Source organism: Komagataeibacter europaeus, from assembly GCF_002173515.1.
Classification (GTDB): Bacteria; Pseudomonadota; Alphaproteobacteria; order Acetobacterales; family Acetobacteraceae; genus Komagataeibacter; species Komagataeibacter europaeus.
In genome coordinates, this window is sequence record NZ_CP021467.1 from 2,605,996 (window position 1) to 2,663,054 (window position 57,059).

Genomic DNA, 57,059 nt, shown 5'->3' on the forward strand with positions numbered 1-57,059 from the left:
CCAGTTTGGCACCCGGCCGCTGCTGACGCGCGAAAGCCCGATCCCCGACGCATGGAAGCAGCGCCTGCTGACGCTGAAGAAGGGGGATGTGTTCCTCAACCGTTTCTCGCCCACCGGCTTTTATTCATCCGCGGTGAACAACTCGTTCCTGCGCGAATTGCGGGGGCGGTCGGAACGCCAGATTCCGTTCTCCCCTGAAGCACTGGGCGAACACACGGCGGCGCTGGCCATTGGCGCGCGTGGGCGGCAGGTTTATGTCACCCCGGCCGATGCGCAGCGCGCGCGGCTGTGGATCGAGGAAGGCCATACCGAGGCCATGCGCACGCCGGACAATACGCTGGTGTTCGTGGCCCCGGAACGGGCCCGGGAAATCCTGGCCGATCAGGGGGCCTGCATGGGCTGCCTGTCGGAATGCCGCTTTTCCAACTGGTCGCAGAAGCCGCCTGCCTATTCCAACGGGCACAAGGCGGACCCGCGTTCCTACTGCATCCAGAAAACGCTGCAGGCGGCGGCCCATGCCCATGGGCCGGACCAGGCGGAGGTGATTGACCACAACCTCATGTTCGGCGGCACGAATGCATGGCGTTTCGCGACCGACCCATTCTATGCCAACGGCTTTGTGCCCACCGTGGCGCAACTGCTGGAGCGGATCATGACCGGGCGTTAGGCTGGTGGTCCATACCATATGAAACAGGCCGGTTTCCTTACGGGGACCGGCCTGTTTCATTATGAAAATAACGGAAGTTCTCGGGTGCCGCCTTTTTCAAAAAAAGGCGGCGTTCCCTGAAGCTTGTTGGAAAAAGCTTCACCAAAAAATGCTATTTTATGCGGTTGCGGGAAGGCAGGTATCGCGGAACAGCGCGAAGGCCAGCGCACGGTGGCTTATGGTGTTCTTTTCCACATCGGTCATGTCGGCAAAGCTGCGGGTGCCGTTGCCGGGGGCGAAGATGGGGTCATAGCCGTGGCCGTTTTCGCCATGCGGTGGCCAGATGACATGACCGTCAATCCGCCCCTCAAAGGTTTCGGTCCGCCCATCGGGCCATGCAAGGCACAGGACGGAAATGAACCACGCGCTGCGGTCCGGGTTATCGCCGATCCGGTCATGGATGCGGCGCATGGCGTCGGGATAATCCTTTTGCGGGCCAGCCCATCGGGCGGAAAAAATGCCCGGTGCGCCATCCAGCGCCGCGACACAGAAACCCGAATCATCCGCCAGCGCGGGCAGGTTGGCGGCTTTGGCTGCCGCAACGGCCTTGATGGCGGCATTGCCGGTAAAGCTGTCGGCGGTTTCCTCCGGCTCGGGCAGTGACAGTTCGCCAGCCGAGACGACACGGATGCCGTATCCCGCAAGCAGCGCGGCAAATTCCGCGATCTTGCCCCGGTTATGGGTGGCCAGAACCAGTGTGTCGCCACGATTCAGGCGGGTGGGGGGTGTGTTCATGCCTTCAATGCCTCTTCCACGATGGCGGTCTGGATACGGAACAGTTCAGCCGTGCCGGTGCGGGCAAGCCGCATGAGGGTGTTGAACTGGGCTTCGGTAAAAGGATCCTTTTCCGCCGTGCCCTGAATTTCCACAATGCCGCCATCGGCGGTCAGGACAAAATTGGCGTCGGCGCTGGCCGTGCTGTCTTCCCTGTAGTCCAGGTCCAGAACCGGGCCGTCATCCGTAAGCCCGCAGGATATGGCGGCGACCTGTCCCTTGATCGGCAGGGCGGGCAGGGTGCCGTCGCGCACCAGTTTTTCCAGCGCCAGGCGCAGTGCGACCCATGCCCCGGTAATCGCGGCGCAGCGCGTGCCACCATCGGCGTTCAGCACGTCGCAATCCACCGTGACCGAGATTTCGCCCAGCGCCTTCAGGTCCACCACCGCGCGCAGGGCACGGGCGATCAGGCGCTGGATTTCCTGTGTGCGGCCGGTCTGCTTTCCACGCGCGGCCTCGCGCTGGCCCCGGCTGTGGGTGGCGCGCGGCAGCATGCCGTATTCCGCCGTGACCCAGCCCTGTCCCTTGCCGCGCAGGAAGGAGGGCACGCGGGTTTCGACCGTGGCGGCGCACAGGACTTCGGTCCCGCCCATGCGGATCAGGGCGGACCCTTCGGCATGGTGGGCGAAGCCGGGCTGGATGAAGACGGGACGCAGGGCGTCAATGGCGCGGCCGGATGGGCGCATGGGCGTAAAACTCCGCAAGGTGATGGGGCGGCATAGCCTGCAATCCGTCCCGATTTCCAGTCCCGCGTGGGCAGGACGGGACAGGATCTGCTATGATGGGGACGCGGATGGTCCGCATGGTGAATGGATACGTGCAACACGGGGGGCATGGCGATGGAAAACCGACCACAGGTATCGCAGCCAGCCCTGCTGTCCGGGCTTGATGCGCGTTCTGCCGCGATCCTGCGCGAGATCGTGGAGCAGTATGTCGAAACGGGCGAACCGATGGGCTCGCGCACCCTGTCGCAGCGCCTGCCGCTGTCGCTTTCCCCTGCCACGATTCGCAATGTGATGGCGGACCTGACCGATGCGGGGCTGCTGTTTTCCCCGCATGCATCGGCAGGACGGCTGCCCACGGAAAAGGGCGTACGGCTGTTTGTCGATGGCCTGCTGCAGTTCGGCAACCTGAGCGAGGAGGAGCGTGAAAGCATCGCGGGCATGCTGGACGTGAAGGGTCGTTCGCTGGAGGATACGCTGGCGCAGGCATCGTCCATGCTGTCGGGCCTGTCATCGGCTGCGGGACTGGTCATGGCCCCCAAGAGCGATGGCGCCACCATCAAGCATATCGAATTCGTGGCCCTTGGCCCGGGGCGTGCGCTGGTCATTCTGGTCAGTGCGGACGGACAGGTGGAAAACCGCGTGATCGAGACGCCGCCCGGCCTGCCGCCTTCCGCACTGGTGGAGGCGGGCAATTACCTCAACGCCCACCTGTCGGGCCAGACGCTGGACCGCCTGCGGGAGACGGTCAGCACCGACATGACGGCCAACCGCAACGAACTGGACCACCTGACGGCGGAAGTGGTGGAAAGCGGCCTTGCGACATGGAGCGACGCCGATGAACGCGGCGGCACCCTGTTCATACGCGGGCAGGGCCGCCTGCTGGCCGATGTGACGGAAATCGAACGCCTGACCACGATCCAGATGCTGTTTGAACGGCTGGAGACACAGGAAACCATGCTGCGCCTGCTTGACCTTGCGCGCGAATCCGAAGGGGTGCGGATCTTCATCGGTGCGGAAAGCGGGCTGTTCGGCATGGCGGGGATGTCGGTGGTGGTCGCCCCCGCGCGCACCGATTCCAACCGCATCGTGGGGGCGATTGGCGTAATCGGTCCCACCCGCATCAACTATGCCCGCATCATTCCCGTGGTGGATTACACGGCGCGGGTGATCGGGCGGATGCTGGGCTGAGGCGACGGGATTGCAATGCAACCCACGCCGCCCGCGGTCCTTAATGTGTGGCACAGACCCGCCACACGCGTCCCGCGCCCACGCCAGGCGCAGGGTCGCCCAACGCGCAAGGAGAATGGCATGTTCACGCCCGATGCAAGGCAGTCCGGATCGTTCATGATTGGTGGTGACCTGGAGGTCACGCGGCTTGGCTTTGGCGCCATGCGCATTACGGGAAAGGGCATATGGGGTGAACCCGCCGACCGTGCCGCGGCACTGGCCACCCTGCGCCGCCTGCCGGAACTGGGCATCAACTTCGTCGATACGGCGGATGCGTACGGTCCGTTTGTCAGCGAGGACCTGATCCGCGAGGCGCTGCATCCCTACACGGATACCATCATCGCCACCAAGGGCGGCCATACGCGCCACGGCCCCGATATCTGGAAGCCGGTGGGCAATCCCGACTACCTGCAGCAGTGCGTACTGATGAGCATGCGCAGGCTGGGGGTCGAACGCATCGACCTGTGGCAACTGCACCGCGTGGGGCCTGACTGCACGCCCGAACGGCAGTTCGAGGCCATTGCCGCCATGCGCGCGCAGGGGCTGATCCGCCATGTCGGCCTGTCCGAAGTGACGGTGGAGATGATCGAGCGCGCGCGGCTGTATTTCCCGGTCGCTACGGTCCAGAACCGCTTCAACCTCGTCAACCGCTATTCCGAAGACGTGCTGGATTACTGCACGAAGGAAAATATCGGCTTCATCCCGTGGGCGCCGCTGGCGGCGGGCAGCCTGACGAAGGGCGATACCCTGCTGACCCGCCTGGCCAGCGAGAAGGGCGTGCAGCCTGGACAGATCGCGCTGGCGTGGCTGCTGCGCCGTGCGCCGGTCATGCTGCCCATTCCCGGCACCAGCAGCCCCGACCATCTGGCCGATAATGCGGCCGCTGCCGCCATTGAACTGAGCCATGAGGAATTCCAGCAGCTTGATAACGACGGGCGCGCGGAATGGGCCAGCCGTAACGGCGCGTAAGGGGACGGCACGCCCCATGTGCGGCGGATCGGGGGCGACGGCGGCGGCGGACAATGCTAGACAGGGGCCTCGACACAGAACCGCCCCTTTCTTTCCCTATTGGATACCGGATGACGCTTGCTGACGGATCAGGCCGCGATGGCCGGATTGATGGACCCTCACGCCCCGGCGCTGGCGGCCCGCGCCGCCCACGTTACCGCATGGTGCGCTGGCTTGCGGGCAGCACGCTTGCCGTCCTGCTGCTGGGCGGCGGTGGAGCGGCCCTTCTGGCATGGGGGGAATATGAACGCCTGAGCGAGGGCCTGCCCACGGTTGACGGCCTGCGTACCTACCAGCCCCCGGTCATGAGCCGCCTGTATTCGGGCGATGATCAGGTCATGGCGGAACTGGCGGCGGAACGGCGCATATTCGTGCCCTACAGCGCCATACCCGAACGCGTGCGCGATGCCTTCCTTGCGGCGGAGGACCAGAAATTCTTCACCCATGGCGGTGTCGATCCCATGGCCATCCTGCGCGCGGGCCTGACCGACATGATGATGCACGGGACGAAGCACCGTCCCATCGGGGCCTCGACCATCACGCAGCAGGTCGCGCGCATCATGCTGCTGGGGTCGAATGCGGTCTCCATTGACCGCAAGATCAAGGAAGCGCTGCTGGCCATGCGGCTGGAGCAGACGCTGAGTAAGGAACAGATCCTCGAGATCTACCTGAACGAAATCTATCTTGGCGAAGGGGCCTACGGCATCGGGGCCGCGGCCCAGACCTATTTCAACAAGCCGCTGGACCAGCTGGACAATGCCGAGGCCGCCTTTCTTGGCGCGTTGCCCAAGTCGCCCACCAACTACAACCCCCACCGCTTCGTGCAGGCGGCGACCAACCGGCGTAACTGGGTGCTGGACCGCATGGCGGACCTGAAGGTCATCACGCCCGAGGAAGCGCGCGCGGCCCAGCAGGAGCCGCTGGTGCCCGCCAACTTCACCCGCCCCGGTCCGGTCCCCGGTTCCGAATGGTTTGCCGAGGAAGTGCGGCGTGAACTGATCGAACGCTACGGCATCGGCACCACGATGGAAGGCGGGCTGTCGGTCCATACCTCGCTCGATTCCCACCTGCAGCAGGTGGCCACCACCGCGCTGCGTGACGGGCTGCTGCGCTATGACCGCGCGCATGGTGGCTGGCGCGGCGCCTTTGCGCATATCGATGCAGCGGATGCAGGCGGGGACTGGGCCAATGCGCTGGCCCGTGTCACGGCACCCGCCGCCATGCTGGAACAGTGGCGGGTCGCGGTCGTGCTGTCCCCCGCCACCGGGCGCGTGGGCTGGCTGGAAGGGCGCGATCCCGTCATTCCCCATACCGGTGACCTGCTGGCGCGTGACCGGGCATGGATGCGCACCGGCAAGGGATTGCAGGAAGGTGACGTGATCCTGATCGAACCACAGGCTGATGGCGGCGGCGTTGCCGTGCGGCAGGTGCCGCGTGTGGAAGGCGCGCTGGCCACGGTGGACGTGCATACCGGGCGCGTCATGGCCATGGTGGGGGGCTGGTCGTTCAAGGAATCGCAGTTCAACCGCGCGACGCAGGCGGCGCGTCAGCCGGGGTCTTCGTTCAAGCCCTTCGTCTACCTGGCGGCGATGGAGCAGGGGATTTCCCCTTCGCAGAAATTCGATGACTCTCCCGTCAGCTACGGCGAATGGCATCCCAACAATTATGAAAAGGATTTCTGGGGGCCGACCACGCTGCATGACGCATTGCGGGAATCGCGCAACCTCGTCACCATCCGCCTTGCGGCACAGATCGGCATGAAGCCGGTGGCCGACCTGGCGCAGAAGCTTGGCCTGGTCCATTCCATGCCGCTGGTGCTGCCTGCGGCGCTGGGGGCGGTGGAAACCACCGTCATGCGTGAGGCGGGCGCCTATGCCACCATCGCCAATGGCGGCAGGCTGGTCACACCCACCCTGGTTGATGATATCAAGGATCGCAACGGCAACATTGTCTGGCGCCCCGATGGCGTGACGTGGAAGGCCGGCAGCATGGCCGCCGATGGCCCGCAGATGGAAGATACCCGCCCGCAGGTGGTATCGGCCACGTCCGCCAGCCAGATCGTGGCGATGATGCAGGACGTGGTGCGCCGGGGTACCGGCGTGCGCGCGGGCGCTGGCATTGACCGGCCCATCGCGGGAAAGACCGGCACCAGCCAGGATTTCAATGATGCATGGTTCGCGGGCTTTTCCCCCGATCTGGTGACGGTGGTATGGATCGGGTTCGATACCCCGCAGTCGCTGGGCAAGAACGAAACCGGCGGCGCGATCGCGGGTCCGATCTGGAACCAGGTCATGAAGACGGCGCTGGCCAGCCGCCCACGCCTTGATTTCCGCGTGCCCGAAGGGGTACAGCTGGCCCGTTACGATACCGGGATGGGCATGGCGATCGATGCGTTCAAGCCCGGGCAGGTGCCGGGCGTCAGTGTTGACCTTGGCGCGGGGTCGGGCATGGCGCTGACGGCGGCGGATACCGGTGCTGAAAACATGCCCGATTCCGAAACCGACATGGCCACCATGCCCGGCAGCCCGGCTGCGGCGGGTGATGGCAGCACATCCGCGGGCCATCCCGGTGCGCCGTCCCGCCCCGCCGCATCCCAGCCTTCCGGGGGTGACATTGGCATGGGTGGCCTGTATTGACGCCCGTTATGCCGGGCGGCCGCGCGCATGCCCGCATTGTTTACCGTTGAGCGAGGAGCAAGCCCATGTCTGCCGAGACAGAGGCCCTGAACGACCAGATCAAGCAGTCGGTGGCACTGCTGAGGAGGCATCTTTGACTGGGATGTCGCAATCGACCGCCTTGCGGAGCTGAACAACCGGGCCGAAGACCCCGAGTTGTGGAATGATTCCGAAGCCGCCCAGAAGCTCATGCGCGAGCGCACGCTGCTGGCCAACCAGATCGAGGGCGTGCAGCGGCTTGAAGCCGATGTGAACGATACGATCGAACTGGTGGAACTGGCGGAAATGGAAGGCGATTCGGCTGTCGTGGCCGAAGCGCTGTCCAGCCTGCGCGCGCTTGCGGAAGAAGCCAAGCGGCGTGAGACCGAAAGCCTGCTTTCGGGTGAGGCGGACAGCAATGACTGCTACCTTGAAGTCAACGCCGGCGCGGGCGGGACGGAGGCGCAGGACTGGGCCGAAATGCTGTTGCGCATGTACACCCGCTGGGCCGAACAGCATGGTTACAAGGTGACCATGATGGAAAGTTCGGAAGGGGAGCAGGCCGGCATCAAGTCCGCCACCATCCAGGTCAGCGGCCCCAATGCCTATGGCTGGCTCAAGACCGAGGCGGGGGTGCATCGCCTTGTCCGGATCTCGCCATTTGATGCGGCGGCGCGGCGGCAGACATCGTTTGCATCCGTGTGGGTCTACCCGGTGGTCGATGATTCGATCGAGATCGAGATCAACGAAGCCGACCTGCGTGTGGATACGTTCCGTGCATCGGGCGCGGGCGGCCAGCACGTCAACAAGACGGAATCGGCCATCCGCATCACCCACATCCCCACCGGGATCGTGGTGGCATGCCAGACCGACCGGTCCCAGCACCGCAACCGCGCCACGGCCATGACCATGCTGAAGGCGCGCATGTACGAGCAGGAACTGCAGAAGCGCGAGGCCGCCGCCGCCCAGACCGAGGCGAACAAGACCGATATCGGCTGGGGACACCAGATCCGTTCCTACGTGCTGGCCCCGTACCAGCTGGTGAAGGACCTGCGTACCAACGTGGAAAAAACCAATCCGGACGCCATCCTGGATGGTGACATTGATGACTTCATGGCGGCCGCCCTTGCCGCCCGCGTGGGGGCGACCCGGTCGGAAGCCAGCGCGCAGGCGCAGTAACCGCGACAGTCCGCCCATCCGCGTACCCCACGGCTTCCGGTCGTGGGGTTTTTTCATGGCCGGGCGGGAACCATTGTTCCGCAACAGGAAATTTGTTCCGTACCTGTTGCATATCGTGCTTGACACATACGCCCCGACCACGCCCAATCAGGGTCTGGCAATTAATGGCGCGCAGCCCCGGTCCAAGGGCGCTGGCTGGTGGCGTCTGGACGGGAATGGCATGTGGTCTGACGAAGTCATGGGATTGGATTATGCGGCCAGGCAGCGACGGCGCACGCCGTACGTGCGCGTGGTGGGCGTGATCATTGCGGTCCATGTCGTTGTCCTGTCGATGCTGGCCTACGGGCTGCGGCCCAAGGCCAAGCCCATGTTTCCTGAACCCTATCGCCCCCTGCCACCGGTGACGCTGCGGATCATTCCCGAACCGATGCCGCCCGTCCCGCCCGCGCCGCCGCCCGTACGCCCGGTCATGGTCCAGCCGCTGGTTCCCGTCATTCCCGCCCCCGTAATCGGGCGTGACCGACGGGTCCACATGCCGGAAATTGTTCCGAAATCGATACAGGTGGATTGATTTTCATCTCCCGGACTGGTCAGATAACAGTCATGAAATGTGTTGCAGGCCAGACCCATGGCCCTTTCGTCAGAGGATTTCAGGTAAATGACCCGACAGCATCGTAATCAAGTCATCGCGGCCGCGCTGCTGACTGCATTGCCCGCCCTTGCCTACGCCACCCCCGCGGCGGCTGCCGATTCCAACCCGTATGGCCTGGGCGCGCTGTGGTCGAATGGTGACTTCATTGCGCGTACCGTGCTGATCATCATGGTCGTGATGTCTGTCGGGACATGGTACATCATGATCACCAAGTTCCTCGAGCAGGCGCGTATCCTGAAGGATGCCAAGGAAGTGAAGGCGAAATTCTGGCCTGCCCATGACATCAAGGAAGGTGCGGCGCTGCTCGATACCGCATCGCCCTTCCGCTACATCGCCGATACCGGCATCAAGGCCGCCGAACACCACGAAGGCACGATGCAGGAAACCATCGACCTGCATTCCTGGACCACCATGTCCATCCAGCGTTCGGTGGATTTCATCCAGAACCGCCTGCAGGGTGGCCTGGCCTTCCTTGGCACCGTGGGTTCGACCTCGCCGTTCGTGGGTCTGTTCGGCACGGTCTGGGGTATCTATCACGCGCTGACGGCCATCGGCATCGCGGGGCAGGCCTCGATCGACAAGGTTGCGGGGCCGGTTGGTGAATCGCTGATCATGACCGCCATCGGCCTGGGTACCGCCGTGCCTGCGGTGCTGGGCTACAACATGCTGGTCCGCCGCAACAAGGGCGCGCTGGATGAGGTGCGCAACTTCGCCGCCGACGTGCAGTCGATCCTGATGGGCGGCTATCGCCATGAAACGCACGACGCCGCTGAATAAGCCCGACACCCGCGCATGATCTGATTTCACGTCGTGACACGGCAGGCGCATATCATGCGGCCTGCCGTGTCGCCATCGGTCAGGGGCGGATTGAATGATGGGCCGCGCGGGTCCATCGTGATGCCCTGGCCGATCAATCGGGCCATGACCCGTTCATGGAAGGACATCCAGTTGAAAAACATCACATCCAAATCGCTGTTCCAGCTGCGCGGGCGCCTGCTGGCCGGGGTCATGATGGCGCTGCCGCTGGCGGGCGTGCTGCCCGTTCACGGTGCGTATGCGGCGGACCAGCTGGGGGAAAAGGTTGGCGCGGCGCTGCAGAAGGCGCAGACCGAACTGGCCGCCAAGAAATACCCGCAGGCCATGGCCGATGTTGACGCGGCGGATGCCGTGACCGGCAAGTCCGAGTACGAATCCTATACCATCGCGCAGATGCGTGCCGCCGTCGCCGCCCAGTCCGGCAATGTGCCCGCCGCGATTTCGGCCTATGACACGCTGATCGCATCACCGCGCACCCCGGCGGCGACCAGGGAACAGATGGCGCTGGCCGAAGGCAGCATGGCCTTCACCGCCAAGGATTACCCCACGGCGATCACGGTCACTGAAAAATACATCAAGGCGGGTGGCAAGAACCCGCAGATGCTGACGATCCTGATCCAGGCGTATTACCTGCAGCATGATTACGCCAACGCCGCGCGCGTGCAGCAGGCGCAGATTGACGCCACCATCAAGGCGGGTGGCAAGCCCACGGAAAACCAGCTTCAGCTTCTGGCCGCATGCCAGGCGCAGCTGAAGGACAATGCGGCGCTGACAAAAACTTATGTGCTGCTGGCCACCTATTATCCCAAGCCTGATTACTGGGCGCAGGTGGTGCATTCGGTCCTGAGCAACCCGAACATGGCCCCGGGGCTGCGTCTGGATATCGACCGCGTGCGTCTTGAATCCGGTCTGGTCAAGACCTCGGCCGAGTATATGGACATCACCGAGCTGGCCATGCAGGCGGGGCTGCCGCAGCTTGCGCTGGATATCATCAACCAGGGCTACAGCACCGGCGTGCTGGGCCATGACGCCAGTGCCCCGCGTGAGGAAAAGCTGAAGGCGCTGGTGACGCAGAGTGTTGCCGACCGCAAGGCCGGGCTGGACGCGGCGGCGGCACAGGCCACAACCGGCAACGCCATGCTGACGGCGGGCTACAACTACGTGCTGTTCGGTCAGGGCGACAAGGGCATTGCCCTGATGCAGCAGGGTATTGCCAAGGGACCGTCGGACGTGAACATCGCACGCCTGCACCTTGGCCTGGCGCAGGCCGCAGCGGGGCAGAAGGATGCCGCCATCGCCACCTTCAACAGCGTGGAAGGTACCAATGGCGCGCGTGATATTGCCCAGTTCTGGGTGCTGAAGCTGAATTCGGCTGCTGTCGCCGCGCACTGACCTTATCCATAGGTCAGGGTGTCATACGGGGTGCCGGATTCGTCTGGCGCCCCGTTTTCGTTTCGAAACCGGGCATGACTGACATTTTATGATATGAACGATGGTCTTATCCCGACCCGGTGCGTTGGATATGCTGGTGGCCGTCGCATGAATGGCATCATGACTGTCCCTGAATCGAAACATGGCCGAGAGAATGACACAGATACCTGCCACTGATGATCTGCCCGCCCGTATCCTCGTGGTGGAAGATGACCCTGGCATGCGCACCCTGATCGTCCGTGCCCTGCAGGGCGATGGTTATCGCGTGCGTGGCGTGCAGGACGGCCCTGAAATGTGGGACGCGCTGCGCGCGCAGGCGGCTGACCTGATCATTCTTGATGTCATGCTGCCGGGCAGCAGTGGCCTGGATCTGTGCCGTGGCCTGCGGGCGCAGCCCGACCCGGTGGCGCCGGGGGAGGCGCCATTGACGGAAGTGCCGGTCATCATCGTGTCCGCGCGTGGCGAGGAACTGGACCGCGTGCAGGGGCTGGAACTGGGGGCGGATGACTATGTGCCCAAGCCCTTTGGCCAGAAGGAACTGCTGGCCCGCGTGCGTGCGGTGCTGCGCCGTCGCGGGGGCGGGGTCACGACCCCCAGTGCGGGCCGCCAGCGCAAGGAAACCGTGCGTTTTGCCGGCTGGACGCTGGACCTGCGCCGCCGTGAACTGACGGACCCGGCTGGTGCCGCGGTCGAGATTTCGGGGGCGGAGCATGACCTGCTGACCAGCTTCCTTGACAATCCGCAGCGCGTCATTGGCCGTGACCGCCTGCTGGAACTGTCACGTACCCGGCTGGGGGATGTATCGGACCGGAGCGTGGACGTGCTGGTCAGCCGCCTGCGGCGCAAGCTGGGGCCGGATTCGGACGGGCTGATCCGCACCGTGCGGGGCATGGGCTATATCTTCACGTCGGAGGTGGAGCGGATCTGACGGCGCAAGAGGTGACCACGTCCCGATCCGCGCAGGCCACCCGGACGGTCCCGCCCGCGCCACGGCGGATCACGCTGTGGCCGCGTGGGCTGGTGGGGCGCGTCATGTTCGTGCTGCTGGCCGCGGTCGCGCTCGTCTTTGTCGGCAGTTCCGTTTTCTATGAGGCAGCCGAGACCTACACCATAGACGATGCCCAGCTGGAACAGGTGGGCGAACGGCTGGTGATCGATGCCCGTGTCCTGACCGCAACACCCACGTCGCAACGCATGGTGCTGGCGGCCATGCTGTCCACCAATGACCTGACGGTGGACTGGCGCACCCCCGCGCAGCAGGGGGTGATGAAGGTCGAACCCCCGTCGCTGCGCAAGCTGCATGACCGCATGGCCGGGCCACTGACGGCCTTGCAGGGGGACGCGCTGAACCTGTCGGGCACGATCGCGGCGACGGAGGACGTGCGCGGCACGCTGCGCCTGCCCGATGGCAGTTACATGGGCTTCCTTGCCCCCGCCATCCTGCAGCCCCACCATATGCGGCGGGGCATTGTCTCGGCGGCGATTCTGGCGGGGGCGGTGCTGCTGGCGGCAGGCATGCTGGTGCGCGCGCTGAGCATGCCGCTGCGGGCGCTGGCGGATGTGGCCGATACGGTCGGGTCCGGCCGGTGGGTGCCGCTGGAAAACAAGGGCCCGCGGGAGGTCCGCTACCTTGCCCGCGCCATCAATGACATGCAGGAGCGCATCAACCGCCTGATCGCCGACCGGACGGAGGCGCTGGCCGCCGTCTCCCACGACCTGCGCACGCCGTTGGCCCGCCTGCGGCTGCGGGCTGGTTTTCTGGATGATGCGAACGCGCAGAAGGAGATCGAGGCCGACGTTACGGAAATGGAGGCCATGATTGCCGGTGTGCTGGCCTATCTGTCGGGGGAAAAGGACCCCGAGCCCGCGCGGTCGGCCAATGTGGCCTCGATCCTTGCGACACGGGTTGATGATGACGCCGATCAGGGCCGCGACGTGACCTATGACGGGCCGGATCAGGCGCAGGCCGTGGTGCGCCCGCTGGCGCTCAAGCGCGTGCTGGGCAACCTGATCGACAATGCGGTGAATTACGGCGGCAATGCCCATGTCAGCCTGACGGCAGGGCCGGAGGTGCTGTGCATACGGGTGGAAGACAATGGTCCCGGCCTGCCGGAAGCCGAGATCGGGCGCGTGACGACACCCTTCTACCGGGTCGAGGGATCGCGTTCACGCAGCACGGGGGGGCTGGGGCTGGGGCTTGCGATCGTCAGCCGCGAGGTGGAGCGTGATGGCGGTCGTTTCCATCTGTATAACCGGGCCCATGGCGGCCTGTGCGCGGAAATTGTCCTGCCACGCAATGCTGTGATACGTCCGGCCGGTTAAAAGCGGATCTGGTTTCCCCGCGTGGGGTTGGATTTACACGCGGGTCGATCATATAACAGGACTTGGTAAGTACGTTTGCATGTCCCGCTTTCCCGTCATGTCTGGAAGACCGAGCAATGTTCATCGAAACAGAAGATACCCCAAATCCCGCAACGCTGAAGTTCCTGCCGGGGCGCGAGATCATGGCCAACGGGGCCACGGCTGACTTCATCAGTCCCGATTCCGTGGCCGGGCGTTCGCGCCTTGCGGAACTTCTGTTTGACCTGGACGGCGTGGCGCGCGTCTTTTTCGGCAATGACTTCGTAGCCGTGACCCGCAGCGACGCAATGCAGTGGGATGACCTGCGCCCGCAGGTGCTGTCCGTGCTGGCGGACTACCTGGCGACGGAACAGCCGGTGGTGGAAAGCGACGCGCAGGTGGTCGAGGACCTGATTGCGCCGGGGGATGAGGAAATCGTGCAGCAGATCAAGGAACTGCTGGACACCCGCGTGCGCCCCGCCGTTGCGGGCGATGGCGGGGACATTGTATTCCGGGGCTATCGTGACGGTGTGGTGCGGCTGACCATGCAGGGGGCCTGTTCGGGCTGCCCGTCGTCGCGCGCGACGCTCAAGCACGGGGTGGAGAACATGCTGCGCCATTATGTGCCGGAAGTGGTATCGGTAGAGCAGGTGGAGGCCTGATCGGCAGGCCTGCGGGTAGTCTGGGAATGTTTCATGGCGCTTGATGACGCTGGGCTTGATCTTCTGTTTCGTAACGCACGCACGCCGGTGGCGTGGAATGACCGGCCCGTGGGGCAGGAAACGCTGCGGCAGCTGTACGATCTGGTCCGCCTTGGCCCGACATCGGGTAACTGCTGTCCGGCGCGTTTCGTGTTCATTACCACCGAAAGCTGCCGTGAACGCCTGCGTCCCGCCCTTTCGGCAGGGAACGTGCAGCGCGTGATGACCGCCCCGGTCACCGTGATCGTGGCGCATGACCCGCTGTTCTTTGACCGGATGGATACGCTCAACCCCGCCCCGGACGTGCGGCAATGGTTCGCGGCCGATGTGGGACTGGCGGAGGAAACGGCCTTTCGCAATGGCACGTTGCAGGGCGCCTACCTGATCATGGCCGCCCGTGCGCTGGGGCTGTCGGTGCTGCCGCTGTCGGGGTTTGATGGCGCGATGGTGGAAGACTGCTTCCTGGCGCAGAAGGGCTGGCAGGCCAATTTCCTTGTCTGTCTGGGCTATACGGACGGGCCGCCGCCAAACGCCCGCGCGCCGCGCCCCGATTTTGATGATGCCTGCGTGATTGTATAGGTCATGCGGATTCTGGTGATGGACGGCAGCGCCACCGGCACGCAGGCGCGGGCCGTGATTGCCTGCCTTGCGTCGGGTGCTGACGGGGCATTGTCCGTTCTGGCGACCCGGACGGCCACGGGCCGGGGCGCTGCCGAACAGTTCCCCCTGCTGGCGACCGAACTTTTTGCGCAATGTGGCTGGACCCATGCCATGCCCGAACTGGTGGGTGTGGTCGTGGGGCCGGGTTCGTTTACGGGATTGCGGGCTTCGCTGGCGTTTGCCCACGGGCTTGCTGCGGGTAGTGGCTGTGCCGTAGTGGGCATGACGGGGGGCGAAGCCATGGCTGCTGCCCTGCGTGATGCGGCCCGGCCGCTGGCGGCGCGCCCGCTATGCTGCACCGTTGCGCGGCGGGGACGGGTATTTATCGAAACGCTGGCGGATGAGCAGGATGTGGGCAGCGAGTCCGCCCATATGCTGGATACGCTTGAACTGCCGCCCGGTCCCGTGTTGCTGGCTGGTAATGCGGCGGAAGAGGTGGCGCAGGCCATGCCAGGACGCGCAGACGTGCGGATATGCGCATTGACGCAGCCTGATCCCGTGGACATCGCCACGGTGGCCCTGTGCCGTTTCCGTGGCCACCTGCCGCCCCGTGCGGCCCAGCCACTCTATGTCGATGCGCCGGAGGCCAAGCTGCCTGCGGCCGGCCTGCGACCCGCCCCCATCGATACGCCATGACCCCGTCCCCCCGGCCTGCTGGTGCGCAGGCCACGTTGCTGGCCCATATCCATGCACGGGCGTTTCCCCCCACCCACAGGTGGGACGCGCAGGCCATGCAGGCCCTGCTGGACATGCCGGGTGTATGCGTTGTGATGGCGGCGGGGGACGCGCCCGGCTTCATCATGGCCCGCACCCTGTTTGACGAGGCCGAGATCCTGACCTTTGCCGTGGACCCGGCCTGGCAGCGGCGCGGGATCGGGCGTGACCTGCTGGCGCGCTGCACGCGGCAGGTGGGGGAAGCGGGCGCGCGGACCCTGTTTCTGGAAGTGGCCATGGATAACACCCCCGCCATGGGGTTGTACCGCGCGAATGGATTCGCGCAGGCGGGAATCCGTCGTCACTATTATCCCGACGGGATGGATGCCTGTGTCATGCGGCGGGCGATTTGAGCACGGTCAGCCGATGTGTCATGCCATCTGCTTCTGTCTGTATTTCTTCCACAACATGACCAAGTAGTTTCAGGCTGCGTGAAACGTTGTCCAGTGGTGTTGCGCCCCGCAGGCGAACAAGCAGTTTTTCCCCGGCAGGCAGTCTGTCAAGTGCCAACCGCGTGCGTACGAAAGTCATGGGGCATACTTCATGGGTGATATCTATTTCTGCCATACCAATATCAGACATATTACCATGAAACCTTTGTTGTTACCGGTTGCGATCCTTCGGGAATTATTTATATAGGATACATCATTATTCCAGAGTGACAGGATCAGATTAATGGCTGATGCAGCGGCAGAAGTTGAATTGCGGGAACTGGCTGCCGAAATCGTTTCGGCGTACGTATCCCGTAACGAGCTGGATGCGGACACCCTGCCCGATCTGATTCACCGGGTTTACGAAGCCGTGGCTTCGCTGGGACGCGCGGAACCCGTGCCGGAGAAGCCGGTGCCGGCCGTGCCCCTGAAGAAATCGGTTTTCCCCGATTATATCGTCTGTCTCGAGGACGGGAAGAAGCTCAAGATGCTCAAGCGTCATCTCAAGACCGCCTATAACATGACGCCCGATGAATACCGTGAACGCTGGGGCCTGCCCCATGACTACCCCATGGTGGCCCCCAATTATGCCAGCCATCGTTCGTCGCTTGCGCGCAAGATCGGGCTTGGCACCAAACGTGAGGACTGAACCACACATAGTGTGGTAGTGTGGACAGGTATCTGCATGATCGGCTACGCCCGTAAACATGGCACCAGACAGTAACGGACTACAGACCCGCATCGAACGTATGTGTACCGAACGCGGCCTGAAAATGACAGGCCAGCGGCGGGTGATCGCACGCGTCCTGTCTGAAGCCCACGACCACCCGGATGTGGAGGAACTGTACCGCCGCGCATCCCAGCTGGACGGGCGTATTTCGGTTGCCACGGTGTACCGCACCGTGCGCCTGCTGGAAGAAAACGGCATTCTGGAACGGCGGGATTTCGGCGGCGGTCGTGCCCGGTACGAAGCCACGGAAGAAGGCGACCATTACCACCTGATTGATGTGGAAAGTGGGCAGGTGGTGGAATTCACCCATGCCGACCACGCCGAACTGCTGCGCAGGATTACGGCTGAACTCGGGTTCGAACTGGTGTCACATCGGTTGGAACTGTTTGCACGCAGGTTGCCCGACGTGCCAGAAGAACAGACGGGCCAGATGGCGCAAACGCAGCAGAAAGGCAGGTCACGGCCTTGAGTATCGAGAAAACCATACAGTCCCTTTCTACCCTGGACCTTGAACGCAACGGTTTTCCTGAATTGCGTGGGGGCAACCTTGGTGTCCGGATCGCCACGACGGATGAAGAACGCGATGCGGCCCAGGCACTGCGTTACCGTGTGTTCTATGAGGAAATGGGGGCGATTCCCGATTCCCGTACCGCGCGCCTGAAGCGTGATGTGGACGAATTCGATGAATATGCCGATCACCTTCTGGTGATCGACCATGCCATTTCATCAGGCGCCAAGGGCGTGGTCGGCACCTATCGCCTGATGCAGGGGGACGCGGCCAGGCGGCTGGGCAAATTCTATACTTCCAGTGAATACGACATTTCTCCCCTGACCGAATTTCCCGGCCGGTTGCTGGAAGTGGGACGGTCATGCGTGGACCTGAACTATCGCGGGCGTGCGGCCATGCAGTTGCTGTGGCGTGGCATTGCCTCCTACATCTTCCTGCACCGTATTGATGTCCTGTTCGGTTGCGCCAGCCTGCCGGGCACCAATCCCGATGCGCTGTCGGATGAACTGACCTATCTGTACCACAACCATCTTGCCCCGCCCGCGCTGCGCGTGCGGGCCCTGTCCGAACGCCGGGTGGAAATGCTGCGCGCGGACCCGCAGGTCCTTGACCACCGGCGTTCGCTTGCGCGCCTGCCGCCGTTGATAAAGGGCTACCTGCGGCTGGGTGGGTATGTGGGTGATGGCGCCGTGATCGATGAACAGTTCAACACCACTGATGTCGCGGTACTGGTCAAGAGTGAACTACTGGCTGACAAGTATTACCGGCACTACGAACGTCGCCTGCGTGACGCGCTGGACTAGCCCCGCAGTCCCCGGGGGAGCGGATCGCGGCGCTCCATGATGTCCCTGTACAATCTGTATATGAAGCTGGCGCGCCTGCACGGGTGGCGGGCGGATCTGGCCATGCTGCTGGCGGGCGGGGTGTATGCCCTTGCGTTTCCACCGCTGCATGCCGTTGTGGTCCTGCCTGTCGCCTTCTGCCTGCTGGCGCTGGCGATTGATCATGCGGCCGGTTGGCGCGGGGCCGCGCGGCGTGGCTTCATGTTTGCGATGGGGCTTTATACCGTGGGCCTGTACTGGCTCATGTACGCCATCCTGTTGCGCGCGGATGATTTCTGGTGGCTGGTGCCGCTGGCGTCACCGGGCTGTGCGCTGATCCTTGCCCCGTTGAGTGCCCTGTCCGCCGGGCTGAGTCGACTGGTGCCGCGTGGTACCGGGCGGCTTATGGTCCTGTCCGCGCTGTGGACACTGACGGATATGGCGCGGGTGTACGTGTTCAGCGGCTTTCCATGGAATCCGCCGGGCAGCGTGTGGGAATTCCCCGGCCTTGCGGGGGATATCATGATCCAGCCCGCCGCATGGATCGGGGTGGATGGCCTGACGCTGCTGACCTGTATCGTGGCGCTGGCTCCGCTTTATGGCCGGATGGGCCGGTGGGCGTGCCTTGTGCTTATGGTGGCATGGGTCGGTTGTGGTGCGGTACGGTTCAGCAGCATACATGACACCTATCTCCATAATCCCGAAATCGTACTGGTGCAGGGCAACGTGCCGGAGACCGACAAGATCGCGGGTAATTCGGACGTGGCGATCTTTCGCCGTTATCTCGCCCTGACCCATCAGGGCGTGGCGCAGGGCCTGCGGCAGGCGGGCGCTACGCGGCCCGTTGTGTTCGCATGGCCGGAATCGGCTTTTCCGGGGCTGCTGCTGGAAGATGATATCGCGCGCCCCATGATCATGCGGGCCGGGCAGGGGGCGGCAGCGGGCATTATTGGCACCGTGCGCTGGCTGGAGGACGATCACCACTGGCGCAACAGCATGGTTGCCCTGATGCCGCCCGATGCGGCGGGCACCATGGTGTATGACAAGGCGCATCTGGTCCCCTTTGGAGAATACCAGCCTGCCTTCCTGCCCTTCCACGTCGTGCCGGGTGAGGGCATGACCCCCGGTCCCGGCGTGCGGACGTGGCACCTGCCCGGAATTGCCCCTGTTGGACCACTGATCTGTTATGAGGTGATTTTTTCAGGACAGGTTGCTGATCCCCACGACCGGCCTGACTGGCTTATGAACAGTACCAATGATGCCTGGTACGGTAACAGCGCAGGCCCCCGGCAGCATCTTGCCGCCGTGCGTCTGCGCGCGGTGGAAGAAGGGCTGCCTGTTGCCCGTGCCGCCAATACCGGTATTTCAGCCGTGTTCGATGGACGGGGCCATGAACTGGCCCGGCTGGGTTGGGACAGGCAGGGCGTGCTGGTCCATGCGGTTCCCGATGCCCTGCCCTGTACGTTCTTTGGTCGTTATGGGCGCCTGGTGCCATTGCTGCTGGCAGGCGTGATGGGACTGTGCGGTCTGTGGCGCGGTATTGTGCGGGACAGGACGATCTGGAAAAAGCGCGCCTGTCCATCTGGTGGCAGCGTGTAAATTTCAGGGAAGGTTTTGGGGAAGCTTTTCCAGAACGCTTCGGAAAACGCCAACTTTTTGAAAAAAGGCAGTGCCTGAAAAATTTTACCTTCTTATTTATCAATGGGTTATTTTTAAAAAAATCTCTTAATTAATGCATTTAATATGCATGAATATTTTCCTAAATCCCTGCCAGACAGGTAGCGCAGGGCATTTTATGTAATGCTTGGGCATCATCCTCTGGAAATTCATATAAATAACGGATTTATTGTAGCCATTCTTGATTTAAAAATTCTTAACGTCCACATGTGGACGGTTGAGATATCTTAATTTCCAGTCGGTCTGGGAATATCAGGCAGGGGAGGCAAGACCATTATTGTGACGGGGAAAATGTCCGCTACGTCCAATCCTGTAGATGTGCATGTCGGCAACCGTATCCGGCTGCGTCGTACATTGCTTGGTATGTCCCAGGAACGATTGGGTAATGCCCTGGGCCTGACTTTCCAGCAGGTGCAGAAATACGAACGTGGGCGCAACCGCGTGGGGGCGTCGCGCCTGTATGATCTGGCATGCGTGCTGGACGTTCCGGTAGGATTTTTTTTCGCGGACCTGCCCGCGCAGGCCGGTAATGCCGATCTGCCCGATACAGGGAATGCACAGGGCATGGCCGAACCCGCCCCCAGCCTGCTGTCACCCGTGTTGCCTGCGATGGCGCAGGATGACCTGACCCTGCTTTCCCGTCGCGAGACCATTGAACTGGTGCGGGCCTATTACGGGATCGAGGATAGCGGCACCCGCCGTCGTGTCCTTGACCTTGTCCGTTCCATGAGCGCGTCCTGAACGTTATTCCCGCCTGAGCACCTGGTCGGTCATGAAGGACGCGATTTTCCCGGCACGGAAATCCGCGCGTAGCCGATCTTCATCATATTCCGTGCGGACCCAGTCCATGAAGGGCAGGCGTCCTTCCGCTTCCGCTGCGTAACGCAGGAAAAAGGCGTCCAGCACGCCCGTGCGTGAACTGTTGAAATGACCGTTCTTCCATGAAAGCTGGCGCAGCGCCTGTTGCGCCGTTCCCCCTTCAAACAGGATGACAAGGCCCGCCGCCAGTCCCGTGCGGTCGGCGCCCGACTTGCAGTGCATGAGCATGGGAAAACGGATGTCGCGGTAAAGGTGTTCAAACCGCTCTATGCGGTCACGGTGGGGGGCATTGCGGCTTTCAAATGCCATGTCGATATGGGTCAGCCCGATATTGTGGGCCGCTTCGCGCGACAGGGCGTCCGACCCGCATTTGCGGTGCCCGCGCAGGTTGACCAGCGTTTTCAGTCCGTAGCGGCGGGTGGCCAGCCGCAGCCGCCATGGCGTGGGATGGTTGCAGCGATAGACGCGGCCGGGAATGACCACACGGAAATTGGTCCATGTCTGCCGCAGGATTGCATGGTCAACAAACAGGCTGTCGATCCATGCACGGCTTCGGCCGGCGGGGGTGGACAGGTTTCCCTCAAACACCAGCCTTGTCCTTTCAAACGGGTGGAGACGAAAAAGGCGCTGGATTTTTCACATCCAGCGCCTTCTGCGTCAATCACGAATGAAGTGACCGGCTGTTACGCCTTGCGTTCCAGTTGCAGTTCCTTGATCCGGCCAATCGCCTTGGCGGGGTTCAGGCCCTTGGGGCAGGTCTGGGTGCAGTTCATGATCGTGCGGCAGGCATACAGCTTGAGCGGATCTTCCAGTGCATCCAGACGGTCGCCCGCATGTTCGTCACGGCTGTCGGCAATCCAGCGATAGGCCGCCAGCAGCGTTGCCGGGCCAAGGTAGCGGTCGCCATTCCACCAGTAGGACGGGCACGAGGTGGAGCAGCAGAAACACAGGATGCATTCCCACATGCCATCCAGTTCGGCACGTTCCTCGATGCTCTGGCGGCGTTCGGAATCCGGCGGCGGCAGCGTGTCGGATTTCAGCCACGGATCAATCGAGCGCAGCTGGGCGTACGCACCGTCCAGGTCGGGCACCAGATCCTTGATGACCGGCATGTGCGGCAGCGGGTAGATCGCGATATCGCCCTCGATGTCCCGGATGGGCTTGAGGCACGCCAGCGTGTTTTCGCCAGCGATGTTCATCGCGCATGACCCGCAGATCCCTTCACGGCATGAACGCCGGAAGGTCAGTGTGGAGTCGACATCGTTCTTGATGTGGATAAGCGCGTCGAGCACCATCGGCCCGATCTTGTCCAGATCAATTTCATAGGTATCGACCACGGGGTTCTTGTCGTCGTCCGGGCTCCAGCGATAGATCCGGAAGTTCTTGACATTGGTGGCGCCGGGGGCGGCCGTGAAAATGCGGCCCTTGCCCACCGTGCTGTTCTTTGGCAGCCTGAATTCGACCATCGTCTCGTTCCTTTTCCGCCGTTACGTCAGTAGACGCGCTTCTTGGGGGGGAAGACCTGCACATCGTTGGTCAGCGTTTTCATGTGCACGGGGCGGTAGCTTAGCGTGACATCGCCCGTATCGGTCATGTGGGCGACGGTGTGCTTCATCCAGTTCTTGTCATCACGGTCGGGATAGTCGTCATGTGCCTGCGCACCCCGGCTTTCGTGACGGGCGTCGGCACCGGCCATGGTGACGGTGGCGTTGGCCAGCAGGTTCTCGAACTCCAGCGCTTCCATAAGGTCGCTGTTCCAGATCAGCGAACGGTCGTTGATCGAGATGTCGGGAATTTCCGACCAGATTTCCTTGATCTTCTCCACACCCTGCGCAAGGCTTTCGGTGTTGCGGAACACGGCGGCGTGCTTCTGCATGGTGCGCTGCAGCTTGCTGCGCATGTCGGCCACGTGGGTCTTGCCCTTGGCGTAACGCAGGCGGTCGAAGCGCGCGATCGCGGCATCGCCGGCCCCTGCGGGCAGCGGCGGGATCACTTCCTCGCTCTTGGTGGTGGCGGCGGCGCGCTGGGCGGCGGCACGGCCAAACACAACAAGGTCAAGCAGCGAGTTGGTGCCAAGGCGGTTCGCGCCATGCACGGACACGCAGGCCGCTTCACCAACCGCCATCAGGCCGGGCACCACCGCATCGACATCATCAGCCGTGGGGCGGATGACCTCGCCATGGTAGTTGGTGGGAATGCCGCCCATGTTGTAATGCACCGTCGGCAGGACCGGCACCGGTTCCTTGGTCACGTCGATACCGGCGAAGATGCGCGCCGTTTCCGAAATGCCGGGCAGGCGTTCATGCAGGATCTCGGGGCCAAGATGCTCGAGGTGCAGCATGATGTAGTTCTTTTCCGGACCACAGCCGCGACCTTCGTTGATCTCGATGGTCATGGCGCGCGAGACCACGTCGCGCGACGCCAGGTCCTTGGCGGTGGGCGCGTAGCGTTCCATGAAGCGCTCGCCTTCGGAATTGGTCAGGTAGCCACCTTCACCACGACAGCCTTCCGTCAGCAGGCAGCCTGCGGGGAAGATGCCGGTGGGGTGGAACTGCACGAATTCCATGTCCTGCATCGGAATGCCGGCACGGATCGCCATGCCGCCACCATCACCCGTGCAGGTATGCGCGGAGGTGCACGAGTGGTAGGCACGGCCATAACCGCCGGTCGCCAGCACCACTTTCTGCGCACGGAAACGGTGCAGCGTGCCGTCTTCCAAGCACCATGCCATGACGCCACGGCATGCGCCGTCGTCATCCATGATCAGGTCGATGGCGAAGTATTCGACAAAGAATTCGACGTTATGCTTCAGGCACTGCTGGTACAGCGTGTGCAGGATGGCATGGCCCGTGCGGTCGGCGGCGGCGCAGGCGCGGGGCACCGGGGCCTCGCCATAGTTGCGCATGTGGCCACCGAAGGGGCGCTGGTAGATCTTGCCATCTTCCGTGCGGGAGAACGGCACACCCATGTGCTCGAGTTCCTGCACGGCGGGCACGGCTTCGCGGCACATGTATTCGATGGCGTCCTGATCGCCCAGCCAGTCCGATCCCTTGACGGTATCGTACATGTGCCAGCGCCAGTTATCCTCGGCCATGTTGCCAAGTGATGCGCCAATGCCGCCCTGTGCTGCGACGGTATGGCTGCGTGTGGGGAAAACCTTGGTCACGCAGGCGGTCTTGAGGCCAGCAGCCCCCATGCCCAGCGTGGCCCGGAGGCCGGAGCCACCAGCGCCTACGACAACCACGTCATATGCGTGGTCAACGATCCTGTAGGAGCCGGTGAGTGGTGAAGTGGTCGCGTTCATTTCTTGGACGTGTCCCGATGCTCGTTCGGACGGCCGGCCAGTATTGCGGCCCGCCGGTCCGCGAATGTCATGTTCTGCTCAGGCGACTGCGTGGGCCTCAGCCCGCGGCAATCTTGCCCCGGCTGCTGCCGGCCAGTGCCAGCTTCAGTACGGAAACCGTGCCGAACAGACCCAGAAGGAAGACGATCCCCTTCATCAGCAGGCCCGCAGGCAGGTGCGCCTTGCCATGCACATAGTCATCAATGATGACCTGCAGCCCAAGCTGGGTGTGATAGAAGGTCAGGATCACCAGCGACAGCATCATGGTGGTGTTCAGCGGGCGTGCGCCCCACTTCGCCACTTCCGGCTGCGATGCGCCGGCCAGCCGGAACACCTGGATCACGAACCAGCCCGACAGCGGCACAAGCGCCACCGCCGATGCGCGTTCGGCCCACCAGTGGCCAACACCGGCCTGTCCTGAACCCAGGCCGCGCGCGCGCGACAGCTGGGAGCGCATGACCGTGATATGCGGCTTCTTTGGATTGCTCATGGTCAGGACGCCTTCTTGCGGGAACGACAGATCGCGACACCAAGGATACCGGCCACCAGCGCCAGCGTGGTTCCCACCGTCACGCCCACGGCCACGGGGCCATCCTCGTTGATTTCCTTCTTGGAAAAGCGATAGCCGCTATCCCACACCAGGTGGCGTATCCCCGCCACGAAGTGATAGACCAGCGCCAGCGCCCACCCCGCGAGCAGCATCTGCCCCAGCGGGTTGCCGGTCACCTTCTGGGCCTTGCTGAAAGATTTGGGTCCCTTTGCCGCCGCGCTGATCCAGCACAGGCCAAGTGCCGAACCGCCTGCGGCGGCGACACCGGCGGCGCGGTTCGCGATTGAAAGGAACATGGAAAGACGGAAGCGGTAGACCTGGAGGTGTGGGGACATAGGCCGCCTGGTCAGAGTTCCGTCGCTTCGCTGCCCTACATAGAGCGCATCACGGACATCCTGCATGGTCGTCTCGTCAATTTCCCTGTTATGGCTTCGGTTTGTTCCGTCGCCTTGTCTGAATTCGGTCCTACGCCGCACGGAAGGCGGGGTCAACGCACGCCCGGAACACGAGGTTGAGAGACCTCACCCCCGCCGCATGGCGGTACAGCCCCGCTGCACCGCCATCCATGCCTGCCCCGGGGCCTGCCGGTCAGTGCCCGAGCAGGTCGAGTGCGACCATGGTTTCCGCGATCTGGACCGCGTTCAGCGCAGCCCCCTTGCGCAGGTTGTCGGCAACACACCAGAAGCCGAGTCCATTGGGCACGGTCGGGTCGATGCGCAGGCGCGAGACATAGGTCGCGTCCTCGCCCACAACTTCCAGCGGGGTGGCGTAGCCGCCGTCCTCGCGCTTGTCATGCAGCACCACGCCCGGCGCTTCGCGCAGGGCCTCACGGGCGCGTTTGATATCAACGGGTTCCTCGAATTCGACGCTGATGGCCTCGGCATGGCCAATGAACACGGGAACACGCACGCAGGTGGCGAAGACCGCGATGTCGGGGTCGAGGATCTTGCGGGTCTCGACCGTCATCTTCCACTCCTCCTTGGTCGCGCCGTCATCCATGAAACGGTCGATGTGGGGAATGCAGTTGAATGCGATCTGCTTGGTGAACTGCTCGGCCTTCAGCGGATCGCCCACCAGGCTGCCGCGCGACTGGTTGAACAGTTCGTCCATGCCGCTCTTGCCGGCGCCGGCAACGGCCTGGTAGGTGGCGACCACAACGCGCTTGATTGTGAACAGGTCATGCAGCGGCTTGAGTGCAACCACCATTTGGATGGTCGAACAGTTGGGGTTGGCGATGATGCCGCGCTTCGCCTTCTTCACATCGTTGGGATTGACCTCGGGCACCACCAGCGGCACGTCCGGCTCCATGCGGAAGTGGGAGGTGTTGTCGATCACGATGCAGCCCGCTTTCGCAGCCCGCGGCGCATGCACGGCCGAAACCGCCCCACCGGGGGAGAAAAGGGCGACATCCCAGCCGGTAAAGTCGAAGGTTTCAAGGTTCTGGACCTTCAGTACCTTCTTGTCGCCAAAGGAGACTTCCTTGCCCGCCGAACGGGCGGACGCAAGGGCCACGATCTCATCCACAGGGAACTGGCGCTCGGCCAGAGTCTTGAGGATCTCGCGCCCCACAGCGCCGGTGGCGCCCACCACCGCAACGCGGTAACCCATAATCTTCTTTCCTGTCCTGTCATGCCGGTCCATCCGGGCGGACGGGCCGTTAGCCGTAACTGTGTCGACACGTAGAGCCTGTATGCCAAAGGCGCAAGCAGCACGGACCACGCCGGACCGGGAATCGAATCGGGGGTAAGGTCAAGGTGGCATGTCCCATGCGGTGATAGGCCTTGTCCGTTTCCGCGTGCCGGGTGCACGCTTGGTCCATCGCGCCATATCGGACAGGCTGGCCGCCACCATCCGTTCCGGTACAGGGCGCAGGCAAGAACGGTTAGAGAGATCATGGCCTTATCATCTGACACTTCCAAAACCATGCCCCCCGGCGCGCGCAGGGCGCCGGCATGCACGCTGGTCATTTTCGGGGCGCACGGGGACCTGACCAAGCGGCTGCTCATGCCCGCGCTTTACAATCTGGTGGGCAACGGGCTGCTTGATGATGGCTTCCGCATCATCGGCGTGGACCGCGTGGCCAGTTCCACCGCGCAGTGGCGCGACGGGCTGGCTGAAATGATGCAGTCCTTCACCCATGACCCGAACGCCGAATTCCATCCCGCCAGCATCAACGCGGGGCAATGGGACTGGCTGGCGCAGCGCCTGGAATACGTGCAGGCCGATTTCAGTGACGCGGACGCCCTGCGCCAGCTGGGCACAAAGCTGCCGGGGAACGCCATTTTCTACCTTGCCATCCCCTCGCGGTTTTTCGCCACGGTGGTCGAAACGCTGGGCAAGGCCGGCGTGGTGACGCAGAAGGACGGCGCCTTCCGCCGCGTGGTGATTGAAAAGCCCTTTGGCTCCGACCTGGCTTCGGCGCAGGCGCTCAACCGCCGGGTGCTGTCGGTGCTGGAGGAGTCGCAGGTCTTCCGCATCGACCACTTCCTGGGCAAGGAAACGGTGCAGAACATCCTCGCCATGCGATTCGGCAACCTGATATTCGAACCGCTGTGGCGCAACGAATATGTCGATCATGTCGAGATCACCGCCGCCGAAACCATTGGCGTGGAACAGCGCGGCGCGTTTTACGAACCCACAGGCGCGTTGCGCGACATGGTGCCCAACCACCTGTTCCAGCTGTTTGCCATGGTGGCGATGGAACCGCCCAACACCTTCGATGCCGAAAGCGTACGCAACGCCAAGGAACAGCTGTTCGAGGCCGTAACCCCCATCAACCCGGCCGACGCCGTGCGCGGGCAGTACGCGGCGGGCACGGTGGAGGGCAAGCCCATGGTCGGTTACCGCGAAAGCCCCGGCGTTTCCCCGCACAGCAACACCGAAACCTATGTGGCGCTGAAGCTGCATGTGGATAACTGGCGCTGGGCCGGGGTGCCGTTCTACCTGCGCACCGGCAAGGCGCTGGGAGGACGGCGGACCGAGATCGTGGTGCAGTTCCGCAAACCGCCGATGCTCATGTTCCGTGAAACCGAAACGGAGGAGCTGCCCCCCAACCGCATCATCCTCAACATCCAGCCAGCCCAGGGGCTGACGGTGGAACTGGGGGCGAAAAAGCCCGGGCCGGAAATGGACCTGACCGATGTGCAGGCCCGCTTCCGTTATGAGGACGTGTTCGCCAGGTCCCCCAATGTCGGGTACGAAACCCTGCTGTATGACTGCCTGATGGGGGATGAGACCCTGTTCCAGCGCGCCGATAATATCGAGGCGGCATGGAAGGCCGTTGACCCCGTGCTGCAGGCATGGGCGAAGGATACGGCAGGGCCGGAAATATACAAAGCGGGCACGACAGGCCCCGGCGGGGCGGATGAACTGCTGCGTCGTGACGGGCGGGCGTGGTACCCGCTCGATCGCGCCTGAATGGTTCAGGCTGGCTGGACCCGCCCACGACCCTGTCGTGATGCGGTATCCAGCCCCCGCCCGCAACCGCGGGCGGGATGGGGACGGGAAACCTGTCCCGTAAGGTAATACGCGTTACTGCGCGGGGGTAGCGGCCGGTGCCGTGCTGCCCTGTGCTTCAGCGGCCCTGGCCTGCTGTGCGGCGGCGTGTTCGCTGTCGCCTTCACGGAACAGGGTGTCGGCATGCTTGCGCTGCTTCTTGGAGAAGCTGTCATACAGCGATGCGAACGCGGTGTTCAGCGTCTGCATGTCATGCGCGCGTTCGATCACCAGTTCGGCATAGGACTGCATGTTTTCGACGGCGTTCAGGGTCGCCAGCTTGCTGCGGCGGTCCTCGATCGCATCATGCAGGCGCTGTCCGTTGTCGCGCATGTCCTGCGCGAAGGGGGCCCACAGGGCTTCCTGTTTCTTGGTGATGCCCAGTTCGTCATGCAGCGCCTTGATATGCGCTTCCACCTGTTCCGGCGCGGGATCGCGCGGGGTGTGGGCCAGCGGCGCGGTGGGGTTGGGCTTGCCTGCCTCTGTCTGGGGGGCGGCCACGGGCTGCTGGTCGGCAGCCATGGCCATGGCTGGCAGCATCAGGAGGGCAGCGGCGGGTAGGAACCGACGGAACATCATGTTGGGTATTTTCCTTCGCAGTGTGTGTCAGTGTGCGTGGGATGTATCAGGGCTGTGGTTATCAGTAACCGCCACCATACGGGTAATAGGCCGGCGGCGGCGGGGCTGGCGCGGGCGTGGGGTAATAGGCTGGCGGCGGGGCGGCGGCGCCACGTTCGGCCAGCGTGCTTCCCAGCATGGCGCCAACCGCAAGCCCGGCGAGACCGCTGCCGACCGCCAGGCCCGCGCCACCGCCACCACGGTGGCCGCCATAGCCGCCGCGTGGCGGCGGAGGCGGCGGCCCGCCACGTCCGCCACGGGGGCCGCCATGCCATGGCTGGGCCTGCGCGGCGGGTACGGCTGTCGCCAGTATGCCCAGCGCAAGGCTGGCTGACAGGAGGGAAGCGGTAAGTTTGCGCAGATGCATGGACTTTGAGTACCTCGACATGTCGTGAAGGCGGATAACGGGACAAACATGACCGCTGTCCGTGACGAAACGATGGCCGTACATGGTTTCAGGCAACCCATGGCAGACGTTTTGTCAGGGCAGAGAACCGATGACGGCGCAGTTCGTTGCGTGCGCGGGCATCATTGGTCATGTAATTCAGCTGGATGGTGTGGCGTGGGCCGACATACTGCCGGTGCCCGTGCCATGTATCCGGCCCGTTGGGAAAGATCAGCAGCGTGCCGTTGACGGGCGGGATTTCGGCGGCGAAATCCTCGATGTCATGCGCATTGCGCAACAGCCGCAGGCAGCCTTCGTGGCGTGACCACGCCGCGTCATCGGCAGCGTTCAGGTACAGCAGGACGGTCACGCGCTTGCTGTCGGAATCACGGTGGATGCGCCCGTCCTTCGCCCGCGTGCGCCCGCGCAGCGTCAGCATGGTCGGCGCGGTGTCCAGATCCAGTGCGAACTTGCGTGCGATCAGACCCCGCAGGCGTGGTCCCTCCAGTTCCCGCACCAGCTGCGCCATGAGCGGCGACAGTGTCAGGGCTCCCGGCGGGAAGGACCCGCCGGAGCGGATATCGGGCAGGCTGGCCGCCAGCGCATGCAGGTCATCCGGCCCGATGAAATGCGGCACCACCACATGGGGGAATGGGGCGGTGGAGACCGCGGCCGCTTCCAGCGTCGCATAGTCGGGGGTGACGGGTCGGATCATGCCATCTCTGCAAGCAGGTTCGGTGAATTACCCGCAGATTAGGCCCGGACACGTCCCCCCGCAAGACATGCGTGCGGGTGTCAGCCGGCGACCGTGTCCACCGCATCCAGCACCCGGCTGGAATAGACCGTCGCGGCCCCCGCGTTCAGGGCCACGGCAACGCCCAGCGCCTCGGCAATTTCCGCTTTCGTCGCCCCCGCCTTCACCGCGGCGGTGGAATGGACGGATATGCAGCCGTCGCACCGCGTGGTCACGGCCACCGCCAGCGCGATCAGTTCGCGCGTCTTGGCATCCAGATGGCCAGTGCGCGCGGCGGCGCCATCCAGCGTCTGGAGTCCCTTGATCGTGTCGGGGGACAGCGCGGCAAAAGCCTTGATAGAGTCGCCCAGATGGGCGCGGTAGGCGTTCCAGTCAGTCATCACAAACTCTCCATTTTGGATGGTTTCAGTTCACCAGATGGAGAGAACCCCTGTCATGACACAGTTTGGCGAGTTTGCGGCCTTGATGGGGGATTTGTTACGGACTATCGCCGAAATATCATGGATACAGATATCGCCCCCGCCCGCCCGTCCGCTGCGGCGCTGCCCGCAGGTACTGGCCCCCTCGCCGCCTATGAGGCCCGTGTGGCCTCCGGCCGTCTTGATCGTGACCCGGAACAGGAGAAAGCCGCCCGCAGGCTCGACCGCCTGTGGCGGGAACTGCGTGACTACCACCCGGTGGTCCAGCACGATACGCCACAGGCCTCGGGCTGGCTGGGCGGGCTGAAGGCCCGGTTGGGCCTGTCGGGGCATGCCCCCGCTGAAACCCCGCGTCCGCGCGGCGTCTACATGGTGGGGCAGGTGGGGCGTGGCAAGACCATGCTCATGGACCTGTTCTTCAGCCTGGCCCCGGTGGAACACAAGCGCCGGGTCCATTTCCACCGCTTCATGCAGGACGTGCACCAGCGCCTGCATGACATGAAGGCGGCCGATCCCGGCCTGACCGATCCCATCCCGCCACTGGCGCGCCAGATCGCGCAGGAGGCGTGGCTGCTGTGCTTTGACGAATTCCAGGTCAACGACATTGCCGACGCCATGATCCTTGGCCGCCTGTTCGACTACCTGTTCGCCGATGGCGTGGTGGTGGTGGCCACATCCAACACGAAGCCCGAGGACCTGTTCCAGGACCGTCCGGGCGCTGATGCCTTCAAGCCGTTCATTGCCGCCATCCTGAAGGAAGTGGATACCGTCATCCTCGATTCCCCGCGTGATTACCGCCGGGGCAACGCGCGTGGCATGCAGACATGGATCATTCCCGTCGATGACGCGGCGCGGCGCGAACTCGACTCGATCTTCATCCGGCTGGCCGATGGCGCGCCGGTCGTGCCGGTCACGCTGGACATCATGGGTCGCAGCCTGAAGGTGGAACGGGCGGCCGGTCCGGTCGCACGCTTCAGCTTTGCCGATCTGTGCGGCAGGCCGCTTGGCGCGGGCGACTATCTGGCGCTGGCCACGCGGTTTCCCAACCTTGTCCTTGATGGCGTCCCCCGCATGGGGCCGGACAATTTTGACGAGGCACGGCGCTTCATCGTCCTGATCGACACGCTGTACGAACAGAACGTCAAGCTGTTCGCCTCCGCCGAGGACAGGCCCGACGCCATCTATGCAAAAGGGCAGGGCGCGACCGCGTTCGAACGGACGGCATCCCGTCTGGAGGAAATGCAGAGTGCGGCCTACATGCAGCTGCCACACCTGAACGCGTAGGATGGTCGGGGGATGAAAGGGTCACGCCATCGTGACGGTTATGGCGGTGGTGTGACTGGTCAGGCGGTAGGCAAGCCGGACTGTCTTTGCTTGGGTATGGGCAAGTTCGCATCAGCCGGGACCAAGGCCGCGGATAGGGATGTTTGGCAGGCCGGTTTCCCCGGATCGGGGGCAGGCACGAAAATGTCAGTATGCGCGGCAAGCAGACCTGATCCTGATGAATGATGGCGGCATCCCGGCAGGGGTGCGGCTAGGGTAGCGATACAAATCGGGCTGGTGAACGTTGCATGCCGGACCCGACAATAGCGCGGCCAAAAAAGGCCGCCAGCGAGGAGATGTCTTCAATATGGCGGGCGTAGATATTCTTTCGACCGCATTCAGCGGCGCCAATACGGCCTATCTGGCCGAATTGTATGCGCGCTGGGTGGCCGATCCCAACAGCGTCGATCCTTCCTTTGCCTCCCTGTTCCAGGAACTGCACGAGGACGGGCCGGAAATCGTTCATGATGCGGAAGGGGCGTCGTGGGCGCCACGGCCGCACATCATCACCGGTGATGAACCCCTGCCCCTGCCGAATGGCAAGGCGGCGGGTGTAACGGCCGAAGGGCTGCGGGCCGCGGCGGATGACAGCCTGCGCGCGACACAGCTGATCCGGGCGTTCCGCGTGCGTGGCCACCTTGAGGCCCGGCTGGACCCGCTGGGCCTGCAGGTGCCCCAGCCCCATGCCGACCTTGACCCCGCGACCTATGGCTTCGGCCCCAAGGATCTTGATCGCCCGATCTACCTTGGCCACACCGTCGCCAGCCTGATCGGAACCGACACCGCGACCATCAACCAGGTGCTCGATGCCCTGCGCTCGGTCTATTGCGGGCCGATCGGCGCCGAGTTCATGCACATCCAGGATCCCGAGCAGCGCATGTGGGTGCAGGCGCGGCTGGAAGGTGACAACTGGCGCAAGGGCGCAAGCCCCGAGCAGAAGAAGGTCATCCTGCAGCAGCTGACCGAAGCGGAAGGCTTCGAGTCCTTCTGCCAGAAGCGTTATGTCGGCACCAAGCGCTTCGGCCTTGAGGGCGAGGACGTGACCATTCCCGCGCTGCACGCGATCATTGATCAGGCGGCACAGGGCGGCGTGCGCTCGGTCGCCATCGGCATGCCGCACCGTGGCCGCCTGAACACGCTGGTCAACATCGTGCGCAAGCCCTACACCGCCATCTTCAGCGAATTCGCCGGTGCGTCCTTCAAGCCGGACGACGTGCAGGGGTCGGGCGATGTGAAATACCATCTCGGCACCTCCACCGATGTCGAGATCGGCGGCACTCCGGTCCATATCTCGCTCCAGCCCAACCCCTCGCATCTCGAGGCGGTGGACCCGGTCGTGATCGGCAAGGTCCGCGCGACGCAGGATGATGACGATCCCCACCAGCGCGGCCGCCACATGGGCCTGCTGCTGCATGGTGACGCCGCGTTCGCCGGTCAGGGCATCGTGTATGAAACGCTGGCCATGTCGCAGCTGATCGGCTACCGCACCGGCGGCACGATCCACGTCGTGGTCAACAACCAGATCGGCTTCACCACCGTTTCGGTCCATTCCTTCTCCGGCCTTTACTGCACGGACGTGGCCAAGGCGGTGCAGGCCCCGATCCTGCATGTGAACGGTGACGAGCCGGAAGCGGTGATCTACTGCTCCCGCCTTGCGGCTGAATTCCGCCAGAAGTTCGCATCCGACGTGGTGCTGGACATCGTGGGCTACCGCCGCCATGGCCATAACGAGTCCGATGAGCCGTCCTTCACCCAGCCCACCATGTACAAGGCCATTGCCGCGCGTCCGACCATCCGCACGCTGTATTCCGACCGTCTGGTGCGCGAAGGTGTCGTGACCGAGGCGGAGGTCACGGCCGAATGGGATGGTTTCCATAACAAGCTGGAAGAAGCCTATCAGGCCGCCCAGGGCTACAAGCCCAACAAGGCGGACTGGCTGGAAGGCGCATGGCAGGGGCTGAAGCCGCCGCCGGTGGACGCCACCCGCCCCGCGCCGGAAACCGGTGTCGCCATTGACCGGCTGAAGGAAGTGGGCGCGGCGCTGGCGCATGTGCCCGATGACTTCAACGCCAATTCCAAGATCGTCCGGCAGCTCAAGGCCAAGGCCAAGATGTTCGAGACGGGCGTGGGCATCGACTGGGCCACGGGTGAGGCGCTGGGCTTCGGCACGCTGCTGCTGGACAAGCACCATGTCCGCCTGTCGGGCGAGGACTGCCAGCGCGGCACCTTCAGCCAGCGTCACGCGGTGCTGATCGACCAGATCAACCAGAACACCTATGTGCCGCTGAACAACATCGCCAAGGACCAGGCCGCGATCGAGATCTACAACTCGCTGCTGTCCGAATTCGGGGTGCTCGGGTTCGAATACGGCTATTCGCTGGCCGATCCGAACGCGCTGGTGCTGTGGGAAGCGCAGTTCGGTGACTTCGCCAACGGTGCGCAGGTCATCATCGACCAGTTCATCGCATCGGGCGAGACCAAGTGGCTGCGCATGTCCGGCCTGGTCATGCTGCTGCCGCACGGGTACGAAGGGCAGGGGCCGGAACATTCCTCCGCCCGTCTGGAGCGTTATCTCCAGCTCTGCGCGGAAAACAACATGCGCGTGTGCAACCTGACCACGCCGGCCAACTACTATCACGCCCTGCGTCGCCAGCTGTTCCTGGATTACCGCAAGCCGCTGATCATCATGACGCCGAAATCCCTGCTGCGTAACAAGCTGGCGGTATCGGACCTGAAGGATTTCGGTCCGGGCACGCGCTTCCTGCCGGTCATTGGCGAAATCGACCAGATCGCGGCCCCCGCCAAGGTGGACCGCGTGGTGATCTGTTCGGGCAAGGTCTATTACGACCTGCTGACCGAACGCCGTGAGCGCAAGCTGGATAACGTCGCCATCATCCGGCTGGAACAGTTCTATCCCTTCCCCGAAAAGCTGCTGGCGGAAGAACTGGCCCGCTACCCGCAGGCCAAGGTGATCTGGTGCCAGGAAGAGCCGGAAAACATGGGTGGATGGAACTTTGTCGATCGCCTGATCGAAGGCGTGCTGACATCGGTAGGCCACAAGAGCACACGGCCGACCTATGTCGGGCGCGTGGCGGCGGCCAGCCCCGCCACGGGTCTTGCGAAGGTCCACGTTGCCGAGCAGACAGCGCTGGTGAACAAGGCGCTGGGCGTCAGTGCCTGAGGGGCACGCGTTTTACGCATGAAGGATACGGGAACGGCGTCTGGGCCGTTCCCATGAATAACGATAAGGCCGCCCGGACGCACGAGTGGGGCGCCAGGGTGGCCAAGGGATTGGGAAACAAAAGATGTCTGCCGATATCAAGGTACCGACACTGGGCGAAAGTGTTACCACAGCAACCGTTGCAAAATGGCTGAAGCATCCGGGCGATGCCGTGAACGAAGACGATCCGTTGGTGGAACTGGAAACCGACAAGGTCAGCGTGGAAGTCCCGGCACCGCAGGCGGGCGTGCTTGGTCCGCTGCTGGTCCCCGAAGGTGAGGAAGTCGAGGTCGGCACCGTGCTGTCCACCATCGAGGCCGGAAGCGGCGCGGCCCCGAAGGCCGCTGCCGCCCCCGCGCCGAAGAAGGAAGCCGCCCCCGCGGGCGTGCAGGCCCAGCCTGCCGCCAGCGGTCCGGTCGCCCGTCCGGCAACCCCGCCGTCCGATGTCGCGGCACAGGGGGCGGCAGCCGTGGCGTTCCCCAGCGCGCGCAAGATGATGACCGAACAGGGCGTGTCCGCAGCACAGGTCGGCACGGGTACTGGCAAGGATGGCCGCATCACCAAGGGTGACGTGCAGTCGTTCCTGTCGCAGCCGCGTGCTGCCCAGCCTGCCGCCGCCGCCCGCCCGCCGCGTCAGGATGACCCGCGTGAGGAACGCGTGAAGATGACGCGCCTGCGCCGCACCATCGCCCGTCGCCTGAAGGATGCGCAGAACACCGCCGCCCTGCTGACCACCTTCAACGAAGTGGACATGTCGGCGGTGATGCAGATGCGCGCCGAATACAAGGAACTGTTCATCAAGAAGCATAACGGCGTGAAACTGGGCTTCATGTCCATCTTCAGCCGTGCGGTGATTGCGGCGCTGCAGGAATTCCCCGCCATCAATGCCGAAATCGACGGCGATGACGTGATCTACCGTGAGTTCGTCAACCTCGGCATTGCCGTGGGCGGCCCCAACGGGCTGGTCGTGCCCGTGATCCGCGATGCGGATAAGATGAGCTTCGCCCAGATCGAAAGCTCCATCGCAGGCTTTGGCAAGAAGGCGCGCGAAGGCACGCTGAAGATCGATGAACTGTCGGGCGGCACGTTCTCCATCACCAATGGCGGCATTTATGGCTCGCTCATGTCCACGCCCATCATCAACGCGCCGCAGTCGGCCATCCTGGGCATGCACGCCATCCAGGACCGCCCGGTTGCGGTGAACGGGCAGGTTGTGATCCGCCCGATGATGTATATCGCCCTGACCTACGATCACCGGATCGTGGATGGCAAGGAAGCGGTCAGCTTCCTTGTGCGGGTCAAGCAGAACGTGGAAGACCCGCGCCGTCTGCTGCTGCAGGTCTGATGCCTGCCGGGGCCGTGCCCATGCGCGGCCCCTACGCGCAACCGCATAGCAAGCAGGACTGAATAGACATGACAATCGACATCAAGGTGCCCACGCTGGGCGAAAGTGTGACCACGGCGACCGTTTCAAAGTGGCTGAAACAGCCCGGTGACGCCGTGAACGCGGATGAACCGATCGCCGAACTGGAAACCGACAAGGTCAGCGTGGAAGTCCCCGCCCCGCAGGCAGGCGTACTGGGCGCGCACGCGGTCAAGGAAGGTGATGAGGTCGAGGTCGGCACCGTTCTGACCACCCTGACCCCCGGCGCAGGCGGCCAGAAGGCGGCGCCCGCCGCCAAACCGGCCCAGCCCGCGCCGACTGCCGCGGCCCCTGCCGCCGCGCCCACGCCCAAGGCCGTCGCCGAAGCCCCGGCCGAGACGGATTACGATGTGATCGTGATCGGTGCCGGTCCCGGTGGTTATGTATGCGCCATCCGTGCGGCCCAGCTTGGTTTCAAGGTGGCGTGCGTGGAAAAGCGTGCGACGCTGGGGGGCACCTGCCTCAATGTTGGCTGTATCCCGTCCAAGGCGCTGCTGCAGCAGTCCGAAAACTTCCATGCCGCCAAGGATGAATATGGCGAGATGGGCATCATCATCGACAGCGTGAAGCTGGACTTGGCGAAGATGATGGCGCGCAAGCAGTCCGTGGTCGACGCCAACGTGAAGGGCGTGGAGTTCCTGTTCAAGAAGAACAAGATCACCTGGCTCAAGGGCACAGGCAAGGTCGAGGGCACGGGCCGTATCACGGTTGATGGCAAGCCGGTCACGGCCAAGCATATCGTGATCGCCAGCGGCAGCGACAGCGCAGGCCTGCCGGGCGTGGATGTTGATGAAAAGCAGATCGTCACCTCCACCGGCGCGCTTGAACTTTCCGCTGTTCCCAAGAAGATGGTCGTGATCGGCGGTGGCGTGATCGGGCTTGAACTGGGCAGCGTATGGCACCGGCTGGGCGCGGACGTGACGGTCATCGAATACCTCGACCGTCTGGTGCCGGGCACGGATAACGAAGTGGCCAAAACCTTCCAGCGCATCCTGACCAAGCAGGGCCTGAAGATGAAGCTGGGCCACAAGGTGACCAAGGCGGAAAAATCCGCCAAGGGTGTCACCCTGACCGTGGAACCCGCGCAGGGCGGGACGGCGGAAACGCTGGAAGCCGACGTGGTTCTGCTGGCCATTGGCCGTACGGCGGCCAGCAAGGGCTTCGGGCTGGAGGAAGCCGGTATCGAACTGGACAAGCGCGGTCGTATCGTGACCGATGCGCATTACGCCACCAGCGTGCCCGGCATTTATGCGATTGGTGACGTGATTGCAGGCCCGATGCTGGCGCACAAGGCCGAGGAAGAAGGTGTTGCCGTGGCCGAACTGCTGGCCGGTCAGGCAGGCCATGTCAATTATGGCGCCATTCCTGCCGTGGTTTACACATGGCCGGAAGTCGCGACTGTTGGCAAGACCGAAGAAAACCTGAAGGAAGAAGGTGTTTCCTACAAGGTTGGCAAATTCCCCTTCACCGCCAACGGCCGCGCCCGCGCCATCGGCATGACGGACGGGTTTGTGAAGGTTCTGGCCGATTCCACCACCGACCAGGTGCTGGGCGTGCATATCATTGGCCCGATGGCGGGCGAACTGATTGCCGAATGCACCATGGCGATCGAGTTCGGCGCATCGTCGGAAGACATCGCGCGCACCTGCCACGCCCACCCCACGTTGAGCGAGGCGGTCAAGGAAGCGGCGCTGGATGTAGACAAGCGCGCCATCCATATCTGAACCGGCGCACCAAACACAAAACCCACCCGGCAGGTTCGTTGCCGGGTGGGTTTTTTATTTGTAGAAAATGATTCTGTTTAAATGCAGTTATTCAGGATTACTTTTATTTGTAATAATGCAGAAGACGCAGCATCAATGTGGATGGCTGGTTGATATAAGCAGTTTCAGCCGCGCGACATCATAAAAATAATAAAAGTTTCTGGGTGCTGTCTTTTTTCAAAAAGGCGCCTTTCTGACGAAGCTTTTTGCAAAAAGCTGCATCAAAAACGTCTTCATGCGCTCGTGGGGGTCGGGTTCCACGCATCTTCACGCGTGATGCGGATCAGTTCCGTGGCGGAAACCGCGCGCGAGATGAAGAAGCCCTGCACATAGTCCACGCCCAGCGCGCGCACGGTATCAAATTCTTCCTGTGTTTCCACGCCTTCCACCGTCACGGCCAGATTGTAGCCATGACCAAGCTTGATGAGGGAGGCCAGCAGGCTGCGTGCCTTGTTATCCGATCCGATATTGCGCACCAGGCAACGGTCCAGCTTCAGCGACTGCAGCGGCAGTTCCCGCAGCGTGGACAGGCGCACCGTGCCGTAGCCGAAATTATCCATGGCCAGCCCGAACCCGTCTTCCGCCAGTCCGCACAGGCGCAGGCGGCTTTTTTCCGCACGTCGGCCCTGCAGCATCTGTTCGGTGACTTCCAGCATGAAGGTGCTGGGGTCAAGGTTGAGCTGCCGGATCTCGCTGAACAGGTCGATCTGCTGTTCAAGGTTCAGCAGGTCCAGATGCGACAGGTTGACCGCCAGCCGCAGGCTGGGCAGCCCCGCTTCCTTCCATTTCTGGATATCATCGTGGAAGGACTGCACCAGATGCGTTTCCATGATCTGGGCCAGCGCCGAATCCGCGAATACATCGGTAAACGCACCGGCGGACAGCAACCCGCGTTCGGGATGGTGCCAGCGCATCAGGGCTTCCGCCTGTTCGATCCGGCCGGTACGGGCGTTCAGTATGGGCTGGTAGTAAACCTCGAACTGTTTTTCCGCGACACCCTGCCGGGCTTCCGCCAGGATCTTGGCGCGTTCCATCGTGGTCTTGTGCAGGCTGGGCGTAAACATGCGCGCCTGCTTGCCGCCCGCCTGCTTGGCGGCATAGACCGCGACATCGGCGTTCTTCTGCAAGGCTTCCAGCGATTCCTCGCCAGTGATGGGGGTGGCCCCGATACTGCCGGAAATGCGCACGGTGGCGCTGTCCAGCATGATCGGTTCTTCCAGCAGGTTCTGGATCTTGTTCAGGATGGTCTGCAGCGGCATAATCTTCAGGCTGTGATGAAGGATCACCGCGAACTCATCCCCGCCCAGACGGCTTATCGTGTCCTGCGACCCGATCAGTTCGATCAGGCGCGTCGCAATGGTCTTGAGTACCTCATCCCCCGCATGGTGGCCGTGTATGTCATTGACCGGCTTGAACCCGTCAAGGTCGAACATCACCAGCACCTGCGGGTCGGCATTGCGGCGTTTGCTCGCTTCCACGGCGGTAATAAGGCTGGCGTTGAACCCCCCGCGGTTCAGCAGGCCGGTCATCACGTCGGTCGCGGCCTGTTTTTTCAGCCGCACCTTCGTGTTCATAAGCTCGGTAATTTCAAAACGGGTCGCGACAAACCCGCTTATGTCCCCATCTGCGTTCTTGCGGGGAATGATGGTGGTCGCCACCCAGTAATGGCTGCCATCCTTGGCGCGGTTGCACAGGTTGCCATGCCATGTCTGGCCCGAATACAGGGTCCGGTACATGTCCCGGAAAAAAGCCTTGTTATGCTCCCCCGAATTCAGGATGCGATGGGTGTGGCCCAGCAGTTCTTCGCGGGAGTACTGGCTGATCTTGCAGAATTTGTCGTTGACGTAGGTAATGACCCCCTTGCGGTCGGTCACGGCGACAATAAGGACATTATCAACCACGTCCGCCCAGAAGTCGGCATCTTCATGCGTTAGGGCGCGAAGCCTGTTATCATGGTATGCGGACATTCTGGTACCTCGGATACGGAGCAGGAAACGGGGAATTACCTGTAAGCAGTCTAGGGTTATTTCTTCTTGTCGGAAACATTTTTGGCGGAAGGCGTGGTCGGCATGATTTCACGGATTGTCTTGTGCTGCCTGACCCATTTTTCCAGGTCATCGGGGGCCAGCGGCTTGGCGAACAGATAGCCCTGCATCACATCGCAGTTCAGTTCCTCCAGCAGGCGCCACTGCTGTTCCGTCTCGACCCCTTCGGTCACCACCGTCATGCCCAGGCGCGACCCGATGCCGATCACCGCCATGGTCACCGCCTGCGCGTTGGTGTCATGCTCGAATTCATTGATGAAACTGCGGTCGATCTTGATTTCCGTCAGTGGCAGGCGCGTCAGACGCGACAGCGACGAATACCCCGTGCCGAAATCATCCATCGACAGGCCACAGCCAAGGTTGCGGATGGACTGCAGCACTTCCTCGGTATCGCGGCTGTTGTCCATCATCACGCTTTCGGTGATTTCCACCGTCAGGCGCGCGGGCTTGAGATCATGGTCCTTCAGCAGGGCCGCGATGTGCTCGGGCAGTGCGCGGTTGCGGAAATGCACCGCCGACAGGTTCACGGCCACGGTGGGGACATGGATGCCGTCGCGATCCCATTTTACGATCTGGCGGCACGCTTCCAGCAGCGACCACCGGCCGATGGCCTCGATCTGGCCGGTTTCCTCCGCCACCGCGATGAAGCGGGAGGGATAGATGTTGCCCAGCGTCGGATGGTGCCAGCGCGACAGGGCCTCCACCCCGCTGAGTTCGAGCGTATGCGTGCGCACCTGCGGCTGGTAATGCAGGTTGAGCATGCCCTTTGCCAGCGAATCACGCAGCGCGGAGCCAAGCACCAGCCGGTCCTGCGCCACCTGGTTCTTTTCCAGGTTGGCGAAGCGGAAGGTGCCGCGCCCGTTTTCCTTGGCCTGCCGCAGCGCCACATCCGCCGTGCTGAGCAGGGACTCACTATCCGGTCCGTTGTCGGGATAGGTGCTGATGCCGATCGAGCAGGAAATCGTCAGCGTGTTTTGCCCGATCTGCATGGGCTTGGCGATGGTGGCCAGCAGGCGTTCGGCAAACTCCGTGGCTTCCTTGGTGGGGCAGTTGGGCACGACCACCACGAATTCATCCCCGCCGGAACGGCTGATGACATACCCGTCCAGTGCGATGGCGCGGATACGGGCCGCGATCTCGACCAGAAACTGGTCGGCATAGACATGGCCCAGCGCGTCGTTGATATCGCGGAAACGGTCGATATCGAGCATGAAGATGGCGAACTGGCGGTTGCCATCCTGCTTGTTGATCATGCTCTCGATCACCTTGTGGACCGACGAACGGTTGAGCAGCCCGGTCAGGCTGTCAAAATTGGCAAGATGGGAAATATGTTCCTGCGTCGCATTCTGCTCGAACGCCAGCGCACAGAAGGGAATGCATGAATCAACAATGCGCTGCGGCCATGTATTGCGGCCCTGGTCCTCACGCGCATACAGGGCGAAAATGCCCTTGACCTGGCCCGAACGCGTGCAGACCGGCGTGCAGAAACACTGCTGCAGCCCCAGCGAGATACCAAGCGAACGGTAGCTGTCCCATACCAGCCGCGTGGCGTAGTTGGGATCCACCCGCAGCTTTTCCAGTTCGGAAGAGGAAATGTACAGGCTTTCTAGCGACGTCCGGTACCGCTTCGGCAGGGTGGGGCTGGACAGCACGCGCAACTGCCCATCAGCGGTGATGAGCATGAGGACCGCCACCGTGCCGGGCACGAAGCTTTCCACCCGGCGGCACAGCAGGTCGGCCACGTCCTGTATCATCATGTCGCTGGCCAGTGCCTGCAGCACGTCATTCTGCAGGATCAGGATCTTGCGCTGCTGGCTTTCATTGGTGACGTTCTTCATCACCCCCATGAAGAAGACGCGCTTGTCATGCGTGACGACCTTCGACAGCGACAGTTCACCGCATATGTATTCCCCATTGCTGCGGGTGAATTCCACTTCCCGCGATGTGCCGACAATCCGGTCCTGGCCGCTGGCGCGGCTGCGGTTCACGAACGCGTCATGCCCGCTGCGTTGCTGCGCGGGCACCAGCACGTTCACGTTCTGGCCAAGCACGTCCTTCCTGTCCAGGCCCCACAGGTTTTCCGCAGCGCTATTGAAAAAGATGACATGGTTCTGGTCATCAATAATAACGGTTGCGTCTATGGCCTGTTCCAGTGCCGAAATAAGGACTTCAGCGCTCAGGTTAGGCTTGGACATTGAATTACCTCGCAAAAGGGACAAGGGCAGCCCGTCGCCGCAAGCCGTGCGGACCGGGGGTCATAAAGTGATGGAACGGTTTGGTCACGCCGCTGGCCGGACATGCCATCATACATATCAAGGCAGGCAGGACGGTGGTAGCAGTGGGCAAGCGGATATCATATGAACGAAGGACATATATCCCGCATTATATGAAATAATGTTTATTCTGAATTTATATAAAAAAGAACCATAGCGCATGATCATGACCAAACCGGGTGGTCTATATACCTCATCCTGTCGCGCTGATCCATCTGGTCATTTATCTAAAATGCGTATCTTTACCTGACCGGCCTGTCGGGCGCGCAGGTCTTGCCACCGCAGCCCGAACACCCGCCACAGCCCCCGCCGGTGCGCGGGGTCGCGTGCCGGTCGGCGTAGCGGATCAGGACAGGCGGGGCATGGGCATGCCGCAGCATGGTCGCCGCCTGCCGCCACCCCTTCTGCGCCAGCAGGGGAAACAGCCGGCCCGTCCAGTACAGGGCACACGCCCCGACCAGCCCGCAGGCCAGCAGCGTCTGGAACAGCGTTGCGAGGTGCATCAGAACATCCGTGCGATATGGTAGGTCAGGAATGCCGCCACGTAGGCCAGGGCGAACAGGTAGCCCGCCGCCAGCGCCACCACCCGCCATGACGCGGTTTCGCGCCGGATGACCGCAAGGGTCGCGACGCATTGCGGCGCATACACATACCATGCCAGCAGCGACAGTGCGGTGGCCATGCTCCAGTGCGTCGGCAGCATCTGCCCAAGCTGTATGGCCGCCTGATCCGTATCCGTGCCGGAACCAAGCGAATAGACCGTGGCCAGCGCGCCCACCGCGACCTCACGCGCGGCAAGGCCGGGGATCAGGGCGACGCAGATCTGCCAGTTGAAGCCCAGCGGCGCGAAGATCGGCATCATCAGGTGGCCGATCCGGCCTGCAAGGCTCCAGTCGATGGCCGGTCCCGGCGCGCCCGGTGGCGGGGCGGGAAAGCTGGACAGCCCCCACAGCAACACCGTGAGCGAGACAATGGTCGTGCCCACGCGCATGAGGAATATGCGCGCCCGTTCCCACAGCCCCAGCGCCAGGTCACGCGGATTGGGCAGCCGGTAGGCGGGCAGTTCCATAAGCAGGGTAGCTTCCTGACGGTCGGGGTTGCGCCAGCGCAGCACGCGCGCCACCACGACGGCCGACACGATGCCCAGCGCATACAGCCCGAACAGGACAAGCCCCTGCAGGTTCAGGAACCCGGCAATGTTGCGATGGGGAATGAACGCCCCGATCAGCAGCGTATAGACCGGCAGCCGGTCCAGCAGGAACGCGGCGCGGGGCAGGTACCCCGATTCCTCAAGCACCAGTATCCATGCAAACAGGATCAGGATCTGCGGCAGGAACGTCACGACGCTGCCCGCCCCCGCGATTACGCCATCCACGATCAGGCTGCGCAGCACGCCATCGGGCAGTAATTGCCCGACCTGCTGGCCCAGCCAGCCCATGCCCGCGTCAATTCCGTCCATCAGGGGCTGCGCCCACGCGAAAACCGCCTGGAACATGAAGAACAGCAGCACGATCAGGATGACCGGTCCCCACACCGGGTGCAGCACCCAGCGGTCCAGCCGTTCTTCCACCCGGTCGGACAGGGGGGTGGAATGGGTCACGCAGTCCGACAGGATCTGGCGCACCATCGCATGCAGGTCCGTGCCGGCGGGCAGCGGGACGGGGACTGGCGGCGGCGCGCCATCAAGCCGGTCCAGCAGGCTGCGTGCCCCGTCGCGCCGGATGCCCACCGTCGGCACCACCGGCATGCCGATTTCGGCCTGCAGGCGCGGCAGGTCGATTTCCATGCCGTTGCGCTGTGCTGCGTCAATCATGTTCAGTGCCAGCACCACCGGGCGGCCAAGGGCGCGCATTTCCAGCACGAAGCGCAGGTGCAGCCGCAGGTTCGTCGCATCGGCAACACAGACCAGCAGGTCGGGCGCGGCCTCCCCCCGGTAGGTTCCGGCGCAGACGTCGCGGGTTACGGCCTCGTCGGGGCTGGTGGCGTTCAGGCTGTAGGCGCCGGGCAGGTCCAGCAGGCGCACGGTGCGGCCCGCGGGCGTGGTGAACCAGCCTTCCTTGCGTTCCACCGTGGCGCCAGCGTAATTGGCCACTTTCTGCCGGCTGCCGGTCAGCAGGTTGAACAGCGCCGTCTTGCCGCAGTTCGGGTTGCCCACCAGCGCGATGTTGAGGGCCGTCATGCCTGCACCCCCGCAGTGTGTACGTTCACGCGGGCTGCTTCCGTGCGGCGCAGGGCAAAGCGTGTAAAGCCGATGCGCACCGCCAGCGGGTCGCCCCCCAGGGGGGCTGTCGCGACAATGCGCACCGCCTCACCCGGCACGAAGCCGAGTTCACGCAGTCTCTGGGCCACGGGGTCGGTGCTGCCGTGGTCATCAACGCTGTCAATCACGGCGTCGGTTCCGCGTGGCAGGTCACTCAGTCGCATAAGGCGATATTATCCGGACAATAGAAGTAAGTGATAATTATTATTAAATACTGGTGGAAATGTTGTCCATCATGTTTGTTCCGATACCTGCGCCATGGCGGGTACGGGTATGTTCGTGGCGCATGTAACGCCAGGGAAGCCGTGCGCCGCTGCGTGAGCGCGTGTCGCCATACCTCTGGCCATGGGTGATGGGCCGCCTGTCAGGACAGGGTTCCCGCCGTGGACAGCACATGGAAGAACGTGCCCGATACATGCCCGCGTCGTGCGCCGCCGGCGCCACGGTCCATGCCATAGCCATCATGCAGGCTGGCCAGCGGCGCGTCCGGGCCGGGATCGGTGACCGTGGCGTAATGGAATTCATGCCCACGCAATACTGTGCCCACGGCCCCGATGGCGCAGTCATGGCGCAGGGTGGCGCTACGGTATCCAAGATTCATGCGGCGCCTGGCAAAGGACGTGGCATGTCCCAGCAGGCCGGTCATGCGATGGGTCTCGCCCGCCTTGTCCGTCAGGCTTTCCCCCAGCACCATGAAGCCGCCGCATTCCCCATGTACCGGCCGGGTCTGCGCGAACCGTGCCAGCGCATGGCGGAAATGCCCTGCCGCCGCCAGTTGTCCGGCGTGCAGTTCGGGATAACCGCCGGGCAGCCAGCAGGCATCGCATCTGTCATCCGGGCCTTCGTCATCAAGGGGGGAAAAGGGATGGATCTCTGCCCCCGCGCTGCGCCAGCCCGCCACGACATGCGCGTAAAGGAAGGAAAAGGCCGCATCATTCGCCACCGCGATCCGTTGTCCCGGTGGGGGCAGGGCGATGGTTGCAGGTGCCACGGGGTCGATATGCGGCGGCAGGGCGCAGGCCAGTATGGCGTCCAGGTCAAGGTCGCGTTCCGCCTGTGCCGCCAGCCGCGCCGCCAGTTCGTCCAGGCCGCCATGCTCACGCGCCTGCACCAGTCCCAGATGGCGTTCGGGCATCTGCAACTGCGTATCGCGCCCGAACGCGCCCAGCACCGGTATGCCCGTGGCGGTAATGGCCTGTGTCGCCATGGCGGCATGGCGGGGGGAGCCGACGCGGTTCAGGATGACGCCTGCGATCCGGACCGTGGGATCCAGCGTGGCGAAGCCCAGCGCGGTGGCCGCCGCCGACTGCCCCTGCCCGGAAATATCCAGCACCAGTATGACCGGCAGCCCAAAGCGCGCGGCAATATCCGCTGGCGCGCCACGGGCGCCACAGGGGTCCATAAGCCCGTCAAACAGCCCCATGGAGGCCTCGGTCACCAGTATCTCGCAGTCCAGGCAGGCCTGCGCCATGACATCATCCAGCAGCGCGGGCGGCATGGCCCAGCTATCCAGATTGAGGCTGGAACGCCCGGTCAGTGCTTCATGAAAGGCGGGGTCGATATAATCCGGCCCGGTCTTGGCCCCGCGCACCCCAACGCCCCGGCGGCGCAGGGCGGCCAGCAGGGCCAGCGTCAGCGTGGTCTTGCCGCCGCCTGATCGGGGCGCGGCTATCATCAGCCCTCGTGTCATCGTGTCCGTTCCTGCTAGACCGTGGTGAGCGGAGCCACCTTATTACCCCGTAGGGAAAGAAGATCACCCAGATGGAGCGTACCCATACCAGCCTGCGCCGGGGATGGACCACAGGCAGTTGCGCCACCGCCGCCGCCCGTGCCGCGTGGAATGGGCTGTGCGGGGACGAATTTCCCGATCCGGTGACCATCACCCTGCCCGGCGGGCAGTCCGTGGCCTTTGCGCTGGCCGCCCACGGGCATGAAGGCGATGGCGCATGGGCGGCGGTGGTGAAGGATGCGGGCGATGACCCGGACGTGACCCACGGCGCGCATGTGCGCGTGGATGTGTGCCGTGGCCCGCCGGGCAGCGGCGTGGTGTTTCAGGCGGGTGATGGCGTGGGGACCGTGACCCTGCCCGGCCTGCCCATTCCGCCGGGTGAACCTGCCATCAACCCCGTGCCCCGCCACATGATCCGCACCGCCCTGCATGACGTGGCGGGGCGGGAGCCGGATGTGGTGGTGACGGTGTCCATCGCGGGGGGACGGGACATGGCGCGGCATACGCTCAATGGTCGCCTGGGGATTGTTGGCGGCCTGTCCATTCTGGGCACGACGGGCATTGTCGTGCCGTTTTCCTGTGCCGCGTGGATCGACAGCATCCATCGTGGCGTGGACGTGGCGCGCGCGCTGGACCTGCCGCATGTGGCGGGCTGCACGGGTGATGTGTCGGAACGCGCCACGCGGGCACTGTACGGCCTGCCGGAAGAAGCCATGCTGGAAATGGGGGATTTTGCCGGTGGCCTGCTGAAATACCTGCGCCGTCATCCGGTGGGCCGCGTGACCATTGGCGGCGGCGTGGCCAAGATGACCAAGCTGGCGCAGGGGTTTCTTGACCTGCATTCCCGCCGCGGGCAGGCGGACATGACCCGTCTGGCGGATCTTGCGCGCGATATCGCGGCCCCCGACGCGGTGGTGGCGGCCATTGCGCAGGCCCATTCCGTCGCCGCTGCCTTCGCGCTGGCGCAGCAGGCGGGATTTCCCCTTGGCCCGGCGGTGGCGCGTGGGGCATGGGCATGTGCGCGGGATGTTCTGGCAGGATGCGACTGCATGCTGGATGTGCTGCTGTTCGATCGCGCAGGTCTGCTTGTTGCCCGGTATGGTCCTTCGCCAGTCTAGAATAATGCTTTGATAAAAATAAGAGTTTTTGGGTGCTGCCTTTTTCCGGAAAGGCGGCGTTCTTTGAAGCTTTTTGAAAAAAGCTTCATCAAGAACTTCTGTCTGGGACAGTTTTTCAGGACCGGAAACGGCGGTGGTAATCGGCGTTATACAGCGCGCTTTCACGGAAATCATGCGTGCCCAGCGCCCGGCCAACCAGCACCAGCGCCGTGCGCTCGATCGGGTTTTCAGCCAGCTTCTGGCAAATATCCCCCAGCGTGCCGCGCAGCACCAGCTGATCGGGCCATGTCGCCCGCGCCACGATGGCCACGGGGCACGCCGCGCCGTAAAACGGGGTCAGGTCAGCCACGATCTGGTCCAGCACATGAATGGCCAGGTGGATGGCAAGCGTCGCGCCCGTCGCGCCGAAAGCCGCCAGCTTCTCACGCTCCGGCATGGCCGATGCCCGGCCGCTGACACGGGTCAGCACCACGCTCTGCGCCACTTCTGGCACTGTCAGTTCACGTCCCAGCACGGAGGCGGCGGCGGCAAAGGCGGGCACGCCCGGCGTCATGGTCCACGGGATGTCGTGGCGGTCAAGACGGCGGATCTGTTCGGCCACGGCGCTGTAGACCGACAGGTCGCCCGAATGCAGGCGGGCTATGTCCTGTCCTGCCGCGTGGGCCCTGACGTATTCCGCTTCGATCAGGTCCAGCGTCAGGGGGGCTGTGTCCACCAGCCGCGCATCCGGCGGGCAGTGTGCCAGCATTTCGGTCGGCACGATGGAGCCTGCGTACAGGCAGACCGGGCATTTCGCCAGCAGGTCGCGCCCGCGCAGCGTCAGCAGGTCGGCGGCCCCCGGGCCTGCGCCAATGAAATGTACGGTCATGCATTTTCTCCCTGTGCCATGGCACATGTTGCGTGGGTGCCGGTCAGGCGCGGCACGATCAGGCGTGACCGCGCCCCCGCCGCCGCCAGCGCGCAGCCTTCCGCGACCGATGCCACCCCCAGTGCTGCCTGCGCGCGGGCGGAACGGGTGACGCAGCGTGGCTGGGCTGTGGCCAGTTCGTCGGGTGTCACGGCGCGCAGCGTCAGGCCCAGCCGGGCGAGTGCCGCCTGCAACCCGGCTTCGCGGTAGCGGAAGGCGGGCACGGCCACAAGGTCCGGTCGCAGGCCGCAGCGTTCATGGGCTTCGCGCAGCAGGTCAAGGATCACGTCCGCCGCGCACCCGCTGCGCAGGCCAAGTCCGGCGACAATCATGCAGGTGCGTCTGCCGTGCGGGTGACGGCATAGCTGGTCACGGTCATGCCGGGACGGAAACCGTGGAAGCGCCCGATGGCTTCCAGCCGTTCCACCTGCATGCGCGTCAGCATTCCCCCCCAGCGGGCATGGGCGGCGATGACAGCGGCCTCGCTTTCCAGCGTCACGGCATTGGCGACCAGTCGCCCGCCCGGCCGCAGGGCGTGCCATGCGGTGTCCAGCATGCCGGGATTGCTTATGCCCCCCCCAATGAAAATGGCGTCGGGTGCGGGCAGGCCATCGGCCGTAAGGGTGGGCAGGACGGCAGGCGCTTCCCCCGCCACGACATGCAGCGCGGGCACGCCCAGGTTCAGGGCGTTATGGGCGATACGCGCCCGGCGGTCGGCTGATTTTTCAATGGCGATGGCCCGGTTGGCCGGGTGGCGCAGCATCCATTCAATGCTGATGGACCCAGATCCCCCGCCAATGTCCCACAGTACCTCGCCCCGTCGCGGGGCAAGGGCGGACAGGGTCGCGGCCCGGATCTCGCGCTTGGTGATCTGCCCGTCATGGGCGAACATGTCATCGGGCAGGCCGCAGGCCAGCGGGATGACCAGCGCATCCCGCGTGGCCACGATCTCCAGCGCCATCAGGTTCAGCCGGGGCGGGCGGGGCGCATCCGCCGCCGCCATTTCCGCGACCGTGCCGGTGTGGCGTGTCTGTCCCGCCCCGCCCAGCGCGCCCAGCACGTGCATAATGGACGGCCCGAAACCACGTTCATGCAGCCAGCGGGCGAAGCGCGCCGGGCTGTCTTCATCCGCCGACAGCACCACCAGCCGCGCACCGGGCTGCAGGGCAGGGGCCACGGCCTCCATCGGGCGACCGCACAGGGACAGTACATTTATATCCTGTTCCGCCCAGCCCAGCAGGTTGCATGCCAGCGCCACGCAGGACGGGGCGGGATGACAGGCCATTTCCCCCATCGGCACATGCTGGCGCAGCGTGGTCCCCACTCCGAACAGGAACGGATCCCCCGATGCCAGCACGCAGACGGATTCCCCCCGATGGGCCAGCACCCGGGCAATGCCATCGGCAAAGGGGTGCGGCCACGCCAGCGTCCGTCCGGTTATCACCGATGCCGCAAGGGCAAGGTGGCGCGCGCCACCGACCACCAGCCCGGCCCCCGCGACCAGCGCGCGGGTTGCGGGGGGCAGCCCCTCGACACCCTCTTCGCCAATGCCGATAACATGCAGCCATGGGGTGGTCATGCGCGGTCCCCGTTGAACGCGGAAGGGAAAAGATGCGGGTTCTGGTTCTGGGGGGCACGACGGAGGCCCGCGTACTGTATGGATTGCTGGAACAGGCGGGCGCGCGCCTTGATGCCACGGTCTCCCTCGCCGGGGCCACGCGTGCGCCGGTCCTGCCACGTCTTGCCGTCCGGATTGGTGGATTTGGCGGGGTGGATGGCCTGCGGGACTGGCTCGTGGCGCATCGGACGGACGCGGTCATCGACGCCACCCATCCCTTTGCCGTGCGCATGAGCGCCAACGCCGCGCAGGCGTGTACGCAGGCCGGTGTCGCGCTGCTGCGCGTGGAACGCCCCGGCTGGACGCCGGTGGCGGGTGACCGCTGGATACGGGTGCCTGACATGGAAGCGGCCGCCCGCGCGCTGGGCAGTACGCCGTGCCGCGTGCTGCTGACGGTGGGGCGCAAGGACCTGCTGCCCTTCCATCATGCAGGTGCGCATGACTGGCTGCTGCGCAGCGTGGACCGGCCGGATGCGTCCCTGCTGCCGCCTGGTGCGCGGGTGCTGCAGGCACGTGGTCCCTTTGATGTCGCGGCTGAGGACGCCCTGCTGCGTGATGAACGGATTGATGTGATCGTCACCAAGAATTCGGGCGGAACCGCCACCTATGCCAAGCTGGTGGCGGCGCGCGCGCGGGGGGTGCCGGTCATCATGGTGGACCGGCCGCCAGTCGCCGCCGCCCCCACCGTGGCGGACGCGGTGGGGGCCATGGCATGGCTGGAACGCCTTTACGCGCACGTCTCTTCCACCCGGCGGGAGGTATAGAGCCATCTGCCGCCATCCGCGCGGTCGATCACATGGGTCAGCGGGCAGCCGATCAGCACCAGCGTGCTCATGTCCACCTGTTCGGGGTCGGCATGCGCGATATCGGTCAGGATCACCCGTTCGTCCGGGCGGCCTATGGCGCGGGCGAACGCCACCGGCACATCACCGGGCAGGATGGTGCGCAGCAGGTCCAGCGCCTCGCCCAGCTGGTCGGGGCGGGCCTTTGATCGCGGGTTGTACAGCGCAATGACCAGCCCGGCACCGGCGGCGGCCGCCAGCCTGCGGTGCACGACCGCGCGAGGCTTGAGGTTGTCGGACAGGGAAATGACGCAGAAATCCCCCCCCAGCGGCGCGCCCAGCCGGGCGGCGGCGGCCAGCACGGCGGAAACACCCGGTACGACCGTGACATCCACTCCCCGCCACGCGGCGGGGCCGTGGTCGATGGCTTCGAACACCGCGCTGGCCATGCCGAATACGCCCGCGTCGCCACCGGATACGACCGCCACGGTCCGTCCCGCCAGCGCCAGTTCAATGGCATGGCGCGCGCGGTCGAGTTCCACACGGTTGTCAGAGGCGTGGCGCACGACTTCCGGCCCGGCCCCGACCCGCGCGACATAGGGCGCATAACCGATCAGGTCGGTGGCCCGCGCCAGTGCGGCACTGGCCTGCGGGGTTACCTGTTCCGGCGCCCCGGGGCCAAGCCCCACGATGAAGATGCGCCCTGCCGCCTGCGTCATCGCGCGTCCTCCCGCCCCGGCACCAGGATAATGGAGAAATAGGGTGCCGGTCCCGTCATGTCGGTCAGCTTCATCCAGCACTGCTGCGGCTGGGTCGCGCGTTCGACATAGATCGCCCGCTCCTCGCGTCCGGCATGGCGCAGGGCGGTGCGTACCTTTTCAAGATTGCGGCCCAGTTTCATGATGACGGCGGCATCCGCCCGTTCCAGCCATGTGGTCAGCGCCGCTTCATCCAGCGTGCCTGGAATGACGCACAGCACGTCATCGCCATGCACCATGGGCTGCCGTGCCGCCGACCAGCATCCGCCCATGGCGGTAATGCCGGGCACGACGGTGCAGGCAAAGCGTTCATGCAGCCGGTCGAACACATACATGGCCGATCCGAACAGGAACGGATCCCCTTCACACAGCAGGGTCACGTCCTGGCCATTTTGCAGGTGCCCTGCGATGTGTTCGGCACATTCGTCGTAAAACGTGGCCATGCGTACAAGATAGGCCGGGTCGCTGACCGGGATTTCCGTGGTGAAGGGATAGGCGAAGCGCAGGGTCTTCGCCCGTTCGGGCAGCATGTCGCCCGCAATCTGGCGGGCATGGCCGGGGCGGTCATGGCGACAGAACCATGCCACCACCGGGCTTTCACGCAGTATGCGCGCGGCCTTTATGGTCATGAGTTCCGGGTCACCCGGCCCCATGCCCAGGATGAACAGGCGGCCGGTCGCGGCGTTGCCGGTCATTCCGCTTCACTCGCCAGTGCGTTGACGGTGGCTGCCGCCATGGCGCTGCCGCCCAGGCGGCCACGCACGATGATGAACGGCAGGTCGCCAAATTCCGCCAGCGCTTCCTTGGATTCCGCCGCACCGACAAAGCCGACCGGCATGCCAATGACCGCAGCAGGCCGGGGGGCGCCCGCGCGGATCATTTCCAGCAGGTGGAACAGGGCGGTCGGCGCATTGCCAATGGCCACCACCGCGCCATCCAGCTGGTCGCCCCACAGGTCCATTGCCGCAGCCGAGCGGGTATTGCCGATCTCCCTGGCAATAACCGGCGTGCGCGGGTCGCGCAGCGTGCAGATGACCGGGTTGTCGGCCGGCAGGCGCGCGCGGGTCACGCCGTGGGCGACCATGTTCGCGTCACACAGGATGGGCTTGCCCGCCAGCAGGGCCGTGCGTGCGCTGCTTACGAAATCGGGGGACATGCGGATGGATTTCACCACATCCACCATGCCGCAGGCGTGGATGATGCGTACGACCACGCGAGCTTCCGCCTCGCTCAGTCCGCTCAGATCGGCTTCGGCGCGGATGATGGCAAAGGAACGGGCATAGATCGCCGCCCCGTCATGAATGTAGTCGTACGGTTCCGTCTGCGGGGTCATGCCGGTTCAGTTCTCCCGTGGCGTGGGGTGGGATCGGTGGGGTGCCGGGGACCAGCCCCGCACGATCGGATGTATCTGTGCCAGTGAAAGCCCGATGTCCACAGGCGTGTTGTCCGCCCGGCCATGCAGGCACAGGCCATAGCCGCCTGGTCCCGCCACCAGCGTGATGTCGGCAGGGGCGGGGTGGGCGCATCCCTTGGCGCAGCCCGATACATGCAGGCTGACGCCCGGTGGCAGGTCGGGGGCCAGCGCATGGGCATCGGCAATGACGTCGCGCGTGGCGCACGCGCAGCCCTGCGTGCCGATGCACGCCCATATGCGCAGGCGCGGATCATCCACCTGCGTAATCAGGCCGGGCAGGGGGGGCGGCGTATCACACTGTTCCAGCACGATCGCGCGCCACGGGGCCACGCGCATGTGGCCGTTGCCGCGTTCGTCGCACCACCGCGCGATGTCTTCCAGCATCCTGGCCGCAATGGGACCGGGCGGCAGTACCACCCCCATGGCGTGACCGGGCAGGGGACCCGCCAGCACGGGCCGGTGCGGACGGGCGGAGGGAGCGGTTACCGTATCGGGCATCCTGATGCGGGCAAAGGCGGCCTGCCCCAGCATGGGATCACGCAGCGGACGCATGACGGGTTTCATCGCGGCCAGCGCATGCGCCAGTGCAACGGCAATGCGCGCGACATCCGCGCCGGGACAGGCCAGCGCGCGATCGCCGCACACCACCATCCATCCGGTATCCGTGGCGCGGGCGACAATATCCGCCCGCAGCGTGCCCGTCGGGATATGGCCGCCGCATTCCACCGCAATCACGAATTTGGCGGGCAGGCCGCGCAACGTATCGGCGTTCGTAAGGGCGGTATCCAGCGCACGGATCACGTCGGGTGCGTCAGGTGCGGCGGCGGGATCGATACCCGCCAGCGGTGACAGCAGCAGCCCGCGCCGGGCCTCGGTCGCGGCGTCGGCGCTGGCCAGTCCCGCAATACGCATGTCATGGGCGAAGGCGCGGGTGCTGTCGGATGTCAGGCCGCGCAGTTGCAGGTTGCCCCGGCTGGTCAGTTCGATCAGCCCGTTGCCGTGCATGGTGGCGGCGCGGGCGATCTGTCGGGCCTGTGCCCCGGACAGGCGGCCAAGCGGCGGGCGCACGCGCACCAGCCAGCCATCGGCTGCTTCCATCGGGGTGTGCAGGCCGGGGCACCAGCCGCGCACGGTGGGGGCTATGGTCATGGCCGCGGGTCCAGCAGCATGGCTGCGGAATTGCTGCGTGGCCGCCACAGGTCCCGGCGCAGGGCATCGGCCAGCAGGCGGCGGATGGCGGCATGGGCGTCCGGATTGGCGTGGCGCAGGAAGGCATCCATTTCCGCATCGTCCAGCAGGGCGCGGAAGGTCAGGTCAAACTGCCGGTCAAAGCGTGCGGGCACGGTTGCGGCGAATCCGTGCAGGGCCTCCATCCCGCGCGCGATCTCGGCCGCCCCCCGGTAGCCATGGCGACGCATGCCTGCAAGCCATGCCGGATTGGCCAGCCGCCCGCGCGTGACCCGGGCCACTTCCTGTGCCGTTGCACGCAGGCGCGGCGCATCGGGGCGGGAAGTGTCGCCATGCAGCATGCGCGGCGTGTTGCCCAGCATGCTGGCCGCCGCCGCCATGCCCCCTTCATGGGTGGCCATGTCGGCACTTTCCAGAATGTCGGTTTCGGCATTGTCCTGCACATGCAGCACGACCGCCGCCCCCGCCATGCGCGCGGCTAGTGCGTCGGGCTGGCGCTGGCCTTCCCGCGCGCCGCCATAGGTCCATGCCGACCCCTCCAGCCATGCCCGGCCCAGATCATCCCGCGTGGCCCACGTGCCCCGCGCCAGCGGGTCTTCCGCCCCGGTGCCGTAGCTGCCCGGTGCCGCGCCAAACATGCGGGCGGTCGCGGCCTGCAATGCAGCCCCCTGCAGCCCCGCGGCCCGTGCCGCCAGCGGGTTGAGGTCGGGGGCCTCGAAACCGCGTGCGGCAACGGCCTGCACCGCCTGTTCAAACAGCGCGATCTGCCCCGGAAAGGCGTCACGGAACAGGCCCGACAGGCGCAGCGTCACATCCACGCGCGGGCGGTCGAGTTCGGCCATGGGAATGATCTCGATCCCCGTCACCCGTCCCGACGCGCCATCCCATACCGGGCGCACCCCCATCAGCAGCAGCGCAAGGGCAAGATCCTCGCCCCCCGTGCGCAGGCTGGCCGATCCCCACAGGTCGATGACCACGCTGCGCAGCGGCTCGCCCTGATCCTGCAGGTGCCCTTCCAGCAGCAGCGCCGCCGTGCGCCGCGCCAGTACCAGGGCGGAGCGGGTGGGAATGGCGCGCGGGTCCATGGCGTACAGGTTGCGCCCCGTGGGCAGCACGTCGGCCCGGCCCCGCGTGGGCGCGCCCGCGGGCCCGGCAGGAACAAACCGCCCGTCAAGGGCCGCCAGCAGCGCCGTGCCTTCCGCATGCCCGCAGGCCAGCAGGCGCTTCGTGATGTCGTCCGTCGCCACCCCGCCGCATGAACGGGCAATGGCCTGCGCCAGTTCGGGCGCACGCGGGGGAGGGCTGCCGAATACGTGCAGCCCGTCACGGATCTGCAAATCCTTGACGTCGCACAGATAGGCATCGAGTCGGGCGAGGGCTTCGTCCTCGTCATCCGTGCGGGTCACGCCGGTTTCGCTCAGCAGGCCAAGGCTGTCGGCGCGTTGCAGGATTTCCCCGCGCAGGATCGCACCCCGCCTGCGGTCCAGTCCGTCGGCCGCGGCATATTCATCAATCAGGCGCTCAAGGTCGCCCGTATTGGCCCCCGCCGTACCAACAGGCACGATGGGGGGCGTCATATGGCCGATGGTGACCGCCCCCAGCCTGCGCCGCGCGGCGGCTGCCTCGCCGGGGTTGTTGACGATGAAGGGGTAGATGACGGGCATGCCCCCCACCAGCACCGATGGCCAGCACGTGGCCGAAGGGGCCGCCGCCTTGCCCGGCAGCCATTCCAGCGTGCCATGCGTGCCCAGATGCACCATGGCGTCCAGCCCGCATTCATGGCGCAGCCAGAGGTAGAACGCGACATAGGCATGGCGGGGTGGCGTGTCGGGATCATGATAGCCCGCATGCCGGTCGGTCGTGGCCCCGCGATCGGGCTGCAATGCCATCACGACGCGCCCGATATGGACATGGCGCAGGCAGAACTGGCCATCCGTTACGGTGGGGTCATCTTCCGGCGCGCCCCAGCAGGCAGCCAGCGCATCTTGCAGCGTGGGGGGGAATGCCGCCAGCCACGCGCGGTAGGTGGCGACGGAAACGAAGGGCTGTGCCGATGCGCGCGCCAGCCTGTGGGCCAGCGCGTCCGCCGTGGGCAGGGTGCCGTCACCCGTATCGTAACCGGCGTCGCGCAGCAGGCGGAGGATGTGCGCAAGGCTCGCGAAACTGTCCAGCCCCACGGCATGCGCCGCCTGTCCCGTGGGCACGCCCTGCGCGCCGGGATAATCGGACAGGATGATCCCGACCCGTCGCGTGGCGGGTGGTTCATGCCCCAGCCGCGCCCAGCCCACCGCGCGCGCGCAGGTCAGGTTGATGCCATCGGGATAGGGGTCATGGCGCGCGGGCAGGCCGGGGGCCGTTTCTTCCTTGAAGGAAATGGGGCAGGCGGGAATGCGGCCATCCAGTTCGGGCAGCACAACCTGCATCGCCAGATCGGCCTGTGACAGGCCGCGCACGCTGTCGCGCCATACGGCAAAGGGAATGCCCGGCTGCTGCACCTGCAGCACCGGCACGCCCGCAAGATCCAGCGGGGAGCCGCTGTCGTCGCCCGTGCGGGCGGAAAAAAAGGTAGCGTTTATGATGACATCCGGCGGGTTCTCAGCCAGCCGCGCGGCCACGATGCGCGCGGATTCGGGATTCTTGAGCGACGTGACATGGACAAGGTCCGCCCCCATGCCATGGCTGGCCAGTCGGGCCGCAAGCTGCGTGATGGGGGCAATGTCCCCCGCCAGCAGGTGCGCGCGGTAGAACACCACCATGGCCCGCAGCGGCAGGGCTGGATCGGCGGCGTGCAGTACTTCGGCCGGTGGCAGGGGAACGGGGACAGCCCCGTCATCCGGCCCACGTCCGGCCAGATGCGCCATAAGCCGCAGGGCTGCCTGCATGTTGGCCGTCCCGCCGGTGCGCAGCAGCGCGTCAAGGCGGGTGCGCATGGCTTCCGGCACGATGGACAGCGCGGCAAGGCGCGGGTCGTCACGCCCGTCCCCCGCCACGAAGGCCAGCGGGATCCCGGCCTGCTGGCAGGCACGCGACAGTTCTTCCGCGCCATAGCGCCAGTATTCCACGCCGCCGAGCAGCCGGACCACCACGCAGCGCGACCCCAT

The 57,059-nt window shown here is 64.5% G+C and carries 53 protein-coding genes (2 of these 53 only partly in view); 26 read left to right on the forward strand and 27 right to left on the reverse strand.

Going from position 1 to position 57,059, the window contains the following annotated elements; all coding sequences use genetic code 11:
* Positions 1 to 667 carry the final stretch of an NAD(P)H-dependent flavin oxidoreductase gene (locus S101446_RS12050; protein WP_026018516.1) on the forward strand. 752 nt of this gene lie to the left of the window's left edge, so only the last 667 of its 1,419 coding nucleotides appear in the window; the start codon falls outside the window, past its left edge; its stop codon occupies positions 665 to 667.
* Between the two features lie 156 nt (positions 668 to 823).
* Here the strand turns inward: S101446_RS12050 and rdgB are convergent, their stop codons facing one another.
* On the reverse strand, positions 824 to 1,441 hold the full coding sequence (gene rdgB, locus S101446_RS12055) for an RdgB/HAM1 family non-canonical purine NTP pyrophosphatase (protein ID WP_087608448.1): 618 nt from the start codon (positions 1,439 to 1,441) through the stop codon (positions 824 to 826).
* Positions 1,438 to 2,166: a ribonuclease PH gene (gene rph / locus S101446_RS12060; RefSeq protein WP_010509172.1), complete on the reverse strand. Its 729-nt coding sequence runs from the start codon at positions 2,164 to 2,166 to the stop codon at positions 1,438 to 1,440. The genes rdgB and rph overlap by 4 nt, the downstream gene beginning before the upstream one ends.
* Positions 2,167 to 2,313: 147 nt before the next feature.
* On the opposite strand from rph, the gene hrcA reads away from it, so the two are divergent.
* From hrcA to rimI, 13 genes are all read left to right on the forward strand, one after another.
* Positions 2,314 to 3,393 (forward strand): heat-inducible transcriptional repressor HrcA, encoded by a 1,080-nt coding sequence (gene hrcA, locus S101446_RS12065; RefSeq protein ID WP_010509173.1) that lies wholly within the window; start codon positions 2,314 to 2,316, stop codon positions 3,391 to 3,393.
* A gap of 120 nt (positions 3,394 to 3,513) precedes the next feature.
* Positions 3,514 to 4,401, forward strand: a complete 888-nt coding sequence (locus S101446_RS12070) for an aldo/keto reductase (protein WP_010509174.1) — start codon at positions 3,514 to 3,516, stop codon at positions 4,399 to 4,401.
* Positions 4,402 to 4,511: 110 nt separating this feature from the next.
* Positions 4,512 to 7,076: a penicillin-binding protein 1A gene (locus S101446_RS12075; protein ID WP_053322949.1), complete on the forward strand. Its 2,565-nt coding sequence runs from the start codon at positions 4,512 to 4,514 to the stop codon at positions 7,074 to 7,076.
* Positions 7,077 to 7,141: 65 nt separating this feature from the next.
* A protein-coding gene (gene prfB / locus S101446_RS12080; protein WP_148425093.1) for a peptide chain release factor 2 occupies positions 7,142 to 8,273 on the forward strand; the annotation gives its coding sequence in 2 pieces (ribosomal slippage) (positions 7,142 to 7,210 and positions 7,212 to 8,273; 1,131 coding nt in all).
* 115 nt (positions 8,274 to 8,388) lie between these two features.
* Positions 8,389 to 8,844: a hypothetical protein gene (locus tag S101446_RS12085; RefSeq protein WP_231289918.1), complete on the forward strand. Its 456-nt coding sequence runs from the start codon at positions 8,389 to 8,391 to the stop codon at positions 8,842 to 8,844.
* Between the two features lie 87 nt (positions 8,845 to 8,931).
* Complete coding sequence (locus tag S101446_RS12090; RefSeq protein WP_010509183.1) at positions 8,932 to 9,702, forward strand: MotA/TolQ/ExbB proton channel family protein; 771 nt, start codon at positions 8,932 to 8,934, stop codon at positions 9,700 to 9,702.
* Positions 9,703 to 9,735: 33 nt separating this feature from the next.
* Positions 9,736 to 11,133 (forward strand): tetratricopeptide repeat protein, encoded by a 1,398-nt coding sequence (locus tag S101446_RS12095; protein WP_010509184.1) that lies wholly within the window; start codon positions 9,736 to 9,738, stop codon positions 11,131 to 11,133.
* 193 nt (positions 11,134 to 11,326) lie between these two features.
* Entirely contained in the window at positions 11,327 to 12,100 is a 774-nt protein-coding gene (locus tag S101446_RS12100) for a response regulator transcription factor (RefSeq protein ID WP_010509185.1), read from the forward strand.
* An 11-nt stretch (positions 12,101 to 12,111) separates the two neighbouring features.
* Entirely contained in the window at positions 12,112 to 13,494 is a 1,383-nt protein-coding gene (locus S101446_RS12105) for an ATP-binding protein (protein WP_010509186.1), read from the forward strand.
* A 116-nt stretch (positions 13,495 to 13,610) separates the two neighbouring features.
* Positions 13,611 to 14,174 (forward strand): NifU family protein, encoded by a 564-nt coding sequence (locus S101446_RS12110; RefSeq protein ID WP_010509187.1) that lies wholly within the window; start codon positions 13,611 to 13,613, stop codon positions 14,172 to 14,174.
* Positions 14,175 to 14,207: 33 nt separating this feature from the next.
* Positions 14,208 to 14,792, forward strand: coding sequence for a malonic semialdehyde reductase (locus S101446_RS12115; RefSeq protein WP_019085213.1), 585 nt, complete (start codon positions 14,208 to 14,210; stop codon positions 14,790 to 14,792).
* A gap of 3 nt (positions 14,793 to 14,795) precedes the next feature.
* Entirely contained in the window at positions 14,796 to 15,509 is a 714-nt protein-coding gene (gene tsaB / locus S101446_RS12120) for a tRNA (adenosine(37)-N6)-threonylcarbamoyltransferase complex dimerization subunit type 1 TsaB (protein ID WP_087608449.1), read from the forward strand.
* Positions 15,506 to 15,940, forward strand: a complete 435-nt coding sequence (gene rimI, locus S101446_RS12125) for a ribosomal protein S18-alanine N-acetyltransferase (RefSeq protein ID WP_087608450.1) — start codon at positions 15,506 to 15,508, stop codon at positions 15,938 to 15,940. Before tsaB ends, rimI begins: the two co-directional genes overlap by 4 nt.
* On the opposite strand, the gene S101446_RS12130 is transcribed toward rimI, so the two are convergent.
* Positions 15,921 to 16,169 carry a sulfurtransferase TusA family protein gene (locus S101446_RS12130; protein WP_019085216.1) on the reverse strand — a complete coding sequence of 83 codons (249 nt, stop codon included), beginning with the start codon at positions 16,167 to 16,169 and terminating at the stop codon, positions 15,921 to 15,923. The two genes, rimI and S101446_RS12130, sit on opposite strands and share 20 nt — an antisense overlap.
* Positions 16,170 to 16,262: 93 nt before the next feature.
* On the opposite strand from S101446_RS12130, the gene S101446_RS12135 reads away from it, so the two are divergent.
* From S101446_RS12135 to S101446_RS12155, 5 genes are all read left to right on the forward strand, one after another.
* On the forward strand, positions 16,263 to 16,667 hold the full coding sequence (locus tag S101446_RS12135; RefSeq protein WP_019085217.1) for a MucR family transcriptional regulator: 405 nt from the start codon (positions 16,263 to 16,265) through the stop codon (positions 16,665 to 16,667).
* 58 nt (positions 16,668 to 16,725) lie between these two features.
* A complete protein-coding gene (locus S101446_RS12140) occupies positions 16,726 to 17,217 on the forward strand; it encodes a Fur family transcriptional regulator (RefSeq protein ID WP_019090652.1) in 492 nt (163 codons plus the stop codon).
* Entirely contained in the window at positions 17,214 to 18,059 is an 846-nt protein-coding gene (locus tag S101446_RS12145) for a GNAT family N-acetyltransferase (RefSeq protein ID WP_010509194.1), read from the forward strand. Before S101446_RS12140 ends, S101446_RS12145 begins: the two co-directional genes overlap by 4 nt.
* A gap of 36 nt (positions 18,060 to 18,095) precedes the next feature.
* Positions 18,096 to 19,676 carry an apolipoprotein N-acyltransferase gene (lnt, locus tag S101446_RS12150; RefSeq protein WP_010509195.1) on the forward strand — a complete coding sequence of 527 codons (1,581 nt, stop codon included), beginning with the start codon at positions 18,096 to 18,098 and terminating at the stop codon, positions 19,674 to 19,676.
* A gap of 369 nt (positions 19,677 to 20,045) precedes the next feature.
* Positions 20,046 to 20,495, forward strand: a complete 450-nt coding sequence (locus tag S101446_RS12155; protein ID WP_019085221.1) for a helix-turn-helix domain-containing protein — start codon at positions 20,046 to 20,048, stop codon at positions 20,493 to 20,495.
* A 3-nt stretch (positions 20,496 to 20,498) separates the two neighbouring features.
* Here the strand turns inward: S101446_RS12155 and S101446_RS12160 are convergent, their stop codons facing one another.
* From S101446_RS12160 to S101446_RS12185, 6 genes are all read right to left on the reverse strand, one after another.
* On the reverse strand, positions 20,499 to 21,161 hold the full coding sequence (locus S101446_RS12160; protein ID WP_087608451.1) for a tyrosine-protein phosphatase: 663 nt from the start codon (positions 21,159 to 21,161) through the stop codon (positions 20,499 to 20,501).
* Between the two features lie 95 nt (positions 21,162 to 21,256).
* Positions 21,257 to 22,039 carry a succinate dehydrogenase iron-sulfur subunit gene (locus S101446_RS12165; protein WP_010509197.1) on the reverse strand — a complete coding sequence of 261 codons (783 nt, stop codon included), beginning with the start codon at positions 22,037 to 22,039 and terminating at the stop codon, positions 21,257 to 21,259.
* A gap of 26 nt (positions 22,040 to 22,065) precedes the next feature.
* Positions 22,066 to 23,877 (reverse strand): succinate dehydrogenase flavoprotein subunit, encoded by a 1,812-nt coding sequence (gene sdhA, locus S101446_RS12170; protein WP_026018522.1) that lies wholly within the window; start codon positions 23,875 to 23,877, stop codon positions 22,066 to 22,068.
* 97 nt (positions 23,878 to 23,974) lie between these two features.
* Entirely contained in the window at positions 23,975 to 24,406 is a 432-nt protein-coding gene (sdhD, locus tag S101446_RS12175) for a succinate dehydrogenase, hydrophobic membrane anchor protein (protein WP_019085222.1), read from the reverse strand.
* A gap of 2 nt (positions 24,407 to 24,408) precedes the next feature.
* The gene (sdhC, locus tag S101446_RS12180; RefSeq protein WP_010509200.1) at positions 24,409 to 24,801 is read right to left on the reverse strand and encodes a succinate dehydrogenase, cytochrome b556 subunit; all 393 of its coding nucleotides are present in this window, start codon (positions 24,799 to 24,801) and stop codon (positions 24,409 to 24,411) included.
* Between the two features lie 253 nt (positions 24,802 to 25,054).
* Complete coding sequence (locus S101446_RS12185; protein ID WP_010509201.1) at positions 25,055 to 26,074, reverse strand: aspartate-semialdehyde dehydrogenase; 1,020 nt, start codon at positions 26,072 to 26,074, stop codon at positions 25,055 to 25,057.
* A gap of 285 nt (positions 26,075 to 26,359) precedes the next feature.
* On the opposite strand from S101446_RS12185, the gene zwf reads away from it, so the two are divergent.
* A complete protein-coding gene (gene zwf / locus S101446_RS12190; RefSeq protein ID WP_208620520.1) occupies positions 26,360 to 27,883 on the forward strand; it encodes a glucose-6-phosphate dehydrogenase in 1,524 nt (507 codons plus the stop codon).
* Positions 27,884 to 27,997: 114 nt separating this feature from the next.
* Here zwf and S101446_RS12195 read toward each other — a convergent pair whose 3' ends face one another.
* The 4 genes from S101446_RS12195 to S101446_RS12210 all read right to left on the reverse strand — a co-directional run bounded on the left by S101446_RS12195 (position 27,998) and on the right by S101446_RS12210 (position 30,098).
* Complete coding sequence (locus S101446_RS12195; RefSeq protein WP_010509203.1) at positions 27,998 to 28,540, reverse strand: Spy/CpxP family protein refolding chaperone; 543 nt, start codon at positions 28,538 to 28,540, stop codon at positions 27,998 to 28,000.
* Positions 28,541 to 28,601: 61 nt separating this feature from the next.
* Positions 28,602 to 28,946, reverse strand: a complete 345-nt coding sequence (locus S101446_RS12200) for a hypothetical protein (RefSeq protein ID WP_087608453.1) — start codon at positions 28,944 to 28,946, stop codon at positions 28,602 to 28,604.
* Between the two features lie 88 nt (positions 28,947 to 29,034).
* Positions 29,035 to 29,679 (reverse strand): 2OG-Fe(II) oxygenase, encoded by a 645-nt coding sequence (locus tag S101446_RS12205; protein ID WP_048852000.1) that lies wholly within the window; start codon positions 29,677 to 29,679, stop codon positions 29,035 to 29,037.
* Between the two features lie 80 nt (positions 29,680 to 29,759).
* Positions 29,760 to 30,098, reverse strand: coding sequence for a carboxymuconolactone decarboxylase family protein (locus tag S101446_RS12210; protein WP_019085226.1), 339 nt, complete (start codon positions 30,096 to 30,098; stop codon positions 29,760 to 29,762).
* A gap of 120 nt (positions 30,099 to 30,218) precedes the next feature.
* Here S101446_RS12210 and zapE point away from each other — a divergent pair, with 120 nt between their 5' ends.
* The 4 genes from zapE (at position 30,219) to lpdA (ending at position 37,827) form a co-directional block, all read left to right on the forward strand.
* Entirely contained in the window at positions 30,219 to 31,421 is a 1,203-nt protein-coding gene (gene zapE / locus S101446_RS12215) for a cell division protein ZapE (protein WP_087608454.1), read from the forward strand.
* Positions 31,422 to 31,767: 346 nt separating this feature from the next.
* Entirely contained in the window at positions 31,768 to 34,641 is a 2,874-nt protein-coding gene (locus tag S101446_RS12220; RefSeq protein WP_010509213.1) for a 2-oxoglutarate dehydrogenase E1 component, read from the forward strand.
* Between the two features lie 124 nt (positions 34,642 to 34,765).
* Positions 34,766 to 36,025, forward strand: coding sequence for a 2-oxoglutarate dehydrogenase complex dihydrolipoyllysine-residue succinyltransferase (gene odhB / locus S101446_RS12225; protein ID WP_010509215.1), 1,260 nt, complete (start codon positions 34,766 to 34,768; stop codon positions 36,023 to 36,025).
* A gap of 68 nt (positions 36,026 to 36,093) precedes the next feature.
* Positions 36,094 to 37,827 (forward strand): dihydrolipoyl dehydrogenase, encoded by a 1,734-nt coding sequence (gene lpdA, locus S101446_RS12230; protein WP_087608455.1) that lies wholly within the window; start codon positions 36,094 to 36,096, stop codon positions 37,825 to 37,827.
* A gap of 272 nt (positions 37,828 to 38,099) precedes the next feature.
* Here the strand turns inward: lpdA and S101446_RS12235 are convergent, their stop codons facing one another.
* From S101446_RS12235 to S101446_RS12260, 6 genes are all read right to left on the reverse strand, one after another.
* Positions 38,100 to 39,833, reverse strand: a complete 1,734-nt coding sequence (locus S101446_RS12235; protein ID WP_087608456.1) for a putative bifunctional diguanylate cyclase/phosphodiesterase — start codon at positions 39,831 to 39,833, stop codon at positions 38,100 to 38,102.
* Positions 39,834 to 39,889: 56 nt separating this feature from the next.
* Positions 39,890 to 42,106 (reverse strand): EAL domain-containing protein, encoded by a 2,217-nt coding sequence (locus S101446_RS12240; RefSeq protein WP_087608457.1) that lies wholly within the window; start codon positions 42,104 to 42,106, stop codon positions 39,890 to 39,892.
* A 320-nt stretch (positions 42,107 to 42,426) separates the two neighbouring features.
* Positions 42,427 to 42,687 (reverse strand): DUF6587 family protein, encoded by a 261-nt coding sequence (locus S101446_RS12245; protein ID WP_087608458.1) that lies wholly within the window; start codon positions 42,685 to 42,687, stop codon positions 42,427 to 42,429.
* Positions 42,687 to 44,363, reverse strand: coding sequence for a ferrous iron transporter B (gene feoB / locus S101446_RS12250; RefSeq protein ID WP_087608459.1), 1,677 nt, complete (start codon positions 44,361 to 44,363; stop codon positions 42,687 to 42,689). Before feoB ends, S101446_RS12245 begins: the two co-directional genes overlap by 1 nt.
* Positions 44,360 to 44,608: a FeoA family protein gene (locus S101446_RS12255; RefSeq protein WP_010508194.1), complete on the reverse strand. Its 249-nt coding sequence runs from the start codon at positions 44,606 to 44,608 to the stop codon at positions 44,360 to 44,362. Before S101446_RS12255 ends, feoB begins: the two co-directional genes overlap by 4 nt.
* A 200-nt stretch (positions 44,609 to 44,808) precedes the next feature.
* Positions 44,809 to 46,134: a cobyrinate a,c-diamide synthase gene (locus S101446_RS12260; protein ID WP_244184224.1), complete on the reverse strand. Its 1,326-nt coding sequence runs from the start codon at positions 46,132 to 46,134 to the stop codon at positions 44,809 to 44,811.
* A gap of 71 nt (positions 46,135 to 46,205) precedes the next feature.
* Here S101446_RS12260 and S101446_RS12265 point away from each other — a divergent pair, with 71 nt between their 5' ends.
* Complete coding sequence (locus tag S101446_RS12265) at positions 46,206 to 47,291, forward strand: cobalt-precorrin-5B (C(1))-methyltransferase (protein WP_087608461.1); 1,086 nt, start codon at positions 46,206 to 46,208, stop codon at positions 47,289 to 47,291.
* A 115-nt stretch (positions 47,292 to 47,406) separates the two neighbouring features.
* On the opposite strand, the gene cobM is transcribed toward S101446_RS12265, so the two are convergent.
* The 3 genes from cobM to cbiE are packed head-to-tail and all read right to left on the reverse strand — an operon-like array spanning position 47,407 to position 49,777.
* Complete coding sequence (gene cobM, locus S101446_RS12270) at positions 47,407 to 48,159, reverse strand: precorrin-4 C(11)-methyltransferase (protein ID WP_010508197.1); 753 nt, start codon at positions 48,157 to 48,159, stop codon at positions 47,407 to 47,409.
* Positions 48,156 to 48,530 carry a cobalamin biosynthesis protein gene (locus S101446_RS12275; protein ID WP_019090635.1) on the reverse strand — a complete coding sequence of 125 codons (375 nt, stop codon included), beginning with the start codon at positions 48,528 to 48,530 and terminating at the stop codon, positions 48,156 to 48,158. Before S101446_RS12275 ends, cobM begins: the two co-directional genes overlap by 4 nt.
* The gene (gene cbiE, locus S101446_RS12280) at positions 48,527 to 49,777 is read right to left on the reverse strand and encodes a precorrin-6y C5,15-methyltransferase (decarboxylating) subunit CbiE (protein ID WP_087608462.1); all 1,251 of its coding nucleotides are present in this window, start codon (positions 49,775 to 49,777) and stop codon (positions 48,527 to 48,529) included. Before cbiE ends, S101446_RS12275 begins: the two co-directional genes overlap by 4 nt.
* Before the next feature lie 32 nt (positions 49,778 to 49,809).
* On the opposite strand from cbiE, the gene S101446_RS12285 reads away from it, so the two are divergent.
* The gene (locus tag S101446_RS12285) at positions 49,810 to 50,580 is read left to right on the forward strand and encodes a cobalt-precorrin-6A reductase (protein WP_087608463.1); all 771 of its coding nucleotides are present in this window, start codon (positions 49,810 to 49,812) and stop codon (positions 50,578 to 50,580) included.
* On the opposite strand, the gene cobJ is transcribed toward S101446_RS12285, so the two are convergent.
* The 5 genes in view from cobJ to cobN are tightly spaced (at most 6 nt apart) and all read right to left on the reverse strand, a layout consistent with a single transcriptional unit that may run on beyond the window.
* Positions 50,544 to 51,317 carry a precorrin-3B C(17)-methyltransferase gene (gene cobJ / locus S101446_RS12290; protein ID WP_087608464.1) on the reverse strand — a complete coding sequence of 258 codons (774 nt, stop codon included), beginning with the start codon at positions 51,315 to 51,317 and terminating at the stop codon, positions 50,544 to 50,546. The two genes, S101446_RS12285 and cobJ, sit on opposite strands and share 37 nt — an antisense overlap.
* Positions 51,314 to 52,051 carry a precorrin-2 C(20)-methyltransferase gene (locus S101446_RS12295; RefSeq protein ID WP_087608465.1) on the reverse strand — a complete coding sequence of 246 codons (738 nt, stop codon included), beginning with the start codon at positions 52,049 to 52,051 and terminating at the stop codon, positions 51,314 to 51,316. Before S101446_RS12295 ends, cobJ begins: the two co-directional genes overlap by 4 nt.
* Complete coding sequence (locus tag S101446_RS12300) at positions 52,048 to 52,689, reverse strand: precorrin-8X methylmutase (protein ID WP_087608466.1); 642 nt, start codon at positions 52,687 to 52,689, stop codon at positions 52,048 to 52,050. The genes S101446_RS12295 and S101446_RS12300 overlap by 4 nt, the downstream gene beginning before the upstream one ends.
* Positions 52,690 to 52,695: 6 nt before the next feature.
* On the reverse strand, positions 52,696 to 53,919 hold the full coding sequence (cobG, locus tag S101446_RS12305) for a precorrin-3B synthase (RefSeq protein ID WP_087608884.1): 1,224 nt from the start codon (positions 53,917 to 53,919) through the stop codon (positions 52,696 to 52,698).
* A protein-coding gene (cobN, locus tag S101446_RS12310; protein WP_087608467.1) for a cobaltochelatase subunit CobN crosses the window boundary here: on the reverse strand, positions 53,916 to 57,059 show its 3' portion. The gene runs 228 nt beyond the window's last position; the window shows 3,144 of its 3,372 coding nt (coding positions 229–3,372); the start codon falls outside the window, past its right edge; it ends in the stop codon at positions 53,916 to 53,918. Before cobN ends, cobG begins: the two co-directional genes overlap by 4 nt.

Coding starts and splice junctions, on each gene's coding strand:
- rdgB (WP_087608448.1), bottom strand. CDS start 1,441: ATGAACACACCCCCCACCCGCCTGAATCGTGGCGACACACTGGTTCTG.
- rph (WP_010509172.1), bottom strand. CDS start 2,166: ATGCGCCCATCCGGCCGCGCCATTGACGCCCTGCGTCCCGTCTTCATC.
- hrcA (WP_010509173.1), top strand. CDS start 2,314: ATGGCGATGGAAAACCGACCACAGGTATCGCAGCCAGCCCTGCTGTCC.
- S101446_RS12070 (WP_010509174.1), top strand. CDS start 3,514: ATGTTCACGCCCGATGCAAGGCAGTCCGGATCGTTCATGATTGGTGGT.
- S101446_RS12075 (WP_053322949.1), top strand. CDS start 4,512: ATGACGCTTGCTGACGGATCAGGCCGCGATGGCCGGATTGATGGACCC.
- S101446_RS12090 (WP_010509183.1), top strand. CDS start 8,932: ATGACCCGACAGCATCGTAATCAAGTCATCGCGGCCGCGCTGCTGACT.
- S101446_RS12100 (WP_010509185.1), top strand. CDS start 11,327: ATGACACAGATACCTGCCACTGATGATCTGCCCGCCCGTATCCTCGTG.
- S101446_RS12110 (WP_010509187.1), top strand. CDS start 13,611: ATGTTCATCGAAACAGAAGATACCCCAAATCCCGCAACGCTGAAGTTC.
- S101446_RS12115 (WP_019085213.1), top strand. CDS start 14,208: ATGGCGCTTGATGACGCTGGGCTTGATCTTCTGTTTCGTAACGCACGC.
- tsaB (WP_087608449.1), top strand. CDS start 14,796: ATGCGGATTCTGGTGATGGACGGCAGCGCCACCGGCACGCAGGCGCGG.
- rimI (WP_087608450.1), top strand. CDS start 15,506: ATGACCCCGTCCCCCCGGCCTGCTGGTGCGCAGGCCACGTTGCTGGCC.
- S101446_RS12130 (WP_019085216.1), bottom strand. CDS start 16,169: ATGTCTGATATTGGTATGGCAGAAATAGATATCACCCATGAAGTATGC.
- S101446_RS12135 (WP_019085217.1), top strand. CDS start 16,263: ATGGCTGATGCAGCGGCAGAAGTTGAATTGCGGGAACTGGCTGCCGAA.
- S101446_RS12140 (WP_019090652.1), top strand. CDS start 16,726: ATGGCACCAGACAGTAACGGACTACAGACCCGCATCGAACGTATGTGT.
- lnt (WP_010509195.1), top strand. CDS start 18,096: ATGATGTCCCTGTACAATCTGTATATGAAGCTGGCGCGCCTGCACGGG.
- S101446_RS12155 (WP_019085221.1), top strand. CDS start 20,046: ATGTCCGCTACGTCCAATCCTGTAGATGTGCATGTCGGCAACCGTATC.
- S101446_RS12165 (WP_010509197.1), bottom strand. CDS start 22,039: ATGGTCGAATTCAGGCTGCCAAAGAACAGCACGGTGGGCAAGGGCCGC.
- sdhA (WP_026018522.1), bottom strand. CDS start 23,877: ATGAACGCGACCACTTCACCACTCACCGGCTCCTACAGGATCGTTGAC.
- sdhD (WP_019085222.1), bottom strand. CDS start 24,406: ATGAGCAATCCAAAGAAGCCGCATATCACGGTCATGCGCTCCCAGCTG.
- sdhC (WP_010509200.1), bottom strand. CDS start 24,801: ATGTCCCCACACCTCCAGGTCTACCGCTTCCGTCTTTCCATGTTCCTT.
- S101446_RS12185 (WP_010509201.1), bottom strand. CDS start 26,074: ATGGGTTACCGCGTTGCGGTGGTGGGCGCCACCGGCGCTGTGGGGCGC.
- zwf (WP_208620520.1), top strand. CDS start 26,360: ATGGCCTTATCATCTGACACTTCCAAAACCATGCCCCCCGGCGCGCGC.
- S101446_RS12195 (WP_010509203.1), bottom strand. CDS start 28,540: ATGATGTTCCGTCGGTTCCTACCCGCCGCTGCCCTCCTGATGCTGCCA.
- S101446_RS12200 (WP_087608453.1), bottom strand. CDS start 28,946: ATGCATCTGCGCAAACTTACCGCTTCCCTCCTGTCAGCCAGCCTTGCG.
- S101446_RS12205 (WP_048852000.1), bottom strand. CDS start 29,679: ATGATCCGACCCGTCACCCCCGACTATGCGACGCTGGAAGCGGCCGCG.
- S101446_RS12210 (WP_019085226.1), bottom strand. CDS start 30,098: ATGACTGACTGGAACGCCTACCGCGCCCATCTGGGCGACTCTATCAAG.
- zapE (WP_087608454.1), top strand. CDS start 30,219: ATGGATACAGATATCGCCCCCGCCCGCCCGTCCGCTGCGGCGCTGCCC.
- S101446_RS12220 (WP_010509213.1), top strand. CDS start 31,768: ATGGCGGGCGTAGATATTCTTTCGACCGCATTCAGCGGCGCCAATACG.
- odhB (WP_010509215.1), top strand. CDS start 34,766: ATGTCTGCCGATATCAAGGTACCGACACTGGGCGAAAGTGTTACCACA.
- lpdA (WP_087608455.1), top strand. CDS start 36,094: ATGACAATCGACATCAAGGTGCCCACGCTGGGCGAAAGTGTGACCACG.
- S101446_RS12235 (WP_087608456.1), bottom strand. CDS start 39,833: ATGTCCGCATACCATGATAACAGGCTTCGCGCCCTAACGCATGAAGAT.
- S101446_RS12240 (WP_087608457.1), bottom strand. CDS start 42,106: ATGTCCAAGCCTAACCTGAGCGCTGAAGTCCTTATTTCGGCACTGGAA.
- S101446_RS12245 (WP_087608458.1), bottom strand. CDS start 42,687: ATGCACCTCGCAACGCTGTTCCAGACGCTGCTGGCCTGCGGGCTGGTC.
- feoB (WP_087608459.1), bottom strand. CDS start 44,363: ATGACGGCCCTCAACATCGCGCTGGTGGGCAACCCGAACTGCGGCAAG.
- S101446_RS12255 (WP_010508194.1), bottom strand. CDS start 44,608: ATGCGACTGAGTGACCTGCCACGCGGAACCGACGCCGTGATTGACAGC.
- S101446_RS12260 (WP_244184224.1), bottom strand. CDS start 46,134: ATGACACGAGGGCTGATGATAGCCGCGCCCCGATCAGGCGGCGGCAAG.
- S101446_RS12265 (WP_087608461.1), top strand. CDS start 46,206: ATGGAGCGTACCCATACCAGCCTGCGCCGGGGATGGACCACAGGCAGT.
- cobM (WP_010508197.1), bottom strand. CDS start 48,159: ATGACCGTACATTTCATTGGCGCAGGCCCGGGGGCCGCCGACCTGCTG.
- S101446_RS12275 (WP_019090635.1), bottom strand. CDS start 48,530: ATGATTGTCGCCGGACTTGGCCTGCGCAGCGGGTGCGCGGCGGACGTG.
- cbiE (WP_087608462.1), bottom strand. CDS start 49,777: ATGACCACCCCATGGCTGCATGTTATCGGCATTGGCGAAGAGGGTGTC.
- S101446_RS12285 (WP_087608463.1), top strand. CDS start 49,810: ATGCGGGTTCTGGTTCTGGGGGGCACGACGGAGGCCCGCGTACTGTAT.
- cobJ (WP_087608464.1), bottom strand. CDS start 51,317: ATGACGCAGGCGGCAGGGCGCATCTTCATCGTGGGGCTTGGCCCCGGG.
- S101446_RS12295 (WP_087608465.1), bottom strand. CDS start 52,051: ATGACCGGCAACGCCGCGACCGGCCGCCTGTTCATCCTGGGCATGGGG.
- S101446_RS12300 (WP_087608466.1), bottom strand. CDS start 52,689: ATGACCCCGCAGACGGAACCGTACGACTACATTCATGACGGGGCGGCG.
- cobG (WP_087608884.1), bottom strand. CDS start 53,919: ATGACCATAGCCCCCACCGTGCGCGGCTGGTGCCCCGGCCTGCACACC.